Source organism: Vagococcus humatus (assembly GCF_003950325.1).
In the GTDB taxonomy this organism is placed as follows: Bacteria; Bacillota; Bacilli; order Lactobacillales; family Vagococcaceae; genus Vagococcus_C; species Vagococcus_C humatus.
Genome location: NZ_PXZH01000001.1, coordinates 57,672 through 115,342, shown reverse-complemented (window position 1 = coordinate 115,342; position 57,671 = coordinate 57,672). Strand labels below are relative to the sequence as shown.

The following is a 57,671-nucleotide window of genomic DNA, read 5'->3' as shown; positions in this document are numbered from 1 at the left end:
CCAATCAAAGCGGCGCCTGATTGCACACACCCTTCTGCAACACCTGCGACTAATTGTTCTACAACATCTGGCTTAACCTGACTAGTTGCAATGTAATCTAAAAAGAATAAAGGGGTAGCACCTTGGGCAATCACATCATTCACACACATTGCTACACAATCAATCCCAATAGTATGATGAATGCCTTGCTCAATGGCTAGTAATAATTTTGTTCCAACCCCATCTGTTCCAGAAACTAAAACCGGCTCCTGATAAGCAGCTTTCGATAAATCAAACAAGCCACCAAACCCACCTACTTCTGTTAAAACTTCTGGACGACTTGTCCGTTCTATGTGTTTTTTCATGCGTTTAACACTTTCATAGCCAGCAGTAACATCTACTCCTGATTTTTTATACGGATCCATTTATTTCCCTCCATTAATAAACAATTGTGATGTATCTTTTAATAAATTTGGCTCAAAAGAATAGGTTAAACTTGGATCATTAGACTCTTTCATGGCTTCTAAAAATTCTTCTTCATAGTCATAAAGTGGGGTTGGATAATCTCCTGTAAAATAAGAAAGACATAACCCACCGTCTGGATAGTCTGGATAAGGTTGACCAATACTTTCAGCCAAACCTGAAACACTTAAAAATTCTAAAGAATCTGCCCCAATTAGCTGGCGAATTTCTTCAATTGAATAATTAGCCGCAATCAATTCATCTCGTGAGCGAATATCTATTCCGTAGTAACAAGGAAATTTTAAAGGAGGAGATGCCACTCGGACATGCACTTCTTTTGCCCCTGCCTCTTTTAACAAGCCGACAATCCGTCTCATAGTAGTTCCTCTAACAATAGAGTCATCAATAACCACTACTTTTTTACCCGCCACTACTCCTCGAACTGCTGAAAGTTTCATTCTAACCCCTTGCTCTCTTAGCTCTTGCGAAGGTTGGATAAAGGTTCTAGCTACGTAACGATTTTTAATCAGCCCTAATTCATAAGGTAATCCAGCCGCTTCTGCATAGCCGATTGCAGCTGAGATACTTGAGTCTGGCACACCTGTCACTACATCTGCTTCTACGTAAGCTTCTTTAGCTAAAGTTTTTCCGCAGCGTTTTCTAGCCGCATGAATGTTAATCCCTTTAATGTTAGAATCAGGTCTGGCAAAATAAATGTACTCCATACTACAAATACTTGGACGAATGTCTTCTGTATAAGTATGAATGTGTAATCCTTGATCGTTGATTTGAACAATTTGTCCTGGTTCCACATCTTGAACAAAGGTTGCCCCAACAGTATCAAAAGCACAGGTTTCAGAAGCTACCACATAAGCTCCGTTTAACTGACCAATCGCTAAAGGTCTAAACCCATTAGGATCAAGAGCCGCATATAGACTGTCTTCTGTTAATAATAAATAAGCAAATCCTCCATGGACTTGATTTAAGGCAACTTTTAAATTATCTAAAAACTGGTCTTTGCCAGCACGTTTAATCAAATGAGCTAAAGCTTCTGTATCAGAAGTCGTTTGAAAAATAGCTCCTGTATCTTCTAATTCATGGCGTAAACTTTTCGCATTTGTTAAGTTACCATTATGAGCTAAGCCAAAAGAGCCTGTTTGAAAATGGAATAAAAAAGGTTGCACATTGGCTAAATCCTTTTGACCAGAAGTAGCATAGCGAACATGACCAATCGCAGCTTTCCCTGCTAATTTAGCTAACTTTTCAGTAGAAAAAACATCTGCTAAAAGGCCAAGATGGCGATACCCTTTTAAGGTTTCACCATCTGTTGAAACAATTCCTGCCCCTTCTTGCCCTCGATGCTGCAAACTATGTAACCCATAATAAGTCATCTCAGTGGCTTTGGGATGATTCCAAATGCCAAAAATACCACACTCTTCATTTAAGCTTTTGATTTCATTAAGCATGGAATAGCTCCTTCCCATAAATCTTTAAGTGTCGTAACAGATTCACTTAAACGTTGATCAGCCAACTGAATAGTTAACACAGGTTCTTCTGTTACTTGGCCTAAATGATAAAGCTTATCTTGTTCCATCATGGCTTCAAAAGCTTCTTTTTGGCTAGGATGAACAGATACTAGGAAACGAGACTGGGTTTCAGAGAACAAGTCACAAGCAGCATTTTCCCAGTTAACTTCACAGCCTAACCCTTTTTCAAAAGTTGCTTCAGCTAAAGCAACGCCTAAGCCACCTTCCGCTAAGTCATGAGCACTTGCCACATATCCTTTTTGAATAGCTTGTAATAGAAGTCTTTGACGTGTTTGTTCTTTAGTTAAATCTAAATCTGTTAACTGACCAAAAATTTGGCCTTCTAACATTTTTTGCAGTTCACTACCGTTAAAATCACTAGCGGTTTCACCAATCAGATAAATTTCATCTCCAGCTTGTTTAAAGCCTTGAGTTGTTACGGTTGCTATATCTTCTAGTAGTCCTACCATTCCAATAACTGGAGTAGGATAAATAGCTTGGCCACTTGTTTCGTTATATAAAGAAACGTTACCAGAAATAACTGGTGTAGTTAAAGTTTCACAAGCTTCTGCAATGCCTTCTGCTGCTTCCCATAATTCCCAAAAGCCTTCTGGTTTATCTGGACTACCAAAGTTTAAACAATCTGTAATGGCTAAAGGTTCTGCCCCACTACAAACAATATTTCTAGCTGCTTCAGCTACTGCAATTTTCCCACCAATTGCTGGATCTAAGAAAAGATAACGACCGTTACAATCCATCGTCATAGCTAAGCCTTTATTCGTTCCTTTAATTCTAAGAACAGCAGCATCACTACCTGGAGTCACCACTGTATTAGTTTTAACTTGGGCATCATAGGTTTGATAAAAACTTTTTTTAGATGCAATAGTTGGTTGCTGTAATAATTCTTTTAACGTAGCTAAAGGTTGAGTCACATTAGGTACATAAGCAGGCATTTCTTTAAATTGACTAATGCGAGCAGGTTCTTGTCTTGGTTTATTATAACTTGGAGCTTCTTCAGCTAAAGCATCTACTGGTAAATCTGCAACTAATTTTCCTTCATGATATAGACGGTACTGACCATCTGTTGTCACATGCCCAATTACTACTGCATCTAGGCCGTAACTTTCAAATAGTTCTTGTACCTCTTGTTCTGCCCCTTTTTTAATACAAAGTAACATCCGTTCCTGAGATTCAGACAACATCATTTCATAAGGCGTCATATTGGTTTCCCGCTGAGGTACTTGGTCTAAATTAAGCACCAAACCACTACCTGCTTTAGAAGCCATTTCCGAACTAGAAGAAACAAGTCCAGCTGCTCCCATGTCTTGAATCCCGACTAGGATATCCGCATGATGTCTAATTAATTCTAAACAAGCATCCATTAACAGTTTCTCCATAAATGGATCCCCTACTTGTACTGCTGAGCGCTGACTTTCTTCACCATCAACAAATTCCTCTGAGGCAAATGTTGCACCGTGAATACCGTCTCGTCCTGTTTTCGCTCCTACGTACATGACAGGGTTACCTTCCCCTTTTGCCTGACCTTTTTGAATGTCTTTATGCTCGATTAAGCCTACACACATAGCATTAACTAAAGGATTTCCTTGATAACATGGATCAAAGGCTACTTCTCCTCCAACTGTTGGAATACCAATACAGTTACCATAAAAAGAGATTCCTGCGACTACTTCTTCTGCAATATATTTCATTCTAGAGTCAGTTAATTCCCCAAAGCGTAAAGAGTCTAGCATAGCAATCGGTTCTGCTCCCATACTGAAAATATCGCGGATAATCCCACCTACACCAGTGGCTGCTCCTTGTAAAGGTTCAATCGCTGATGGGTGATTATGACTTTCTGCTTTAAATACAACCGCTTGATTGTCTCCAATATCGACAATCCCTGCCCCTTCTCCAGGTCCTTGTAAGACACGAGTACCAGAAGTAGGGAATTTTTTTAGCACAACTTTAGAATTTTTATAAGAACAATGCTCACTCCACATTACCGCAAATAGACCAGTTTCAGTGTAGTTAGGCATTCTTTTTAAAATTTTATCTTCAATTAACTGATATTCTTCTTGCGTTAGACCCCATTCTAAGTAAATTTGTTGCGTTTTAACCTCTTGTGGTGTTGGCTCTAAAACAGTCATTATACAGTCACCTTTCTCAAATGATTAATAATCGATTGGAAAAATTTTACTCCATCAGTGGAACCTAAAAGTTCTTCCATTGCTCTTTCTGGGTGAGGCATCATACCTAAAACATTGCCTGCTTCATTGGTAATTCCAGCAATATTTTCTAAACTACCATTAGGGTTTTCCCCTGCGTAAGTAAAGATAATTTGCTTATTCTCTTTTAACTGGGCTAAAGTTTCTTCGTCACAATAGTAATTGCCTTCCCCATGAGCGATTGGCAATTGAATACAAGTGTCTTTTTCGTAGGCATTTGTAAACATTGTTTCTGTTTGACATACGTTTAAAGGAATTGTGTCACAAACAAATTTCAACTGAGCGTTAGGTTTTAGCGCACCAGGTAACAGGCCTGCTTCTAACAAAATCTGAAACCCATTACACGTACCAAAAACTGGCTTACCTGCTTTTGCAAACTCAATGACTGCTGGCATAATATTAGAAAAACGAGCAATTGCACCGCATCGTAGATAGTCACCATAAGAAAAACCACCTGGTAATAACACCACATCATATCCTGCTAGACTGGTTTCATGATGAGAAACAAAGTCCACATCTGCTCCCATAACGGTTCCCACTGCATAATAAATATCATGATCACAGTTAGAACCTGGAAAAGTAATCACAGCAAATTTCACAGTTAGTTGACCTCCTTAATGTTATACCGATAAGTTTCTAAAATAGGATTAGCTAATAAATTTTTACATAGACTTTCCACTACTTCTTCAATAGGTTCTTCTGTTTTTTCAATGTTAATTTCAAAATACTTTCCAATTCGGACATCTTTTACTTGTTCAAAATCCAATCGGTGAATGGCATTTCTAACAGCTTCCCCTTGTGGATCTAAAATTGATTCTTTATAAGTGACAAATACTTCTACTGCGTACATCATTTATCTTCCTCCTAAAGGTTATTAATTCAGTTTCATCAAGCGATCAAAAACAATCTGATAGACATCTATTAAATTGCCTATATCTTTTCTATACACATCTTTATCAAATGATTGGCCAGTTGTTTGGTCCCAAAGTCTACAAGTATCTGGAGAGATTTCATCTGCTAATAAAATAGCACCTGTTTCAAGATCTCGGCCAAATTCCAACTTGAAATCTACTAAAGTCAATCCGATTTGACTAAATAACTCTTTAAGTAACTCATTAATGAGACGAGTTTGTTTTTTTATTTCCTGTATTTCTTCAGGTGTCGCTAATTGTAAAGCATGGATATGATCTTCATTCATCATCGGATCATTTAACTCATCGTTTTTATAAAAAAATTCCATAATAGGTGGTGTTAAGACTTTTCCTTCTTCTACATGAAATTTTTTCACAAAACTACCTGTTGCCAAATTACGCAAAACAACTTCTAAGGGAATAATCTGAACTTTTTTGACTAGTTGTTCCGTCTTTGAAAGTTGAGAAATGAAGTGACTAGCAACCCCTTGCTCTTTTAAGTAATTAAAAATAAAACTAGTGATTTGGTTGTTTAGCTCACCTTTCCCTACTATTTGATCTTTTTTTAAGCCATTTAACGCTGTGGCTTGATCCAAATATTCCACGTGAAGTACATTTTCTTGTTCAGTTTGGTATAACTTTTTAGCCTTGCCACTATACAATAAGTCTTGTTTATCCAAAATAATCCCTCCATGTTTTAAAAGCGAACATTATTACCACTTATATTTAAAATAGTTCGAGTAATATGTTGAATTTATCGTATCAATTGTTCTTTATTTTGTCAAAGTCAGCTAGAATACTTCTCATCATTTTCTCATGTATTGTTCGTGTTTTTTAAAAAATACTAAAAAAGAGCAGATAAAATCTACTCTAAATTCCATATACCCGAACTTTCAATCTGTTCTAAGGTGTGTTGCTTGTTATTCGTCAGCACGGTAACATGCCCCATTTTACGATTAAATTTTTCTGCCTCTTTACCATATAAATGAATATGCCATTGTGGATAACTTTCTAAATTCTCTAACATATTAGACACATGTTGTCCTAATAAATTCACCATCACTACTTCTGACAACAGATGAACCATTGGCAATGGTCGGTTACAAATACTTAACACATGTAAATCAAATTGAGAAAAGTCACAGGCTTCAATTGAATAATGACCAGAATTATGAGGTCTTGGCGCTAATTCATTAATGACGCATCTCTCTTCATCTAAAGCGAATAATTCAATTCCTAATATCCCTTCTAATTCTAAACTGGTAGCTAAAGCCACCCCTAACTTTTCTATTTTTTCACTTAAATCATGGGAAATTCTTGCTGGCACAATAGATTCATGTAAAATATTGTGCTGATGAATGTTCTCAGATATAGGTAACGTTACCACCTCACCGTTACGGTTACGACTAACCATAATAGAAACTTCCTTTTCAAACGGAATAAAAGCTTCTAATACACAAGTGCCTTGTTGTAACAAAGTAACCCCTTTAGACAAATCTGCTTTGTTAGTTAACACAACTTGACCATGACCATCATAACCACCTCGAGTAGTTTTCAGCACACTTGGTACACCTATTTCTTCTAGTGCTGCTTTTAACTCAGTTTCAGTCTGAACAATTTGATAGCTGGCTACTGGAAAACCATGGCTGGTTAAAAATTGTTTTTCTAACTCTCTATCTTGAGTAATTTCTAACAGGTTAGTTCCTTGAGGTAGTTTACCTAGTTGCTCTGCTTTTTTTAAGCTATCTGCATCCACGTTTTCAAATTCATAGGTTAATACTTCGCATCTAGCTAGCATGTCATCTACTGCCGCTTGTTGATCATAAGCTTGACAAATATGCCAATCAGCTACTTGACTAGCTGGGCAATTAGGACTAGGATCTAAAATTCCAACATTATACCCCATTTTTTTAGCAGAAAAAGCCATCATTCTACCTAACTGTCCACCACCAATAATGCCAATCGTAGCTCCTTTAGTCGGTAATACTTGATTCATATAACTCATGACTGTCCTCCATCACTTTATTCGCTAAGGCGATTCTATTAGCCACTAATTTCTCTTGTAGCGGCTGATTTTGAAGTCCTAATATTTGCAAAGCTAATAATCCAGCATTTTTAGCTCCTGAAGCACCAATTGCCACTGTAGCAACAGGTACACCTCCTGGCATTTGCACAATAGATAAAAGTGAGTCTACTCCGTTTAATGTTTTGGTTTGAATAGGCACACCAATGACTGGCAACACGGTTTTGGCTGCTACCATACCTGGTAAATGAGCAGCTCCCCCTGCTCCTGCAATAATCAATTGATATCCTTTCTCTCTAGCTTCTTCAGCAAATTGAAACATATAATCAGGTGTTCGGTGAGCTGAAACCACTAACTTATCATACCCAATCTGATACTCCTCTAAAACAAGACACGTTTCTTTCATTGTTTGCCAATCTGACGTACTTCCCATAATTACTGCTACTTGCTTATCCATCCAATGCCCCCTTTAAATACTTTTAGTGTAACAATAACCCTTTAACCCGTCAACACAAAATGCGAACTTTAAAAAATAACAACAAGTTATCGTTCGCTAAAAAAGCTACTACCTTAAAAAGATAGCAGCTTTTATCCTATAATTATCTAAATGCCCGTACAACATACATAATTCCTGTCATCATTAAATAGAGTCCTACTAAAAAAGATAGCGTTAAAGTAGAGACAATCGGATTACTTAACATCATCATTCCAATGACAATTCCTAACACACTTGTAATCAGGGTCAACCAATACAATGACCGATTAACCAATGATATCCAAGACAACTCAAACAATCCAAAAATAGAGTCTAATAAAAACCAAATAGCAAACACATAAGGAGCTAACATAATTCCTTGTGTCATATTAAATAAAAAATAAAGACCTAGTATAATGTCTAAGACACCAATGACTAACATTGGAGTTAACTTCAAACGAAAGAAACTATTCACCCAGCCTCTCAATACAATCATATAAATCCCTTTTAATAATACGGTAATTGTAAATAAGAAAACAATAATCCCGACATTAGTAGTAGGATCTGAGGTAAACGAGGCAATCGCTGCCACAACAAATAAAATACCTACGATTAAACTAGGCCAGTCAAATCTACGTTTTTCTGAATACATGTTCATCCCTCCTACTTAATCTACTTTTATTATACACCATTCTATAAAAAATACCTATTACATCTCGTTGTAATAGGTATTCTTTCATGATTAAGAAAGCTCTTGAAACATTTTTTGATAAATATCCCCTACAATAGGACCATAAATTAGTTGAAGACTTTGACCTATTTGGATGATTCCTTTAGAACCAGTTTGTGTTAATAATTCTTTATTTAAAGACTCAGGATTTTTAAGTGTGATTCTTAACCGTGTGGCACAATGTCCTAATTCTTCAATGTTTTCTCTACCACCTAAGCCAATTAATAAAGTTTCTATCCAGTCATGATCCACTGACAAAGAAGTTAGCGGATTAGAAGAATCATTAGTTTGACCAGGTACCTTTAATTGATAGAATAAAACTAACCATTTAGTTACTCCGTAGCTAACTATTGCAAAAGCTAAGCCTAATGGCAATACTAACAGATAATTAGTTCGCTGATTTCCTTGTAGTACACCAAACATCAAGAACTCAAAAATTCCTGCTGAAAAACTAGAACCAATCGTAATTTGACCAATAGCTGATACTAGAAAAGCTAAGCCAAAGAAAAAGACTTCTAGTACAAACAAAATAGGTGAAGTTAATAATAGGGTAAAACTTATCGGTTCAGTTACACCAGTTAATAGGCAGGTTATCAGCATAGGTAAGTAAAAACTACGAATTTTTTTTCGCTTAACATTAGGGTTAACACTCTTATACAAAGCAACACACATAGCAGGCAAAGTAAACAACATATGAATATAACGACCACTATTAAATAAAGCTAACTGTCCAAAAAAAGGTTCAGCAGAGTGGGTCTCTAATTGAGCTAAAAAAATTTGTTGAAATCCTTCCACTATTTTACCGTTAACCTCTGCAGTTCCACCTAAAGAAGTTGTCCAAAAAGGCAGATAAAACACATGGTGAATCCCAAAAATATACAACGTTCGTAAAATAATGCCGTACACAAATGAGCCCATAATCCCCATTTTTCCAATTAATAACCCTAATGCGACTAATAACCCATTTAAACTAGGCCAAACGCCTGTCATTCCTTGACCTAATAGGGTCATCATTAAAATGGTTCCAATAAAAATGAGTCGAAAGTTTTCACACCATCTCCATTGAAATTGTTTCTTTAGCTGACTACAAATAAATTGGATAAATACAATTCCTAACCCTACAATCCAACCAGATAATACTCCCATTTCTAAGGTAATTATGCCAAAACTAGTCCCTAATCCTAGCTGTCTAAGATTCATATCTGAAGGAATCGGTAAAACTTGCTGAATGTTGAGACTAGCATGAATAGCTCCGTGAAAACTAAAAAAACTAACCACTGCTAATAAACTCATTTTTTCTTTATCATAATTGGTTAAACCCGTCGCTAAACTGATTGCAAACAATAAAGGTAATGTCTGGAAAATACTAGACCCTACCCCGCGGCAGATGACAAACAGCTGTTGAATTCCTGACTGTTGCAATCTCTCCCAATGAGATGTTTGGCCAACTGAAGCAAGTCCCATTAATAACCCAGCAATCGGCATCATGCTGATTGGCAAAAATAATGCTCGTCCCATTTTATGTAAAAAACCAAAAAAGCGTTTATTCACCAGTCTTTTTCCTTTCTATTTATGATACTTACAAGTTATTTTATAATAAAAAAATAAAAAATAGAAGATTTCTCTCCTATTTTTTTCGAATAATATTTAACTGCATATAATTAGGATTCGTAAATAATCGAGTAAAATCAATTATCTGACCATTTTCCAAATAAGTAGTAGAATCAATTTGAATAACTGGTTCTCCAATTTGAACCCCTAAAATTTGAGAAAGATGATTATTGGCTAAAATAGGAAATAATTGTTGTTCCACATAATCAATTTCCATCCCTAGACTTGTTTCAATAAAATCATACTTAGAGGTCATTAACGTGTTCACCGTTAAATCTGGAAATTGAGCAACGCTTAAATACGTTTGTTCTAAAGTCACAGACATTTCATCTGCTTTTCTTAGTCGCTCAAAGTAATAAACTGGTTCATTTTCATCCACTGCTAACTTTTGGCTAACTAGTGGGGTAGCTTCTTTTAACTGAAACTCCAATAATTCAGTTGAAGCTGACTTTCCTAACCGTTTCATCTCTTCGGTAAAACTTTCCACTTCATTATCATGCTGAATTCGTTCAAAGCCTGATACAAAGGTTCCTTTGCCTGGGGTTCTTTCCACTAACCCTTTTGCTACTAGATTTCCCAAGGCTTGTCTAACTGTTGCACGGGAACAATTATAGCTAGCAGCTATTTCATTTTCAGTGGGAATCATGCCTTGTTTAGGATATTCACCACGTAAAATTTTGGCCTCTATATTTTGTTCGATTTCTTTGTACTTTGACAATTGCTTCATTACAACTTAAACTCCTCACTCCACAAAACTACCTATACCTATTTTTATATAGTGACTGAAAAAAAACAGATAGTCAAGCATATTCTCTTTATTTTCAGCCATTAATCTTCTATATAATATAAAAGAATCTCCCTAACAAAAAAACAACCACAAACAAACCCACTAGTTGAAAAAGCTTCTTTCATACTAACAAATAGAAAGGCACTTTAGGATTTTCTAACCCTTCATAAAATTGTATTAAAGATTGCTGAGGTAACGTATTTCTTCGGTCAATACCATCAAATAAACAAGCATTGGTATTCACCGTAATTCTAATTTGTTCAATCCCTTGGCTCATAGCATATTCTTGAATTTTTTTAATATAATAAGTAGCAATACCATGCTGTCTTAAATGCGCTTGATGAATATAAACCAACTCAATTTTTAATGTGTTTTTTTTATATAAATAATTAACACTATTGGGAAAATCTACAAAACCAATTGAAACTAAAGCTTCCTGGGTCTCTAAATCGTATAAACAAAATTTAGCCCCGTAATCATCTGCATAATAGTCTGTAATTTGAGGGGACTTAATATCAAAATCATCGAATTTATAAACAATTTGTTTTCCTTCAAAAGCATCAATGGCTGGCAAGGGCCAACTATTAATTAAGGCTTTAAAATCTTTCATTTACTAGGACTCCTACATTTATTCTTTATTTTACAATCAATTGAACAATTATTCACACATAACTAGCATTATACTACATCTGTTGTTGTTTTAATTGGATTTCTTATACATTACAATCTAATATGTGTATGAATTATCGCTAATAAGTTACTTATCAAGGTTAGTAAAACGTTTTAACTATTAAAAAAAAACAAAAAAAGAACAAAAGAAAGCGGAAACTTATTTTTTTAGGCATTATGTTAAAAAAATTATCACTAGATTTCTAGCATATGTACCATTATTTTCTTAGTTAATTAAGTCTTTCACGAACTGTGACTACTTAGCTTTAAGCACAGAAAAAAACAAAAAAAATTGTCCTCGTTTGTTATGAAAGGATGTAGCAAGTCTTTGATCCATTTATCCTTTCATTTTTAGAGGACAAGCCTTTTAACTGGCATATACTAAGGAAAGTAGGGGATTTGAACCCCTGCACCGTTTTAACAACGGTTCGACGGATTTCGAGTCCGTTGCATTACCACTCTGCCAACTTTCCAACTACCTCACGTATTTTATCACAATTTTTAATTTTTTCAATAATAAATAACTAATTTTATTTTATTTCTCATAGATTTATTTTTCATCCATAAGTATTTTAGTTTAGTCATTCCATTCTACTTTAAAATGTTTTATACTGTTTTTAACTTAATTAGACAGGAGTTATTTTATGAAAACAAAATCTTTGGACTATCTAGCCATCTTATTTGGAACCAGTTTATACGCTTTTTCCATCACTACCATCAATCTACCAAATCAATTAGCTGACGGAGGAGTAACAGGGATTGCCCTTATTTTAAAAAATCTTTGGAATTTACCACCTAGTTTAACCACACTAGCTATGAATCTTCCTCTTTTAGTTATTGCCTATCTTTTTTTAGGACAAGCTTCGATTTTAAAAACTATCTTTGGCATTTTCTCCCTTTCAGCTTGGCTTTCTATCTGGGGAAGTCTTCCTTTGTCCTTCTCTCTTCCTAGTTTGTTGATTGCTAGTCCACTAACAGGTGTTATGTCTGGTATCGGCTGTGGTCTTGTCTTTAGAGCTGGAGGAAGCACTGGAGGTACTGATGTTATTTATCAATTATTAGAAAAATATCGGCAAATAAAAATCGGCACTAGCCTATTAGTTATCACATCCCTTATCCTTGTTCTCTCCCTGTCCTATCTTGACATGAAACACTTTTTCTACACATTACTTAGTTGTTGGATTTTTTCTCGGACAATTAACGCAGTGAAATACCTAGATTTTAATGCTATTCTCTCTCGTTAACTATTTCCCCTAAAAGCTAATTCCTTAGTTTTTAGGTTTATTTTTTCATAAAAGGTTCCTTTTGAGTTATAATGTATGTAACTAAAAGAAAAGGAGGTAATGATTATGTCTCGTTCAGAGAAACTGCCGACTAAGCGAATAATTGACCGAGAAGAGCATCAATCTCGTGTAGAATTTGCGGAGATGTTAGAAGCAATTGCTACCAAACTAAAAGATGAAGGCGCTTTTACCTTGGTAGAAAATGGCAAAGAAACGGTGATTAGTCCTAGTGATTCATTAAAAGTCGAATATTCCTATGAAGTAAAGGGAGATAAACACTCCTTTGAAATTGAGTTCGATTGGTACACTGGGGAAAAAGAAACAGGGTCATTCACAATTAAATAGAACCAAACAAAAAAGCATTCAATTTCTTGAATGCTTTTTTTGAGGACTAATCGATAGTTACCGATTATAATCGTTCGTTTAATTCTTTAGCTAATTCTTCAAAACCTGGTTTACCTAATAAAGCAAACATGTTTTTCTTGTATGCTTCTACTCCTGGTTGATCAAATGGGTTTACGCCGTTTAAGTAACCAGAAATACCACAAGCAATTTCAAAGAAATACATTAAGTAGCCTAATGTAAATTCATTTTGTTCAGGAATTGTAATCACAAAGTTAGGAACATCTCCGTCTGTATGAGCTAATAATGTTCCTTGGAAAGCTTTAGTATTAACAAAATCCATGTCTTTTCCTTGTAAGTAACCTAAGCCATCTAAATCTTTATCAAGACTTGGAATAGTAATCGTTTTACGTGGTTTATCTAATTTAATCACGGTTTCAAAAATATTACGACGACCTTCTTGAATATATTGACCTAAAGAATGTAAGTCAGTAGAGAAATTCGCACTGGATGGGTAAATTCCTTTTTGATCTTTACCTTCTGATTCTCCAAATAATTGTTTCCACCATTCAGAGAAATATTGAAGAGATGGTTCGTAGTTGATTAGTAATTCTGTTACTTTTCCTTTACGGTAAAGAATGTTACGGAAAGCAGCATATTGATAAGCGGCATTATCTTCTAGTTTATCATTAGCAAAATCTTTTCTAGCTTGACTAGCACCTAACATCAATTGCTCAATATCTGCTCCACTTACAGCGATTGGTAATAAACCTACAGCTGTTAAAACAGAATAGCGGCCACCTACATCATCTGGAATGACAAATGTTTGCCAACCTTCAACATCTGCTTCTTCTTTCACTGCTCCTCGAGCTTTATCTGTTGTAGCATAAATACGTTTGTTTGCTTCTTCTTTTCCGTATTTATCAATTAATAATTCTTTAAACACTCTAAAAGCAATCGCTGGTTCAGTCGTTGTTCCTGATTTAGAAATCACATTAACAGAAAAATCACGTTCCCCAATGACTTCGATTAAATCAGCTAAATAAGAGGAACTAATGCTGTTTCCTGCAAAGAAAATTTGAGGGACTTGACGTTGATCTTGAGGTAATACGTTATAAAATGTATGATTTAGAAAATCAAGAGCCGCTTTTGCTCCTAGGTAAGAACCACCTATCCCAATTACAACTAAAACCTCTGAATCTGATTGAATTTTTTTAGCCGCTGCTTGAATACGAGAAAATTCTTCTTTATCGTAATTTTCTGGTAAATCAACCCAGCCTAAGTAATCACTTCCCGCTCCTTTACCTTCGCGTAATAATTCATGAGCTGCGGAAACTTGGCTTTGCATAAACCCTAATTCTTGTTCACCAATAAATGTTCCTACCACTTTTGAATAATCAAATTGAATGTGTGTCATTCTAGTTCCTCCTAAAGTTTATTCTTTCACTTAATACTTTACGGTTTTTTTCTTATTTTTTCAAGTTATCTTAAAATTTTCAGTAATATTTACACTAATCCCTGACTCATCATAGCTGTAATAACTTTTTCTACCCCTGCGATATTCGCTCCTGCTAAAAAGTTTTGTTCCATTCCATACTTACTAGCAGTATCTCGGCATGTTTCGTAAATGTGAGTCATAATTTCTTCTAACTTATCATCTACTTCTTCTTTGCTCCAAGGCAAACGTTGAGCGTTTTGACTCATTTCTAAAGCCGAAACAGCCACTCCTCCAGCATTGGCTGCTTTTCCTGGACAATATAAAATACCCTGTTCTTCATAAAAATGAACCGCTTCTAAGGTTGTAGGCATATTCGCCCCTTCTGCTACAATTTGAACCCCGTTTTTAGCTAAGTTTTTAGCTAACTCTAAATTAATTTCATTTTGCGTTGCACAAGGTAAAGCAATATCTACAGCTGTGGACAGTTCCCAAATGGAGTGATTTTCCTCATAAACTGCTGTTGGTTTATAAGTGAGATATTCACTAATTCTACCTCGTTGCTGCTCTTTAATTTGTTTCACAACGTCTAGGTCAATACCATTTTCATCGTAAACATATCCATTAGAATCAGAACAAGCTAATACAATACCACCTAATTGAATAACTTTTTCCATGGCATAAATCGCCACATTCCCACTACCTGAAACTAGAACTCGTTTACCTTTAAAACTATCTTTCATGTCTTTTAAAAGTTCTCTAACAAAGTAAACCAAACCATAACCTGTTGCTTCTGTTCTTCCTAGACTACCCCAATAGGCTAAAGGTTTACCTGTTAAAACGCCAGCATCATATTGAGCAAGACGTTTATATTGACCAAATAAATAACCAATTTCTCTAGCTCCTACCCCAATATCTCCAGCAGGAATATCTGTATTAGGGCCAATATATTTATGCAGTTCTGTCATAAAACTTTGGCAAAAACTCATAATTTCAGCATCAGATTTTCCTTTAGGATCAAAGTCACTGCCGCCCTTACCCCCGCCAATTGGTAACCCAGTTAGACTATTTTTAAAAATTTGTTCAAAGGCTAAAAACTTCATAATACTTTCATTAACAGTCGGGTGAAATCTTAAACCACCTTTATAAGGACCTAGAGCGGAATTATACTGAACTCGAAAACCAGTGTTTACTTGCCACTTTCCTTGATCATCTTGCCAAGGGACTCTAAATTTAATCAATCTTTCCGGTTCAAGTAATAAAGCTAACACGTTACGCTCTACAATCTCTGGATGAGATTCTAGATACGGATAAATCGTTGGCAAAAATTCATGAATGGCTTGGAGATACTCCTCTTGCCCACTGTTTTGTTTTTCTATATGGGCAACTAATTGATCCAAATATCCTTGTACTTGTGTCATGGTGCTCACTCCTTTTTTCTACTTTCTTCATTATAATCAGTTTTTTCAGAAAAGAACAGAAAAAGTATGTTACACTGTGAATACTAAAAGTTAGGAGGCAACAAATGGATGCAGATGTAATCGTGATTGGTGCAGGAACTAGTGGCATGATGGCAGCCATCTCTGCAGCTAAACATGGCGCAAAAACTATTTTAATTGAAAAAAATAAAAAAGTAGGTAAAAAACTCTTATTAACAGGTGGAGGACGGTGTAATGTTACTAATAACCGAGAACCTGAAGATATCATTAAACATATTCCTGGTAATGGGAAATTTCTATATAGTGCTTTTTCTCAGTTTAATAATTATGACATTATGACTTTTTTTGAAGAACAAGGGGTTCATTTAAAAGAAGAAGATCATGGTCGCATGTTTCCTGTGACAGATCGCTCTAAAACCATTGTCAATGCTTTATGGGAAACCATTCAGCAGTTACCTATTCAAGTCTTTACAGGAACCACTGTCAAAAAAATACTGGCTGAAGAAAAAAATATACAGGGAGTTATTCTAGATACTAATGAACGACTGTTAGCTCCTTGTGTTATTATCTCTACCGGAGGAAAAACTTATCCTCAAACTGGCTCAACAGGAGATGGATACCGTTTTGCTAAAAAATTAGGACATACTGTTACCCCTTTATTTGCAACTGAGTCTCCTCTTCTTTCTTCTGAAGACTTTATTCAAGAAAAAAGATTGCAAGGCTTGGCTTTACAAGATGTTGCACTTAGCGTGTTACAGCCTGCTACAGGGAAAAAAGCTGTCACTCACAACATGGATCTTTTGTTTACCCATTTTGGCCTATCAGGTCCTGCTGCTTTACGCTGTAGTGCTCACGTGCAACACTTGCTAGACTCTCATCCTCAAGTGACTATGGAGCTAGATGCCTTACCTAAACAAACAGTCTCACAAACTAATCAACAACTGCTCCAATTACAACAAGAGCAAGGAAAAAAATCAGTAAAAAATGGGTGGCGACATGTATTACCTGAGAGGTATCTACTATTTTTATTAGAACAAGCTGATATAAAAGAAGATATGCCTCTTCAAACCTTATCTCATCAAATGATTGAACAGTTTAGTCGCTTAGTTCACCAGTTTCAATTTACTGTCTATAAAACTTGGCCAATTGAGCGCTCCTTTGTAACAGGTGGAGGGATTTCCTTAAAAGAAATTACCCCTCAATCTATGGAAAGTAAATTAGTCCAAGGTCTCTTTTTTACTGGAGAAGTATTAGACATTAATGGGTACACAGGAGGCTTCAACATTACCGCTGCTTTTGTGACTGGCTATGTAGCTGGAAAACACGCCAGTGATATTGCTTCTTATTATCACTTTTAACTGGTAATTATTTGTTTTTTTATTTCGATTTACGTTATAATATAAGTATCAATCAAATGGGAGGGACAGATATGTTTCATCAAAAGAAAATTTATAAAACCTTAGAAAACAAGTATTTCACCTCAGAAAGTTTGCACCAAGAATTAGAAGACATGAAACAATCCAAGTTTGACAATGTTTCTTTTACTGGTTTAAATTTAAATTTAGATATGTTGATGACCCAAAACATTCGTAATGATCGTTTTGAGTTAATCGAAGTGCAAGGTGGCTTAGCTAAAAAAACCTTTAAAAACTGGCACCATGATTTAAGTTTAGCAATTACCATTTATAACGCATTTGCTCGTTATACTAAAGAACATTTCCAAGAATACTTAGAAGAGTCTCATCGTTTCGAAGAAGAAACTGGAAAAGATAATTCTACTAAAGAATTTAAAGCTTACTTTGAGCAAGGTAATGCCATGTACTTCCATGATGTTTTACATAGTGTTTTTAACGTTTCACGTCGCTTAGACTTATCTATTGAAGACTTTAATGAAGCCTTATTAGCCGATAATCTAGCTATTGAAGATTATCCACTTCCTGAAAAAACTGTCTTTGAAGGAAAAAAAGCTCACTAAACTAAAAAAATTCCTTAACATCGTTGATACTAACGACATTAAGGAATTTTTTATTCGGCTATTTTAATAATATCCACAAATTGACTAGAAATAACTTGGTTTAACTCTTTAGGAGCTAAACCGATTTGTTGTCCTCTTTTACCGGCTGAAATATAAATAAGCTCTTTTGTCAAAGCCACTTTATCAATAAAAGTGGGGTATGCTTTTTTCATGCCAATCGGAGAACACCCTCCTCTCATATAACCAGTCGTTGCTTCTAAGTCTTTTAAGTGAAGCATTTCTACTTTTTTATTACCACTAGCCTGAGCTAGTTTTTTTAAATCTAATTCTTCATTTCCAGGAATAACTGCCACAATTGGGCCTGTGTGGTTACCAATTGCTACTAGAGTTTTATAAATACTCGCTTCTTCTACTCCTAAATTATGAGCTGCTGTTATAGCATCTAAGTGATCTTCACTCCAAGGAAATTCACTGTGCTGATAGGTAATATGGTGTTGATCTAATATGCGCATTGCATTGGTTTTTACCACTTTTTTCTTTTTTCCCATGTGTCTTTCCTTCTTTCTTACTTAGTGTGAGCTTCTCTTGGTTTAAGTAAATGTAAGGTTTCTTTTACTTGTTGCACAGTTAACTGACCAGGCGCGCTAGACTGAACCCCTTTAGCAAATGTTAGACAAGATGGAATAATTTCCCCAGAAATACGCGTTAATTTGCCTAATTCTCCCATACTAATACCACATACTAACGTTTCAGGGAAAGTCACTGACATAGTCATTAATACTTGTAACAGGGTTAAAACATCTTGAGATGTAGTCGGGGTAACAGCTAGTTTATATATGTCCCCACCTAAGTCTTTCATCTCTTTTAAAAGACTTACTAATTCTTCATAGTTACCTGTTTTTTCTGTATCATGATAAGACCTAATAAAAGGAGTAGAGTAAACTTCTAACACATTTTTTAATCGACTAGCTTTAAATCCTCCTTGGTGCCGCCACTCTATATCAATCATATCCACAAACTCAGTTGTAATAATATCTTGATATAAATCAAAATAAGCTGTTTCAGACAAGTCTAGCTGGCCTCCCTCGTCTTTTGTCCGGCAAGTAACTAATAAAGGAGTCTCCTTTAACACATCTCGCAAATGCTTCAACGTTTTGACCACCGTTGTTGTTTCTTGCCAGTCGCTAAAGTAATCAATCCGCCATTCAACTAAATCAATATCAGCTAGTGGTAATTGACTCACTTCTTTCATTAAAGCATCGTGATTCTCTCCGCAAATAGACACACAAACATTTGTATGATGAGCGCTCCACTTGGTTTTTCTTGTTGTTAACATTAAGCATTCCTTCTTTTTCTTCTAATCTATTTATCTAATTGGTAAATAAACACTTTTAAATAATTTCCTTCAGTAAAGGCTGGATTAACTTGGAAATCACTAGGTAGACGCTCTTCTTTAAGCAATTTATAAGAGCGGTTCATCTGGCTCATTCCTTGTTCAATCATTTGTCTAAATTTTTTCACTGATACATTAGCCGCATTGGTTGAAGCAATCAATAACCCTTGTTGATTTAAAATAGGCAAAGCATCCATCACCAATGTACCGTAATCTTTCGCAACCGAAAAAGTTTTTTTCTTATTTCGAGCAAAACTAGGTGGATCTAAAATAATACAATCATAACTTAGTCCTTTACGTTTAGCGTATCGGTAATATTCAAAGACATCCATCACTACAATAGAATGATCTTCAAGAGGCAGCCCATTAACTTGAAACATTTCCTGAGTTTTTTCAATGCTTCGTTTAGCTAAATCCACACTGGTAGTTTCAACTGCTCCCCCCATGGCAGCCGCCACTGAAAAAGCACCTGTATAACTAAAAGTATTCAACACTGTTTTCCCCATAGCTAAACCATCCACTAATTGTCCCCGTACATTTTTTTGATCTAAAAAAATACCGGTCATCATTCCGTCATCTAAATAGGTACTATAATTAACGCCATTTTCTTTAACGATTAACGGTTCTTTCGCCAGTTGTCCTGCTACATGTTGGCTAGTAGCTAGACCTGCTTGAGTAAACCGATTTTTCTCATAAATACCTAATACCTCTGGATAAACTGCTTGAATAGCTGCTAAAATCATTGGCTGCTTTTGATAGATACTTTCATTATACCACTGAATAACTAGGTAGTGATCGTACCAATCAATGGTTAAACCACCTATTCCATCTCCTTCTCCGTTAAAAATACGAAAGGCAGTGGTTAATTCATCTAAAAAATAACTTTGGCGTAATTTTTTCGCTTGTAAGAATTTTTCTTCAAAAAAAGCTTGATTAATAGGTTGACCTTGGTTCCAATTGATTATCCAGCCTATTCCTTTATTTTGTTCTCCTAAATAACCTGTTCCTATATATTTAGAGTCTCTTGTCACAAACTCTAACCACTCTCCAGTGTAACTACTATCTGCCTGGCGAACTAGATCTATTTCTTTAATTAAGGGATACCCTTGTTTCCATAAAGAGAGCTGTTTATTTTTTAATTGTATTTTCTTCATATCCTCATCCATTCCTTCATCATTCTTGACAAACATTCGTAATCTAGTCTATCATATTATTTATTTTATAGACACTGACAATCTTCTAAAAATTTCAGAAGGCTTTTATAAGTTTTTATAAAACCTATTGTAAATTGACAGTAAGCAGATATAATTATAAAATAGTATGTTGAGAGCACATTGAAAACCGAATATTAATTAACTTGTTTTTATTTTGAAAGGAAGTATATACATTGAAAAAATCACATTTTCCTAAAAGATTGAATACTAGAATGGGTTTTTTTGGATTAATGGTTCTTCTCTTCTGGGTAAAAAATATTTTTGCCTATGCAGTAGATTTCCATTTAGGAATTGAAAGTATTATTCAATATTTCATTCTGTTCATTAACCCAATTGCTACAACCATGTTTCTTCTAGCTATTGCCCTTTATGTGAAAAAACCAAAACGAGCTTACATCACGATGATAGTTATTTATGCGTTGATGACTTTATTAGTCTTTTCAAACGTCATCTATTACCGTGAATTTACAGACTTTATTACCATTAACACCATGCTAGGTGCTGGTAAAGTTTCTTCTGGTTTAGGTGAAAGTGCCTTAAGATTATTTAGACCTTATGATTTTATCTACTGGATAGATATTATTGCAGTCATTGGTTTACTTCTTACTAAAAAAATTAAACTAGAAGATAAACCAGTACGTCCACGGGTAGCATTTGCTGTGACTTCTTTAGCTATTTTGATGTTTTCCATTAACTTATCTTTAGCTGAAAGTAATCGTCCAGAACTTTTAAAACGAACTTTCTCAAGAGATCATATTGTTAAATACTTAGGTCTCCCAGTTTTTACCGTTTATGATGGAGTTCAAACTTATAAAGCCAATTTAAACCGTGCGCAAGCCAGTGAAAATGATTTAGTCAGTATTGAAGAATATGTTCACTCCCATTACGCTAAACCAAATGATGCTATGTTTGGTGCTGCTAAAGGACGTAATGTTATATATGTTCATTTAGAAAGTCTGCAACAATTCGTGATTGACTATAAACTAAAAGATGAAAACGGTGTGGAGCATGAAGTAACACCTTTCCTTAATAGTTTATACCATAGTCAAGACACTTATAGTTTTGCTAATTCTTTCCACCAAGTTAAATCTGGTAAAACCAGTGACGCTGAAACCTTATTAGAAGACTCCTTCTTCGGTTTGAACCAAGGCCCACTGTTTACTCAGTTAGGTGATAAAAACACCTTCCAGGCAGCCCCAGCTATCTTAGAACAGAAAGCAGGCTATACAAGTGCTGTCTTCCACGGAAACGCTGGAACTTTTTGGAACCGAAATGAAACGTATAAACATTTAGGCTATAACTATTTCTTTGATTCTTCTTATTATGATGTGAATGAAAACAATTCATTCCAATATGGTTTACATGATAAACCATTTTTCCAACAGTCTGTTAAATATTTAGAACACATGCAACAACCTTTCTACACTAAATTTATTGCTGTTTCTAACCACTATCCATACTCCGAATTTAAAGGAGATGAATTTGGTTTTCCAATTGCTCAGACTAAAGACACCACCATCAATGGTTACTTTGCAACAGCGAATTACTTAGATAAATCAGTGGAAGAATTTTTCAACTATTTAAAAGCCAGTGGTTTATACGAAAATTCGATGATTGTGTTATACGGCGACCATTACGGTATCTCTGATTCACGTAACGTAGAATTAGCTCAACTTCTTGGTAAAGACCCAGAAGAGTGGAATGACTTTGACAACGCTCAAATGCAACGAGTACCGTTAATGTTCCACATTCCTGGCAACCAAAAAGGAAGCGTGCAACAAACTTATGCTGGACAAGTAGATGTATTGCCTACACTACTTCATTTACTAGGTGTCCCAACAGATAACTTTTTACAATTAGGTCAAGATTTATTCTCTAAAGACAATGAACAAATTGTGGCTTTCCGTAACGGAAATTTTGTCACACCTAAGTACACTGTATTAAGTGAAAACATTTATGACAATCAAACAGGGGAACAATTATTAGATCCAACACCTGAAGTTCAACAAGAAGTGGATCAAATGCGGGAAAAAGTCAGAGAACAACTGAGTACCTCTGATGCCTTAACTAATGGTGACTTACTTCGTTACTACACAAATAGTGGTCTAAAAGAAGTGGATCCTAAAACTTATAATTATAAGAACCAATTGGAACGCTTAATCACTATTGAAAAAGAAAAAGGCGATAAATCAACTAGTCTGTTCAGTCAGCATGGGAATAAATCAACCACTGATTTATACCAAACTAAAACCTATAAAGAGTATCACCCTGAAGCAAACCAAGAGTCTTCAGACAAGACTGAAGCAGAACACACAGATACTACTCAAAAATAAGCACCAACATAAAAAGCCAGAAGAAAGTAGTAAACTTTCTTCTGGCTTTTTCTTTTTAGTTAGTTCGTATTATTTAAGTTTATTTTTAGAAGCAACTACTTGAGCAGCTGGTACAACTGCTTTGTTGGTTTTTCTAGCAATCATTGGTAAAATCAAACCTAATGAAACTAAAACAAGTGGTGTCACAATATTTAAAGATAATTGGAATAAATAAGCTTTAGGATCTACACCGTACTCTATTTTCGGTATCATTCCTAATAAACAAGCAAAAGCAGTAAAGATAAAACACCATAAACCAATCAGATAACCAAATTTTGGACTTTTTACCATTTTATAATCAGATTGGAATTTTTGATGTTGTTTGTTCACCCACATAAAGGCTAAGAATACCCATAAGTAACGCATTGGCATTACAATGGAGTTTAAGTTTAGTAACCATTTAAATAATTCATTCATATTGCCAATTCCTAATGAAGGCACAATGATTAAAATACTTACTAAAATTCCTGTTAGTTTATAACCATTAACTGGCGTTCCTTTACTATTTGTTTTCGCTAAACTATTTGGAACAAAGTTAGGATCCACATCTGCTAACAAGATTTTGATTGGTGCATCAATTGAAAAAGCTAAAGCGGAAACTTGAGCTAAAAAGTTAGCAATAGCATACAAGATAACGAAGAAACGACCTACTCCAAAGAAAGCACCTAACTTAGCAAATGCTAAGTAAGCTCCGTTAACCATTAAATCTTCTGGGATATTGTTAGCATCAAATAACATACCCATAGCTACTGAACCTAACAATGCACAGACAGCTACCATAACTGCTAAAATAATCATCCCTAAAGGAAATTCTTTTGAAGGATTTTTTGTGCTATTTACGTATGGAGAAATTTTTTCACATCCCCCTACCGCAAACACCAACATAGAAATTGTCGTTAAATATTTTAAATCGAAGGTTGGAATGTAAGTACTTAAAGAAGTCATATCTGGCGTTTCAATTTTAGCACCTGTCATTAACGGTGCAGCCACTGCTAAAATAATAAATAGAATAGACATGATAAACATAGCAGATCCTGCCATATTACCGATTCTTTTTAGTGTCGTTAACCCTTTAGAAGCCACCCATAAAAAGAGTAAGAAGATTCCTAGACAAATAGCTGAGATAATTTTAGAATCTACTTCATTAACAAAATTACCATTGCCTTTAAATAGCCAACTAAGAGCAACTAAAATCCCTTGTGGCTTTTGTGCCAAATAAGGAATATGAACTACCCAGTATGTCCAAGCAGCATAGTAAGCTAATTTAGCTGTCGATGTTTCTTTAATCCAAGAAGAAACACCTCCTCCTGATTCTTTAAATGTTGAACCTAACTGACCAACACTTAGTGCATATGGCACAAAATAAATAATCATAATGACAATCCATGAGAAGACTACTGCTAATCCTTGTTGGGCAAAGTTGTTTACAACATTTCCTAAGCCCCATACAGCAACAAATGCAATCAGTGCAATATTGTACCATCGTAATTGCTTTTCGTTCATTTTTTCTTTCCCCCATTATTTTTTGTGGATAAAATAACGCATTTTATTTAAATAAGCTTTAATCAAATCCTTTAACAAGTAAAATAAACCATTTATTATATTTACTTTAATTTAAATGAAACTAATGAGTTATTCTATCGTTATTGATTTTATAACAAAGAAAGCAGCATGACAATAACTTATCTATTTTTTTTGCTTAACTTCTTATAAAAATGATAAAAAAACACAATAAAATTCACTTTTATAATGAAAACGCTTACTTATTATTGCTATCATTCTTCTAGAATATTAAAAAAGAACGACTAATTAACTTAGTCGTTCTTTTCAAATTCTAATAATTCAGTTTCTTCTGTTACATCTTTCACTTTATGTTCCTTAATCATCCGCTCTAACATTTGATTTTCAGCTTGAATGACATCAAAATAAGCCGCTTTTTCTACTAAATTTTCATAATCATTTTTTAATATAGTCACACTTGGTGCTCGCCATAAAAATCCTTTATGAATTTTAACTCGGTTATTAATGACCCGGCATTCGTCCATCATGACAAATAATTCAATATCTTTAGCAGAATCTCTTATGTCATTAATTCGACTAAAATCATAAGAAAAATCTAATTGGGAAAAAGCTAATTGTTCACTCATACTAAGTAAACGTTGATTTAAATGCCAAGTATGTTCTAAATATTTAGCTTTTTGATAAAGACGATCGTATTCAATTAACGGAATTCTTCTTTTTTTATACCAATCTTTCGTCCGTTCCACGTAAGGTGGGTCTCCTTCCAAAACATCTAGTGATGAAGACATCATTTGTCTTTCTAAATGAGCGATAAAATGATTGAGTTTATCGTTGGTCAGTTGCATTCTAACACGAGCATCTTTCAACTGTTTTAATTCTGTTTCGTAGTAAACTTGTTGCTTTTCTAATTCAGAAATAGTCGCTTCATAAGTTGCGTTATCCTCTGAATTTACCTCAATATCTTTTTCATTAAGTTGTTCGTGTAACTTATTTAATTGAAGTCGTAATTGTTTATTTTCTTCAACTAATTGAGATACTTTAATTGCTTTTTTAGTTGTTTGCTTTGGTTTTGGTTGTAATTCTTCAGCGGTTTCTTGACTTGTAACTTTTTCAGATTGAGAACAAGTCTCTGGTGAGTCCTCTAATATATCTACTGAGGAATCTTTTGACTCTATTTGAGAAAGTGAGGAAGTATCTAAATCTTTTCTTAAATATATCTCTATCATTTTACCTAGCTCTTTTATCCAATCTTCCTCTGTTGCTCCTTGAAATAATTGTTGCACTAGTGAATCTTTCAAATGAACAGAGAAAGGAAAACCTACTTGTCTAATAGCTAGTGGTATAAAGTGAAAATCATAAATCTTTTGAATTTCACTTTCTCTCACTTGACCACTTATCCAAATCATTTGTGGATAAATTTCATTAAGTGCTAGGATAAAAGATTGCCAATCAAAATCAACTGAGTTAGCTAAACTAACCTGAATCCTTTTCTCAATAGAAACAGTTTGAAGAAGTTGGGTCAACTTAGACTCAACTTCTTCTTGTGGATACTGTTTATTGGGAAAATTAGTCTGATAAAGATTTTGACAACGATTAAATAAAACTTTTTCTAATGTGTGATTAAATAAGTTTTTTTCTCCTTCAACAGCGGAGTACTGATAGATTTTAATCTCTAAGGTTTGTATCAATTTGTCTCAGACTCCTTTAGCTCCATTAAATACCAACTGAATAAGGACTAGTTAGTATTAAAGTTTGTCCCTCAGTCAATATTTTTTCAGTTAGGTTATTCCACTCCATCAAGTGTTTAACTGAAACATTAGTAGATTTAGAAATACTTTTTAGAGTATCATTTTTCTTAACTCGATAAGTTTGAGTAGTTTCCGTTCTTTTAGCTAATACATCATACGTTGTATCTTTATATAAGGTAGAAGGAACTGCTCGTGTCATGGAGATTCCTAGTTGTTTAGCCTTTAATAAAACCAAATCATGGGAATTTTCTACTTGTTTAATTTGGCGTGTTTCTTCAATACTAACTATTTTTTCTTTTGTTTCTTTTGAGTCATTAGTGATTTCTTCTCGCTTAACAACTAGTTCAGAACCAACTTTAATTCCGTACTCTTCTTCATCCATTTGATTTAAATGTTTAATTTTTTTTATTGGAATGCCGTATTTTTTAGAAACATCCCAAATAGTTTCCTTTTCAGCGACAATATGTTTGGTCACTTTAAATGTTTTCATTACTTTTTTAACTTGATCAAACTGTTGTAAATCATAAGCTTCAATCAAACCATTTAATTTCTGATTATATTTTGTATCTGTAGCATATCTACCTGTTAAATATTTAGTTGCGTCCTTATAACTCGTTGTATTACTTTTCCAAGCTCCCTGGTAAAAACTTGTTTGAGACAACAATCTAGCATAATCCTCTAGAGATTCTTTATAAGAAGAATACTTTCTAAAGTTTGACTGGATTCCGTAAAGACTTCCATTTCCTGCATCTTCCATTGTGCCCATAGAAACACTCTGACCTTTAAATGTTCCTTTAATTCCAAATAAGTTATAATTAGGCGGCGCAGATAGCTTACTGTTACCTGAACCACTCTCTAAAATAGCTTGTGCTATCATAACAGACGCATACAAATTACTTTCTTGAGCTACAAGACTTGCTTCTTTACTAATGGATTGGATAAATTCTAAAGTCGTTTGATTTTTTAAAAAAGCAATACTACCATCTTGAATTTCAGCTTTATCAACAGACTTTGTTTGCCCTTTATCATCCGTTTTATTAACTAAACTAAGTTGCGGCTTTAGAGCATCATTATCTACAGAAGGCTTTGGTTGCTCTGGTTTTGGCTTATCCGGCTTTGGCTTATCCGGCTTAGTAATAGAAGGTGTTTCCTCAATAGGCAACATTGGTTTATTTTCTTCTGGTTGCTCTGGTTGACTAGGCTCAGAAGGTTCTTGCTCTTCAGGTATATCAGTATCTGGTGCCGCTAGATTGTCATCAGTATCTGGTGCCGTTTGACTACCTTCTTTTAACGGATCTTCTACTGATGTTGTCTCTTCATCAGACAACTGTTGAGCTAACTCGTCCTTCTGCTCTTTTTCCTCTAATACAACCGGTACACGCACTTGCTTACTTCTTTTTTTAACAGAAGATTTCTTTGTATTTGAAGGAGTATCTGTTGATTGTGCATAAATTTTTTTATCAGCACCTAAAGGAATAATACTAGATAAAACAAGTAAACCGGCACTGAATAATGTCACTATTTTTTGATACCAATTTTTTCTTGGTTTAATTATCTCCTTGCTTTGCTTCATTGGCTAATCATTCCTTTTATTGATCTTCGTATTTATGAATATGCTCCTCTTCTCTGGAATCCTCTGAAAGTTGAGTCAATTTATGTAATAATTCTTCAAAAACAATATCTGACTCAAATTTAGTTTGCTCCACACGTTTGTAGAAAGAAGCCGCATTTTCTTTCACTTGTTGTAATTCATTTTCTGCATCAAGCATCTTATGTCTAGCATGATAATTAGCTTGTTCTACAATTTGTCTAGCTTGAGCTCGAGCTTCTAATAACACATTAGCAATTTCTTCTTTTTGTTGACTTAAATCTTGAGAAGTCACATCAGATGAGTCTTTTACTGGTTCTTTGCTAGTTTCTTCTGGTAAATTAAGCATTTTTTCACTTAATATATCCAACTCTTGTTGTTTAGCTTCTAACTCTTGTTTCAGATTATTCATTTCTGTTCGATACTTTTCTAATTTACCTTCTAATTCTGAAACTTTTTGCCCTTCACTATTTTGAGTTAGTTGGGCTTCTTGAAGTTTCAATTGTAAGTTCATTTTTTCTTTTTCTAACTCTTCATAGTGTTTAGGTAGAGCTTTGACTGCTGAATACTGTAATTCAATAGCTTCTTTTTCACTTTGCAACTGTTGAATTTTTTGATTAGCCGCTCCTAATTGTTTTTTTAATTCTTCCGTAACATCCAACTCGTTAGCACTGTTAGATGATGCATCATCATCTTCATAATAATAATCGTAGTAATAATCATCATAATAACTTGAATCGTCTGATTTTTTACCTCTATTAAATAACATACAAACACTCCTTCTTATCAAAAAATTAGTGGTGAAACTATTAATTTTTTTCCGTTATTCCATTTTTTTATACTGTATTTACTATAAAAAAACACAAGTATATCACTCAAAATTATAACATAATAACATCAATTTGCAAATTTTGACAAACCTTATCTAAGACAGTTTATTAGTTGATAACTTATGCAAATCATCCTAATAATTAATTAATGCCATGATACTGACTATAAACCTCTTGTTTCTTTACTCCTCTTATTTTAGCTACTTTTTTTATTGCTTCTTTTGACGTTAAATTTTCCTCTTTGATAAATTGTTCAACATGTTGAGATATAGTTAAATCTAGCCATTCATTATCCTTTTTAGCTAAAAGCTGACTTGATCCTTGCAATAAAATAACGCATTCTCCTTTTAATTCATGGTCACTTAAATAGTTAACCAACTCTTCTAGGGTCCCTCTTAAATATTCTTCATGAATTTTTGTCAGCTCTCTAGCTACTACTACTTGTCTACTTTCTCCAAATATCTCTAACATATTGATTAAAGTAGCTCGAACTCGGTAAGGTGATTCATAAAAAATAAGGGTTTCTTGATGGTACAGATAGTTTTCTAACGCCTGTTTTTGTTCTTTTTTCTTACGAGGTAAAAACCCAACAAAAGTAAAAGGCTCAGCTGTTAAGCCTGAAGCAATTAAAGCAGTCATTCCAGCTGTTGCTCCTGGTAGAGCTACTACTGGAATCTCTTCTTCAATACAGGCCAAGACTAATTCATGTCCTGGATCACTAATAGAAGGCATTCCAGCATCACTTACCTGTGCCATATTAATTCCTTGTTCTAATTTAGCTAACAATGTTGGAATTTTTTCTTTATAATTATGCTCATGTAAACTAATTTGCGGCACTTTAATGTCAAAATGATTTAACAACTTTTGTGTATTACGTGTATCTTCACTGGCGATTAAGTCAACCTGTTCTAATGTTTTTACTCCACGAAAAGTCATATCTTCTAAATTTCCAATAGGGGTAGGAACTAAATACAAGGTTCCTTTTTGAGTACCTGATTTGAAACTTTTTTGTTTATTCATCCACTTGCTCCTTTAAAAAAACTGGTCGGGTAAACATACCCTAACCAGTTATTTTCTCTCTCCATATATCACATCTAAGCAAAAAGCACACTCTTCGTCATTTTCTCTTCTAGAACCATAACAAACATTACAAACATGAAAACCTTCTTCATAGATTTTTTCTAAATTCAACCGTGATTTAGATAGACCTTGTTTATTTTCATCTGTTGGCTCAAGTTGCTCTAATTCCATCTCAAATTCTTCTAGACGTTGTCTTAAATGTCTATTTTCCAATTCAAGATTGACATTTTGTTCTACTAATTCATCCGTAGAAGAGCGCATGTCTTCCATTTGCTTCAACATGTATTGTAACAATGATTCTATTTTCCCAAACTCATCATATAATGTTCGTTTATCCATAAGACTCTTCCTTTTGCTCCCTATCTTTTATCCGGTAAGTCCTTACTGTTTACTAGATTTTAGTTAGTTCATCTGCATCATAACTAACACCAGTTTCCTTGTTCATCAACCGAACTTGGACAACTCTATCCAATAAATTTAACCCAATGACTTTTCCTTCTCCATCAGGGGTTTTTACTCGAGCACCGTAGTCTGGTAGCTCTCTTCTGGCTTCTTCATATAGATCATTTTCATACTTCAAACAACACATTAACCGACCACACAAACCTGAAATTTTGGTCTGGTTTAAAGACAAGTTTTGATCTTTAGCCATTTTAATAGAAACTGGCATAAAATCACCTAGAAAAGTAGAACAACACAGCTGACGGCCACATGGACCAATGCCTCCCACTAATTTCGCTTCATCTCTAACTCCAATTTGTCTTAATTCAATTCTTGTTTTAAAAATAGAAGCTAAATCTTTAACCAACTCTCTAAAATCTACTCGACCATCTGCAGTAAATTGAAAAATCATTTTAGCTCGGTCAAAAGAATATTCCACACTAATTAATTTCATTTCCAAGTCATGATCCGCTATTTTCGCTTTAGCAATTTGAAAAGCATCGGCGGCATCTTGTTTATTTTCTGCTTCTTTATGTAAATCCTCTGCACTTGCGATACGTATGATTGGTTTTAAATCATCAGGAACATCTTCTTTGTTTATTTCCTTTTGGGGAATAGCTACCAACCCAATTTGTTTACTTTGTTGAGTTTCCACTAACACCTTTTGCCCATAGTTATACGTTTGATTTACTTCTGGTAGAAAATAATAGATGTGTCCAGATGGTTTGAAACGAATACCAACAACTGTTATCATTTCTTCCTTCCTTTCTGGAACCTTTTCAAGTAAGTCATCAGATTAACTCATCAGTTAATCCAATTTGGTAAACAATCTTAAAATAAATTGTTCGCAAACATTTTGAAAACTAACATTTGCTTGAAATTTTTGACTAGCCTCTGTTAACAACTCCATGGCTCTTACCCACTGTTTTTCACTCCAAATAGATAAATTAGTCTCTTTTGTAGGAATATCTTGTTGGAACTGATAAGTCAATACTTGTAAAGCCAGTTTTTGTTGTTCTTTATCTTTAAATGTTTTAGTTAGTTTTTGTTGAATATAAATAAAACTATACCAGTCTTGTTGTTTGATTAGTTCATACCAATGTGTCACCTCTTCATAAGCATGAGAAAACCAATCATCTGTCATTAGCTGATGGGCTTCATCTAGGTTTTGAGCTAATTTACTCAAAACCCCTGCCAGAGAAACGGGTACTTGTTCATTTTGCAACGTAGCCAATAAATTGTCTTCCGCTAAATTGATAAAATGAAAAATCTGACAACGTGATTGAATGGTTGGTAAAATACCTGGTTGATTTTTGGTCAAAAAAATAATTAAAATTTGTCCAAAAGGTTCTTCAATAAATTTTAATAAACTGTTAGAAGCAGATCGAGTCATTTTATCTGCATCTTCAATAACAATAACTTTTTGACGAGTTTCTACACCACTTTTAATAAAAGAATCTTTCAACTCTCTAATTTGATCCACTTTAATTGTCTGGCCTGTTGGTACCAAATACTGTACATCTGGATGTTCCTTTTGGGCAATCCTTTGGCAATTATGACAGACTTGACATGGCTCAGCGGTTTCATATTTATCTGAATTAGAACAAAACAACAATTGTGCAAACCAAATGGCTGCCAATGATTTCCCTGTTCCTTGGTCTCCTGCAAATAAAAAAGCATGAGCTACACGTTTTTTTAAAAAACTTTGCTGTAGCTGTCTTGATACAACTGGTTGTAATGTTTGAATCTTATTAGCCATTAGAAATGATGATACCCTTCAACTGGCATAATAAAAATAGTTGCTCCGCCAACTTGTACTTCTACAGGATAGGAGGTCATACTGCCTTCAATGGTATTTTCAAGTCCCATAGGAGCTGCTATATACTGAGTTCTTGAATGACATACGTCTTTTATAATTTCTAAGACTTCCTCTACTCTTTCATCTTCAATTCCGACAATAAAGGTGGTATTCCCTGCTTTTAAAAAGCCACCAGTTGTAGATAATTTAGTTGCTCGAATATTTGCATCTACTAAGGCATTCGCTAATTTGTTACTATCTTTATCTTGAACAATCGCTAAGATTAATTTCATAACCAGTCACCTCTCTTTTTAAATAAATAAGTTAGGATATTTATTTTGAATAACATTATAACATGATTTTGTTACAGTTTCGATAGGATTTCTTGCATCAATAGTCACAATTCGCTGAGGATTTTCTTCAGCTAGCCGTAAATAAGCATGACGAACCCGTTGATGAAAGACTGAGCTTTCAACATCTAAACGGTTGATTTGACTAGCATGTCGGCCTCGTTTAATCCGTTCTAATCCTGTATCTGAATCAATATCTAAGTATAAAGTCAAATCAGGTACCAAACCTTCTGTAGCAAAATCATTAATCGTTGCCACTTGGTCTACGCCAATCTTTCTACCTGCACCTTGATAGGCTAAAGAGCTATCTACAAAGCGATCACATAAAACTAGTTGACCATCCTCTAGTGCAGGAATGACTTTTTGAACAAGGTGTTGCCTTCTAGCAGCAGCATACAACAACGCTTCTGTGCGTTCATCCATCTCAATGTTTTTAGGATCTAAAATCACTCGTCTGATACTTTCAGCAATTGGAATCCCTCCTGGCTCTCTTGTCAGCAACAATGGTGATGTCAATTGCTGTTTTAGTAATGGAGCTAACTCATTAATAACGCTAGTTTTCCCTGCTCCATCTGGTCCTTCGACTGTAATAAAAATTCCTTTCATAATCCTGCCTCCATCTTGTTCCCTACACCTTTATTTTACTTGATAATGGTCAAACTGTCTAACACCAATTACATTTCTCTACGACCTTCAACTGCTTTAAATAACGTCATTTCATCTGCATATTCAATATCACTACCAACTGATAAGCCGTGAGCTAGCCGAGTTACTTTAATACCAGCTGGCTTGATCAATCTAGATAAGTACATAGCAGTCGCTTCCCCTTCTGTAGTCGCATTGGTTGCTATAATAACTTCTTCAATCTCACTAGCTTGTAGTCGTCTAATTAAAGAAGCGATATTAATATCATCAGGTCCTGTACCGTCCATAGGAGATAAAACCCCATGCAATACATGATACAGACCTTTATATTCTCTAACTTTTTCCATAGCCATTACATCTTTAGGCTCTTCAACAACTAATACCTCTCGTTGATCCCGTGTCTTATCTTGACAAATTTCACACAACGCTTCTTCTGTAATATTGCCGCACACGTCGCAATAATGTAAATCACGCTTAACGCTAATTAAGGATTTAGCGAATTCCGTTACATCTTCTTCTGCCATATCTAAAGTAAAAAAAGCTAACCGTGTAGCTGTTTTAGCACCAATTCCTGGTAGTTTCATATAGCTTTCTATTAATTTTGCAATTGGGGTTGGATAATACATGTCTTTGCCTCCTAAAAAAAACAGGAAGTTTCCTTCCTGTCTTTATCTCTTAAAACATTCCAGGTAAACCTTTAGCATATTTACCCATTGTTTTTTCTGTTTCGTTATCAATTTTAGTTAATGCATCATTCATAGCAACAATAAGTAAATCTTGTAACATTTCTGGATCTTCTGGATCGATTACTTCTGGTTTAATCTGTAAGTCTTTCACTTTCTTATCACCAGTCAAAACGATGGTCACTAATTCATTAGTTGCCACACCTGTAAATTCTTTTTGATGCAGATTTTCTTGTGCTTCTGTCATCTCTTTTTGTAATTTTTGTACTTGTTTCATCATACCTTGCATATTTCCCATTCCACGCATGTTTATTCTCTCCTTTAATCATCTATAATTTCAACATGGGCTTCACCAAAAAAATGGACTGCCTCTTGTGTCGTTTTTTCTGCCTCAGTTAAAACATCTTCCGGTATATCAACTGGTTCATTTTCTTCTGCTTGCGCTAATAATTCATCTTTATGTTTCAAAATAAATTCTTTTCTAAACGGTAACCATTGATCCACTGGAACACATAATAAATCTGGTTCATACTTTAATAAACGATACAAACTAGTTTTTATTTGTTCTTGTAACTCCTCATCTTCATTTGCTCGGTAGCATAAAATCTCATAATCAAAAGCAATAACTAGTCCTTCTGAACTAGCTGCAACTGGTTCAGCCGCTTTTAACATAGCTCTATGATTTACTGATAAACTAGCTAATAAGTCTGGCCAGATATCTTTCATCTGCAACAAATGATCTTTTGTCGCTTGCTGTAAAATAAGCAAAATACGATCTTTTGGAAACCGGTAAGTGGTTTGTTTAGCTGAATGAATCGCTGGTCGACTTTCTTTTCTTTTCTCTGTTGTCACATTAGACTGAGAATTAGTTAGTTTAGCCACCTGAGCTTGTAAATCTTTAACTTGCTCTTGAAGTTGTTTTAATAAGCTACCTTCTTCTGCTGAAACCACTGAATTTTGACTAACTTGGTGATTGTTTGAGACAGTAATTTGGGATAACTTCACTGTCAATACTTCTAGTTGAACCGTTGGATAAGTTGAAAAACGCAAATCCTGTTGAGTAGTAGTTAAACAATCAATATATTGGTAGATAGCAGAAGAATCCATCTCACTTGCAAGCTCTTTAAACACTTCTGTTACGGTACCGGTTTGTGTTTCAAGTAAACTTGGTGCTTGTTTGTAAATCAACAAATCACGACAATATAAAAGTAAGTCTTCCACAAGGCGACTACTTTCTTTTCCTTCATTTAATAATTCATGTAAAACGATCAAAGCTTGACTGGTCTCTTGTTTTTGACAACAGGTTAAATAATTATCCATCATGTCATTAGTTAAACTACCAGTTACTTGAATAGCATCTTCTAAAGTGAGCACATCTTGACTAAAGGAAATTCCTTGGTCTAAGATACTCAAAGCATCTCGCATGCCACCTTCAGCTGCTCGGGCGATAACTGGTAAACTAGCTTCTTCATAGGCAATATGGCTTTCTTCTAAAATATGAGCCATATGTTTAACCATATCAGTTATTTGAATTCGTTTAAAATCAAACCGCTGCGTTCTTGAAATAATAGTAGCAGGTATTTTATGCGGCTCAGTGGTTGCCAAAATAAATAACACATTTTTAGGAGGTTCTTCTAAGGTTTTCAACAAGGCGTTAAAAGCGCCTGTCGATAACATATGAACTTCATCAATAATGTATACTTTGTAGGCAGCTTGAGTAGGAGCATATTTAACTTTTTCCCGTAAATCCCGAATTTCTTCCACTCCGTTATTACTTGCGGCATCAATTTCAATAACATCATTTAAACGACCTTCTGTAATTTCTTTACAAGTGTCACATTCATTACAAGGTTCACCGTCTTGACTATACTGACAATTAATCGCTTTAGCAAATATTTTAGCTGCACTAGTTTTACCAGTTCCTCTAGGACCGGTAAATAAATAAGCATGAGAGGTTTTTTTCTGAACAATTGCTTGTTTTAATGTTTGTGTGATCATTTCTTGACCCACTAAATCTTCAAAACGTTGTGAACGCCATACACGATATAGGGCTTGATAGGCCATTTCTATCTTCCTCTCTAAAAAATTAACTAAATTTCATTATACTTTATCATAGCTCAAAATACCATATAAAAACCAGGCTCTTTAGTTAACTATCCTTTATTCACCATAAAAAAAGCCAATTAGAATGTTTTCTAATTGACTGAGTTAACTTATTAATCAGGCACATGATGGCACCCACATAGTGCTGCTTCCTTCCGGACCTGACACGCTTAGTAGGCCCACCATTGCCCTAGCCTTACGGCAAATATTAGTATACTATACCCTATCTAAAAAAGCTAGTTATTTTTAGCTTTTTTTGCTTCTTTCTTTTTTTGGCGCAGTTCTTTAAAAAAGTTAGTCAACAATAATCCACACTCTTCTTCTCTGATTCCTGTTTCTACATAAGCTTGATGATTCATTCTATCATCCTCTAATAAGTTCATAAAAGATCCTACTGTTCCACCTTTAGGATCTTTCGCTCCGTAATAAACTTCTTCAATTCGGGATAATAAAATAGCCCCACTACACATAGCACAAGGTTCTAACGTAACAAACAATTGACATTCTTCTAACCGCCAACTTTCAACTGATTGACAAGCAGCTTTTATAGCAGTCATCTCTGCATGAGTTGTAGCGTCTTGAGTACTTTCTCTTAAATTATAGCCCCGACTGATGATATTTTTTTGATAGACTACCACTGCACCAATTGGCACTTCTCCTAGTTGGTAGGCTTTTTTAGCTTCAGCTATTGCTTGTTGCATAAAATAATCTTTTTCTTCTGCGGTAAAAGAAGAACTAAATGGTTTCATATCATCCCCCCACTTTCCTTTGTAGTATACTATGATTAATAGCAAAAAAATAGTCGCAGAACGGAGGAATTTTTTTGACCTTAGAAGAGTTACGTCGTATCTATCCTCAAGGAAAAGTATTTGAAACACAGCCCACTGATCCTCATCTCCTAGCAATTTATATATCTCCTAGTTGGTTTGCCATTCCTTTAAAGGATTTAACTGCTAGTGAAAAAGAACTACTAACTACTTTAGCTAAACCAACAGAAACAACTAACAATCACTTAAACCATCACTCTTGGTACCGCTATTTATTCCAAGAAGAAGTGCCCATTTCTAATGACAAATCTTACCGGTTTATTCATTTTCGTTTATTAGATGATTATACCTGGGCTGAAAAATCAGCTTGGATGACTGGACTAAGCGAGATGTTTCCTAAAGTAGCTGATGTATTTTTTTACGAAGATTTACGAGGAGTTTTAGTAGAAGAACAAACATCTGTTGTTTACGATTTAGATGAATTAACTGGTATTTTACTTACGTTAGAAGATGATTTTTCGTGTAAAGTTCAAGTTTATTTAGGGGAATTTTTTCAATTATCTTCTTTTATTCACACTTATTTTTTAGAAGAGTTGCATTTATTTAAACAAGAAGAAAGCTTCATGCTATCTCACTCAGTTTTTCGTTTACAAGATGTAGCCCTCCATTATTTAACTCAAGATAAATTAAAGGAAAGCTATCTCTTCCAACATTTGCAACAAAAATTAAATCAATTTGCAGATTTAACCCCAATTATTTTAGCTCTTTGGAAACATAAAGGAAATATCAGTTCTACTGCTAAAGAGTTATTTATGCACCGCAATACACTCAATTACCGATTAGATAAATTAGAAGAAGAAACTGGTCTTTCAGTTAAAGATATGGACGCTCTTGCTTTACTTTATTGCTTACTAATTCAACAATCATCTAACATATAAAAAAAGACAACCCTAAATAGGTTGTCTTTTTGGCACTTGATAAAAATTTCTTACATAATCCCTTCAACGAAATTCATAAGAACTCGTTTTGCTTCGTCTGTGGCTTCTTTGACATTATTACCTGTTACAGTGATTTTTTGGCGACCTTCTTTAATCTTACCGATGATATTTGCTACAGAAGCTACTTCATCATCTGATAAATCATCTACAATACCTAAGATTTTTTCATTGCCATTTAGACTATCTTGAACAAATTGTTTCACTTTATACCGATTTTTAACTCCTGATACAGCACCTATTAAGGAATCAGAAACTGCATAAATAACGGCACCACTAATTGCTACTGTTGTTCCTACACCAATCAATACTTTTGTTGATTTTTTCATTTCTTCATCTCCTAACAATTATACTAGGTTTATTATAACACTTTTTAACAAAGAATACATTAATCTCGGTTATTATTGTTTCCAAAAAGCAAAATCAAACGGAGTAATTGTAACAAAACTGCTACTGCAGATGCCACATAGGTTAAAGCAGCTGCAATAAGGACCTGTCTAGCCATTTTCAGTTCACTATCGGTTAACACTTGTTGCGCCTCTAACACAGACAAAGCCCGTCTAGATGCATTAAATTCAACTGGCAAGGTAACCAACTGGAACAAGAAAACTGTAGCAAAACAGATAATCCCAATAGTGACTAATTTTTGTCCCACAAACAAGCCTAATAAAATAAGTGGCAAAGCTAAATTAGAGCCAACATTGACAATAGGAACAAGACTAGCTCGTAGTTTTAATGGAAAGTAATGGTGATGATCTTGAAGCGCATGACCACACTCATGAGCAGCTACTCCAACTGCTGCAACAGATGTGGAATGAGCTACAGATTGTGATAGATTTAATGTTTTATCACTGGGATTATAATTATCTGTTAACTCTCCAGCAATTGGCTGAACTATTACATCTCGTATATTAGCTTCTTCCAAGATCAACCTAGCTGCATCTGTTCCTGTAATATGATGCTTAGTACGGTATTCCCCGTATTTAGCAAAGGTCCGTTGAACATGGATGGATGCACCTAAAGATAGACCTACGCCAATTAACACTAACATATAGGTAGGATCCATCATCAAATAAAATGGTGTAAACACTTTCTTCCCCCTTTCACTCTGTCTCACTTTATTTTATCATGAAACTGTTTTTTTATCCTGTAAAATACTTTGACAACTTTTATCTGCTCCCCTTTTGACTTTATCTCTGTGAATGACTCATAAGGTTCTATATTGTAATTTGTTCAAAAAAAGCTTAAAATTAAGACTAGCTTAGCCTTTTTTATCATAAGGTTAAGCTTAAGATTTATTTTGGAGGTTACTATGCGCGAACTTTTAGACTCAGCTACAAAAAGAAGATTGAATATCTTAGAACAACTCAACCGTGCCGCTAATTGGATTAGTTCTACCGAATTAGCTCAACTTAATCAAGCTTCTTTAAGAACCATTAATAATGATTTAAATTACTTAAAACAACATTGGGCAGCCTATTTTAAAATAGAAACATCCAAAAAAAATGGCGTAAGATTAGTGACACCACAAAGCAGTCATGTACAAATTGTTTACAATGCTGTTTTCCAGCGTTCTGATTCTTTTTCTCTCCTTGAAAATATCTTTTTTGATCCGAATAGAAACTTAGAGGATTGGGAAGAAAGTATGTTTATCAGTGAATCCTCTCTTTACCGGATTGCTAATCAACTAGCAGACAGTTTAGAACGATACGACTTAACTATTCAAAAAAGGCCTTGTCAGCTTACCAACCATAAAGAATTGTACGTCCGTTATTTTTATACAACCTTTTTTTATGAACTTTATGGATTACACGACTGGCCTTTTATTTTAGAAAAAGAAAAAATTATCATCATTAGTCAAGCTATCTATGAGATGATTGGTTTTTCTTATGATGATGTGCAGTTGATGTATCTTAGCTATATTTTAGCCGTTACCTGTATTCGTTATAGTCAAGGGCTTTCCTTACCTTCTGAGGAAAAGATGCCCTTATCTGACCATTTAACTACTTACCAATTACACTGTTTAAAAGACATTCAACTTTTATTAAGTGACTTGGTAAGCCCGTTACATATTAGCGATTTAGACGGATTATTAGAAGAAGTGGTTAACTCCATTTATTTTTTAAGAAAAACTTGGCTAGAAAAAATTGATACCTTATCTGTACAAAAACTATTACAAAAATTTATGAACCGAATTGCCTATTTATTCGATATTGATATCGAAATAACCAATAAAGAACAAATCATTCATATTATTTTACATCAGTATCTTTACTATCTAAATTATCCATTTGCTAATTTTATTTTATTTGATCAATATCAATTTACAGCCCAAGCTATTGAAGAAAAGTATCCAACGTTTACTCATATTATTTTTAAAGAATTAGAAAAACTAGAAAAAAGCACTCATTTTTTGTGGTTTTCAGAATTTCGTCACTTTATCATTTATATTTTGCTTATTAAATGGCAAAATCTGCCCACTATTTTAGAAAATAAAAAAGCCAAAGCTCACATTCTTACCATTAGTAATTTAGGTAGTGAACATGCAAAACTTTTAGCTGATATGATTAATTATAACTTTGAACATAAAACCAAAGTAGAACCTTACCAGAAGTCTGTGATTTTTTTAGATCAACTAAATCTTTTGCAATTAGAACCCTATGATTACTTTGTTACTACTTGTTTACAAAGTAATCTACCTGAAGACAAGGTCATAGTCGTGGACGCCATTCCTTCCAATCAAGATTGGAAAAAAATTAGATGTGCCGTGAATAAAATTCACCACTTGCCACCTGATACCAATCTATTGAATCAGAAATTAGCTGAAGTAGGTGATAGTTATTATGCTGACACAGATGAATAAATGGATTGATTTATTAAATTCTTTAATCATTAACATGTCGGTTATTATTGGCTCTACCTTATCTTTTTACTTTGTTTACCTAAAAAAACAAACCACCCAAAATAGACGCTACTTTTCTTTTAACTTAGAACATTTTCCCCATGTGCTAGGCAAACCTAAACAAGTCTTGATTGGCGTGCTTTTTGGTTTTTTAAGCATTGTTCTATCCCTTAATCGAACTATTTTAGTAGGCCCTATTCCACAAATAGATATGCGCTACATTTTTATCTATTTTTCTGTTACTTTTGGTAATCCTTTAACTGGCTTAGCGACTACCCTTACTATTATTTTGTTAAAATCTATCGCTTTCATTATGGGAATTGGTTTTATTACTACAACAGATTACATTAATCATATGCTGTTGACTGTGTTACTCTTTGTTGTGAGTATTTACATTCAGAAAATTAACGGAAGTGTTTGGAAAAGACATTTTTCTTTTTTAATTAGTTTTCTAACTATTAAATTTTTTTCCATTCTCTTTGTTTTTCCCATATTATTAACATCTCCTTATTACTGGCGATTTGTTGAATATGCGATTCTTTTTTCTTCCGTTTTTTTAATTACCACCTATATTGTCTGTACCTCTATTAGTGTTTCAAAGTCCTTTAATGTCTATCGTTTATCTGCTACCTTTGACACAGACACCCAACTTTATAATAAAGAGTCCTTTCATTTGTTTTTGGAATATCTGGAAAACTTTCAATTAACCACACATACAAGTGAACTGGCTATCTCTTTAATTGATATCGATAATTTTAAACAAATAAATGATCACTATGGGCATATCAACGGAGATAAAGCCTTGAAACATTTATCAGATTTACTAAAAAAACATTTAACTGCTAATAAAGATTTTGCCTTTCGAGTGGGAGGAGATGAGTTCGCTATTATGTTTACCCACTGTTCTCATCAAGAAACCAGAGAAAAAGTGGCCGCTATTTTAGATGAGCTTCGGACAGTACCTGTTTTACTAGATTCCCATCCTTACTTTTTACATATTTCAATGGGAGTCAACTATCTAACTTTCCCAGAATCCCCTGAAAAAACGATTCCCTTTGATAAAGCTGTACTAGCTACGGATAGACTTCTATATCAAGCTAAGAACCAAGGGAAAAATCAAGTGGTTAACGGTTATAATGATTACTAAAAAAGCCTACTGTCTAAAAGGACAATAGGCTTTTTTTATTTAACTTATTTACTTTGTGTATATTTGTACGCTGTTCCTAAAGAAATGTTACATTCTTCAGCAATTTGACGTAAAGTATATTTATTATTTTTATATAAGAATTGGATTTTTTCAATTGTTTCTTCAGAAATACGAGGACGTCCCCCAATACGGCCTTGTTTTCTAGCTTCTTCTAATCCACGAGATGTTCTTTCACGAATAATAGTTTTTTCCATACCAGCAATACGACGAATCATCGTTGTATATAATTCTTCATCCATCTCTTGAAGTTCTGCTGCACGGTTTAACACTACTAATTTGATTTCTTTTTCATCTAATTCAGCTAAAAAGTCAGCTAATTGGATAACCGATTTACCTAAACAGATCAACTCATGAACAATTAAAGCATCCCCTTGCTCCATTGTTTCAATCGCTTCATCTAATTCAGGATGGGTTGCGCCTTTTCCTGTAACAGTTTCTAAAACGATTCGATCACACCCATATTTCCCTAAACTTTCTAATTGTTTGGATAAATAACTTTTATCTTCTGTTGCAAAAGCATATCCGATTTTACTCATAACTATTCATTCCTCCCTAATTTGTACTGTTCTAAAAAAGATACGTTATATTCTTTCATCGTGACGATTATTAGTATATAAAACTCGTATAATGAATTCTAGACCATCCTTTGCACATATATATGTAACATTTGATAATTAGGAAAAAATAAAAAACTTATATAACTATAATAAATAATATAAACCCTTACTTGTCAAAGGGATATATTGGATAAATATAACTATTTTATTAAAAAAATGTGAATTTTTTTTGACCACGTTAGATTAAAATTAAATGAGAAAAAAGTGATAGTTCACTGAACTATCACTTTATAAGTACCATATCTATTACAATTGTTTATCTTCTTCATACAAACCAGATACCTGTTTATACCAATTAAACAAGTGAGTAACTAACACTTTTAAGGCCGCATAACCTGGAATTCCTAAAACAACTCCGATAATACCAAACAATTTACCGGAAGTTAATAAAACAAAAATAATGGTAACAGGATGAATTTCCAGTTGACTACCTAATACAAGTGGAGAAACAAATTTTCCTTCTATTAATTGTTCAATAATAAAAACTAAAATAACTTTTACCATCATACTAGGACCGTGAACTAATGCCAATAAGATAGCTGGAATAGTTGCTAAAGCTGAACCCAAATAAGGAATCAAGTTCAAGAAACCAGCCAGAATTCCTAAAGTAACACTATAGTCTAGTCCGACAATACTAAATCCTATCATAAACATAATTCCTACTGTTAAAGCTACGGTTAGTTGTCCTCTAATATACATGGACACTTGTTTATTAATATCCAGTAAAACATTTAAAGTAGGTTTTCTAGCTTTCGTTGGTAAAAATTGAATCAAATATGCAGGGATATCTTTCCCATCTTTTAGTAAATAAAATAAGATAAAAGGCATGGTAACTAACGTGACTACCACATTAGCTACTTTCCCTACTAAACTACCAATCCCTTGGAAAGCCCCTTTTGATAGATTTTGAACCACATTAGTAATAGAATCAAATACATTTTCACTCGCTTTTTCTAATTGATCAGCGTACTGAGCAAAAATCGGCCAGCTAATAACTTCATTTGTTTTGTCTTTAATAATTTCCCAGTAATCAGGCCAATTGTTAATAAAACTAAGTGTTTGCGATTTTATTTTAGGAACAATCACAATCACCCCTAATACAATTAAGGCAATAATAACCACAAAAATAATAAAAATAGCTGCGACTCTTGGCACTCCTTTTTTCTCTAACCAATTAACTAAAGGATTTAAAAAATAAAAAAGAATCCCTGCAAAAACAATTGGAAAACCTACAATGGTAAAAAATTGCCAAATAGGTTGAAAAACGTAAGATATTTTAGTAAAGACTAAAATATTTAAAAAAGCTAGCAAGGTAACAGACAAAATAGATACCCCTTTATTGTCTAAAAACCATTTCCAAAACCAAGAAAATGTTGGTTTATTATTATCAGGAAGCATTTAAACCCCTCCTTTATTCCACATAAGTAATCATGTCTCCCACAGATAAATCTGGTAAACGATAGGGGGACACGTACACACTGCTACTTCCTAATAAGTCTTCTTTTGGACTTTTATCAAAAATCACAGAAATATGTCCAATGCTATTAAGGTGTTCATTGGCAGAAGCTCCCACCTGTTCTACTACATAAGTTTGATCATTAAATTTAATCTGACTACCTGTTTTTAATACTAATTTTTCTGACTCGTCTAGTTCCTGAATAATAGAAAATTCACGGAGAGTATCAGTAACCTCTTCACCAAACAAAATTAAAATATTTTCATGAGAATCTATCGCTTTAGGTCCAATGCTAATAATTTTTGCCTGTTTCATAAAAGAACAACTCCTTTTTTTATTTACTCACATTGTATCATATTCTGACACACACTTATATTTTGACGACTAAAATAAGTAGATTTATACCTATCTTTTAGAATATGCTATACTTAAAAAGATAAATAGGAAAGAAGGGATTTAATGATGATTGAAAAAATAATGTTAGGATCATATACACGCCGAACAAGTCAAGGTATTTATCAAGCACTTTTAGACACGACTCAAAAAAAAGTGACAGATGTTACTTTAATTTTACCTGAAAATAATCCAACTTACTTAGCCACTAGTCACCAGCACTGTCTCTATACTGTGACAAAAGACGGAGAAAATGGTGGTATTGCAGCTTATCAATTTCAAAAAGAAGGCTATCATTTCATTAATAAGGTAACAACTAAAGGAGCTCCTCCTTGTTATGTATCTGTCGATAATAAGCGACAAGTTGTTTTTTCAGCTAATTATCATACTGGTGATATTAAGGTGTATCAAATCCTAGAAAATGGTGGTATTGTGCTGCGAGATACGGTAGAGCACACAGGCAATGGTCCTCATCCAAATCAAAGTAGTTCCCATGCTCACTACATTGATTTAACTCCTGATGGTAATATTATCGTTTGTGATTTAGGTACTGATAAAATTTATCTTTATGACTTAACAGCCGACCTAACTTTTAAACAACTATCTGTTACATCAGTTACACCAGGTTCTGGCCCAAGACATATCCTTTGTCACCCAACTTTACCTTTCTTTTATGTCATTGGAGAGTTAAACAATTCAGTCACTTGTTTAGCCTATGATAAAGAGCAAGCAACCTTAACTGTTAAAGAACAGTATGCTAACTTATCTGATGCAGCTGAAGATGCTAGTGGCGGTGCAATTCGCATGAGTCAAGACGGTAAATTTCTTTATACCTCTACTCGAGGAGCTGATGTAATAACTGTCTTCTCTATTCAACCTGACGGAACACTTTCTCTTATTCAGCGTCTTAGTTCAGAAGGAAAAACGCCTAGAGATTTTAACTTAACACATGAAGATTTATTTTTATTAGTAGGCCATCAAGATTCAGATAATTTAACTTTGTTTGAGCGAAACTCTCAAACTGGTAAATTAACGCTTTGTCAAACTGATATTGAAGCGCCTGAATGTGTCTGTGTCCTTCCATCATAATAAAAAAAGAACCAATAAGTTGTCCTAAAAACAGGCCTTATTGGTTCTTTTTTTGGATTTCTTTCATTTCTGAACGAATTTCTTTTTGTTTGTCATATAACGTATAAAGCAATCCAATTAAAGCTGGAAAAACATAAGTAGCAAACCGATAAACTAGAAGAGAAGAAGCAGCATCTATTTTCCCTACTAAAGGAGTCATCAGTAATAAATAAACAAACTCAAAGGAACCAATCCCTGCTGGACTAGGCAGCATACCTGCTAAAACACTAATCATTGAAATAAGCGCAATACTTTGAGCATAGTGTATCGTAGGATGCTGCTGAAGTAACACATAAGGAATAGAGTACCATGGAAGCAGCCTAACAATATTATAAAGAACTAATTCTATCATTAATCTAGGCTCCGCTAGTAAAGTGTGAATAGTTACCCTGAAGGCCTCTAATTTACTAGCAATAAGAGCTAACCGTTCTCGCCAAGCTAGTTTTTTCATCCATTTTTTCAAATAACTCACTAACTTTTGATGGACGACTTCATTCAGAGAGACAAATAATAATCCAAATACAACTAGACAAGTAGCTAACAGACCATAGATCATAAACGGAATGGTATAAGCTACATGACTCTTTAAATAATCATATTGCCATATAAACCCCACTACACTAAAAACTAAAATACCTAATTTATAAAGAACCATATGAATCGTCATTATTCCCATGCTTTGAGTGGTTTTAAGTTGCCGTTTATTTAAATAAAGTATTTCAGCGACTAATGTGCCTGTACCAAAAGTAATTACTCGGTAAAAAGCTCCATAAGTAAAAGTAAATAAACCATCTAAATAGGTAAACGACTCTCTAAACGGTCGACAAAGTAACCGGTAATTAAATCCTTCTGCAAGGATATATAAACTTCCTAATAATAACACCAAGGCTAATAAGTGCTTCTCAGTCTCCATCACTCCTTGAAAAATCTCTGTTAAAGACCCCTTAAATGAAAGAAACAGCAGCAAAAAAATAATGATTAAAAAAATAAGATTAAGGATTAAACGAGTTTTGGGATTTTTCTTCATATTTTTTCCCTCCCTTCTCTTCTATTATAACAATAAAACCTAAAAAAGCTCCTATCTAGTAAACTAGATAAGGAGCTTCAGATAGTACTTGATTAACAAAAGGCTATAACCAGCCTTTTGCTCGGGCAAAAAAGATAACGGCTAAAATGCCTCCTAGTTGAAATAAAAACATGGTTCTTTTGCTATCTTTTTTATGATCAAAAACAGCTGTACCAAGTAGACCACCTAAGCCACCGGCAGCTAAACCAAGAGTTAAAAATTGCCAACTAGGCACACGCCAACTAGCTTTTTTTTCCTTTTGTTTTTGTGCTTGACGAGCGTCAATCCCCATCAAAATAAATAGATAGACATTAACTAAACATAAATACAGATAAATCGGTGTTTTAACTGACATTGAACCTTACGCGTTTGCCTCATTTAATTTAGCAATTTCAACTACTACATCTGTTGCTTTTTCCATACTTTCTACTGCAACGAATTCAAAACGACCATGCATGTTTTCGCCACCAGCAAAAATGTTAGGGGTTGGTAAGCCCATTTGTGATAGTTTAGAGCCATCTGTTCCACCACGTACTGGTTGAGTATTTGGTTCAATACCTAAATTAACAAAAGCTTCTTTAGCTAAGTCAATGATACTCATATCTTTTTCAATCACTTCACGCATATTGTAGTATTGATCGAATAATTTCATTTCGATACGGTCACTATCTAATTTAGCGTTTAAGTCTTTTTGAACTTGTTCCATTAACGCTTTACGAGCTTCAAATTTTTCACGATCATGGTCGCGAATAATATATTGCATAGTTGCTTCTTCAACTGAACCATTTAAAGCTAATAAGTGGAAGAATCCTTCATAACCTTCTGTTTTTTCAGGAACTTCTTCTTGAGGTAGAGCATTTTGGAAATCAATAGCTAATTGTAGTGCATTAACCATTGTGTTTTTAGCTGTTCCTGGGTGAACATTTTTACCATGAATCGTAATGTCTGCTTGAGCAGCACTAAAGGTTTCAAATTGTAATTCCCCAACAGGACCACCGTCCATTGTGAAAGCAAAATCTACACCAAAATCTTCTACATCAAAATGATCTGCCCCTGTTCCGATTTCTTCATCAGGCCCAAAAGCTACTTTCACTTTACCATGTTTAATTTCAGGTGAGTTGATTAATGTTTCCATTCCAGTCATAATTTCAGCAATACCAGCTTTATCATCAGCACCTAAAAGAGTAGTTCCATCTGTAGTGATTAAAGTTTGACCTTTATAGTTTGCTAAGTTAGGGAAATCTTTGACAGTTAACTTATAAGTTCCGTCTCCTAAGTTAATATCAGATTCACCGTCATAATTTTCAATCATTTGAGGTGCTACATCTACTGCGTTAAAATCAGCTGTATCCATATGGGCAATAAAGCCAATACTACGAACATTTTCTTTATCACTATTGCTTGGTAATTCGGCTGTGACAAAACCATTTTTATCATTGTATCTTACATCACTCATACCAATTTCTTTTAATTCTTTAACAAGTTCTTGAGCAAATGCTACTTGGGTTTCCGTTGAAGGAATCGTAGTACTCTCTGGATTTGATCTGGTTTCTGTTTTAACATATTTGATAAATCTTGGCACTAAATTTTCGTACATTGCACATTCCCCTTTATCATTAAATTTATTTATACTTATTACTTATTATTTATTATAAGCTATTATTTCCTATTTGTGTTAATTTTTTAGAAAAAGCTTTCAATAACATTAAAAATAACCAACAATTCGTATTTTTCCTTTACTTATCGAAATGAAAATGGGTTGGTATTTACTGTGGAAGGTATAATTTCAATATTCCAATGATGTTTTTCTTTCCATTGTTCACAAAGAGAAACAATTCTAGGAATACACAGTTGTTCAATATAGTGTCCTGGATCAATAACGGGCAAATCAGCTGTTAACATATCATGTCCTGTGTGATAATAAACATCTCCTGTAATGTATACATCACAGCCTTTAGATAGTGCCGCTGGATAAAATTTTTGACCACTTCCTCCGCAAATACCTACCCGCTGAACTAAGCGATCAGTATTATTGGCAATTAACCGTAACCCTTGTAAGTCAAAGACTTCTTTAACATGACTAACAAACTCTTCTAAAGGCATAGGTGTCGCTAATTCTCCTACACGCCCAATTCCGTAACTTTTTTTCCCAGTCATTAAGGGAATCACTTGATAAGCTGGTTCTTCATAAGGATGACTCTCCTTTAATGCCTTAATGAGTTCAGCTAAAGTGTCAATTGGAAAAACCATTTCAATTTTTTCTTCTGCTACTTCTTCTCTTTGATGCACTGTTCCAATAGTTGGATTAGCTTCTGACATTGGTGTAAACCGGCCAGTTCCTACTGATGTATAGCTACACTGTTCATAATTACCAATCTTACCTGCGCCAGCTTCAGCTAAGGCATCACGAACTACTTGACTGTGACTTTTAGGCACCGTCACTTGAATTAACCCTTGATCTAACTCATGCGTTTTATGCAGATAGTCTGTCACTTTAATGCCTAGTTCTTCTAAAAACCAATCATTTAAGCCATCTTCCACAATATCCATATTGGTGTGAGCTGCATAAACTGCAATGTCATGTTTCAATAAATCTGCATACATCTTGATTTGAGGATCATCCGTGACTAAGCGGTCAATAGGTCTAAAGATAGGTGGGTGTTTGGCTACTAACAAATCCACTTTTTTAGCTATTGCTTCTGCTACCACTTCTGGTCTAACATCTAAGGTGATCATCACTCGCTGAATTGGCTTATGCAGAGTGCCTATATGTAGTCCGACTGGATCCCCTTTTTCAGCTAACGCTAAAGGAAACTTTTTTTCAAATTGTTGAATAAATTCATTCCCCTTCATCAATATTAAGTACCTCCTTAATCCAAGTCACTTCTTGTTTAAATCCTTGAACTTTTTCTTCTAAAGGTTGGTTGGCTGCTTGTAATTGTTTAAGAATTTGTTTTTTTTGACCTAATTCATGTTGCCATTTTTTCTGAAAAACAAGGGAGTTCTCCTTTATTAGACAAGGGCCAAACATTATTTCTTTTGGAGTATAAATAACAGGATCTAATTGTTTTTCAGCTACGATCACTTCATAAATCTTATGATCTTCTTCTAAAATTTCTTCGAAGAGGATGTAATAATTATTTTCTACCAACCACTGACGTAATATTTTTTCTCCAATGTTTGGTTGAAGAATCAATCTTTCTTGACCTGATAGGCGCTGATTTTCTTTTCCTCTTTGCAAAATATCGCGAATTAAAGCGCCACCCATTCCAGCAATTGTAATAACATCTATTTGGTCCTTTTCTTCAATGGCCTCTAAACCATCAGCTAGTCGAACCGCTATTTGATTAGTTAAACCTAAATGTCTAACTAATTTATCTGCAGACTGAAAAGGCCCCTTAACTACATCTCCTGCTACTGCTGCCTCAATTAAATCATGTTGAATCAACCAAGCTGGTAAATAAGCATGATCTGAGCCAATATCAGCTAAGCGACTATTTTTTGGTACGTATTTAGCAACTGTGGCTAACCGTTTTGATAAGTTTGTTTCATTCATAAATTTCCCAACACTTTCTATTCCATTTTCTATTAGTTGTCTTATTATAACATAGAAAAAAGGATGGAAAAATCCATCCTTTTGTTTAAGTCTATTCTAAGAAATCTTTTAATTGTTTAGAACGAGATGGGTGGCGTAATTTACGTAAAGCTTTCGCCTCAATTTGACGAATTCTTTCCCGAGTTACTCCAAATACTTTACCAACCTCTTCTAAGGTACGGGTTTTACCATCATCTAAACCAAAACGTAACCGTAACACATTTTCTTCTCGGTCAGTTAGTGTATCTAAAACACTTTCTAATTGTTCTTTTAATAACTCATAAGCCGCATGTTCTGCTGGACTAGTCGCTTCTTGATCTTCAATAAAATCTCCTAGATGAGAGTCATCTTCTTCCCCAATCGGAGTTTCTAGTGACACTGGCTCTTGAGCTATTTTTAAAATTTCCCGAACTTTTTCAGTTGGTAAGTCCATTTCAGCTCCAATTTCTTCAGGAGTAGGTTCGCGGCCTAAATCTTGAAGCAATTGACGTTGAATTCGAATTAATTTATTGATTGTTTCCACCATATGAACCGGAATTCGAATCGTTCTAGCTTGGTCAGCAATCGCTCTTGTAATAGCTTGACGAATCCACCAAGTTGCATAGGTAGAAAACTTAAATCCTTTAGTATGGTCAAATTTTTCAACAGCTTTCATTAGACCCATATTACCTTCTTGAATTAAGTCTAAAAACTGCATGCCACGACCAACATAACGTTTAGCAATACTAACTACTAGTCGTAAGTTAGCTTCTGCTAATTGTTGTTTTGCTTCTTGGTCTCCTTCTTTAATGCGAAGGGCTAACTCAACTTCTTCATCTGCAGTTAAAAGGGAAACACGTCCAATTTCTTTTAAATACATTCTAACTGGGTCATTAATTTTAACTCCAGCAGGTGCTGATAGGTCTTCTAATTCTTCTTTTTTGACTGCTTTTTCTTTTTTTAGACTTCTTTCAGCTGGCTCACCGTTCTCATCAACAACACTAATCCCTTGATCTTCAATTTTTTGAATTAATTTATCCATACCATCAGAATCTAATTCATAAGGCGTTGCTAATTCATTGGTCAAAGTGTCATAATTCACACTACCTTTAGGTTTGTACTCTTTAATAAAAGCTGTTACCGCCTTTTTATATTCTGGTTTTTTTTCTTCTACTTTTTTTGCCACTGAAGAAATCCCCCTTTAATTTTGTAAACTTTGTTGATTTAACTGCTTTTGAATATTAAACAGTTCTAAAGCTATTTCCAATTCTTGTTCCTGATTTCCGTAACGTTTAGCCTCTTTTTGACTATCAATTAATTGGTTTTTTCGTTGGCGTAATTGCTCTAAACGAATTTCTTTTAGATAGTCTTGAAGTTCTAACTCGCTACTTGTTTCAGGTATATCTAAATAGGCAATTTCAATGATTTTTTGTTTTAACTCCCCTTCTTTGACGTAATTAATAAAATCCGCCTCTTCATATTCAGTATGAGTTAACATGTAATCTTGAAAGTGCATAAAGATTTCTTGATAGGTATCATGCATAAAAGAAAAATCAGGTTCTTTCGCTATTTGCATAGCAACACTTGGTTCATTTAAAATGCGGTAAAGTAACCGTTGTTCAGCTTTTTCACCTAAAGTCAGGTTATTTTTTTCCACATATACAGGTTGACTAATGGCATGATTGACTTCTTCAGTTAAAGGAGCCTGTGTTAGTCCTCTAGCTTGTTTTGCATGACGACGCAAAGCCTGTTTCTTTTGTTGCAATGTTTCTTGTAAACTCTCAATTGACAGATGAAATCGGTCAGCTAGTTGTTTCAGATACATTTCCCGTTCAATCACGGAATTTAACTTAGCCAATTCCGTTAAAACCTCATCTATATATTGAAGTTGATCTAATTCATTAGTTAAATTTTTATCTAATTCATAATAGAACAGCCAAAAATTCATGGCAGTCTCTTTGTGATGGGTCGCTAATTCATAAAAGGCTGTTTCTCCGTATTTTTTGATATAATCATCTGGATCGAGTTTTTCAGGTAACCGTAGAACATTGACTTTTAACTTGGTTTGAGTTTGGAAAGTTTCAAGACTTCGTTTAGTTGCTTCAATCCCTGCTTGATCCCCGTCATAACAAATAGTCACCTGGTCTACAATTTTAGCTATTTTTTGAATTTGCTCATTTGTTAAACTAGTCCCCATCGAGGCAACCCCTGCTAAAACATTGGCTCGGTTCGCTGCCAACACATCCATAAATCCCTCAAATAAAAATAAATCATTTAATTTTCGGGCATGGGCTCTAGCGTAAGAAAAATTATAAAGAACTTGCCTTTTATTAAACAACTTGGTTTCAGGACTATTTAAATATTTAGGAGCTCGTTTATCTGCTACTTGTTGATCAAATAAACGACCAGAAAAAGCAATAGGTTTTCCTTGATCATTACGGATTGGAAAGATAATCCGGTTGAAAAAACGGTCAAATAATTCGCCAGTTTTAGTTTCAATCATCAAACCTGATTCGACTAATCCTTGTTGTGACATCCCTTTATTTTCTAAAACTTGCTTTAATAAATTCCGTTCATTAGGAGCATAGCCGATTTCTTGTTCTAAAATTTGCTCTTCTGTTAGACCTCGTTGCTTTAAATAAGCCAAAGCCTCTGAACCTACTTCTGTATTAACTAAAATGTGATGATACAGCTGGCATGCTTCTTCATGAATCTGCAATAACTCATGCGTTAAACTATTGCCAGGTACAGACTCACTTGGACCAGTTTGAAACTGATAGTCTAATGATACATTAGCGATATCTGCTACTTTTTGAACTGCTTCTGGAAAAGTAACCCCATCTAAATCTTGAATAAATTGAAATACATTGCCTCCTTTGCCGCAACCAAAACAATAATAAATTTGTTTGTCTTCTGCTACAGAAAATGAAGGTGTTTTTTCATCGTGAAATGGACACAAACCAAAATAGTTTTTACCTGATTTTTTCAATTGGACAGATTGTTCAACAATCGTCACAATGTTAGTTTGTTGTCTAATAGTCTCAATCACGTCTTGAGGAATACGTTGCACTTCATTCATTCCTCCTTTTTAATGACTACTAAGAGTATTCAAAGGTCGTACGAAACAAATTTCATACGACCTCTTATTAATGTACATAAATTTACATAATCTATTATAGCACAAGATTTAATTTTTACAAATATTCACGTTTATTTTCTGAAAAGATTATAGTCACCCATAAAAAAATCACCTAACCTTAACATAAGGCTAGGTGATTTTTAGTCAATCTTATTAAGCTTTTACTTCTGCAATAAATTCAATTTCAACTAAGGCATCTTTTGGTAAACAAGCAACTTCAAAACAAGAACGAGCTGGAAGATTTTCAGTAAAATAAGTTCCATAAACTTCATTAAATTTAGCAAAATGATGAATATCAGATAAGAAACAAGTTGTTTTAACAACCGCATTAAAATCTAAATCCATTGATGCTAAAATACCTCGGATATTTTCCATAGCTTGCTTAGTTTGTGCTTCGATGGTTGCCTCTACTAATTCACCAGTTTTTGGATCCATTGGTAGTTGACCGGATGAAAATAGCAATCCGTTCACAATATTTCCTTGTACATAAGGTCCAATCGCTGCTGGTGCTTGGTTAGTTTCAACTTTTTTCATTCGTTATATTCCCCCTAGTTTTTAGTGATAAGTAAATCTAGGCTGGCAATTGATAAAGCTAACTTGGCTATCTTTTGCAATTGACGCAGTCTGTTATTTCTTACAGCGTCATTATCTACCATTACCATAGTGTTGTCAAAATATTTTTCAATAATCGGGGATAATTTTTTCAATTCCTCATAATTTTCTTCAATTGTTCTCATTGAAGCGTTATTTAATACGCCTTCGACTGCTTGATATAAATCTTTTTCCGCTGAATTTTCAAATAAGCTTGGATCAACTGGTGCATTTACATCTTCTGATAGCAGCTCTTTTCCTTTTAAGGCTAAGTTAATCACACGGGTTAAAGCTTCATTAGAAGTTTTAAAATCAATATCTTGAGTATGCTCTTTTAACATTAAAGCGGATCTTACCATTAAGAACAAATCGGTTTGATTTGCCTGAGTAGCTGCTTCAATAATGTCATGGCGAATGTCTTTAGTAGATAAAAATTGTTTCATTCGACCAGTTACAAAGCCTTCAATCTCATCAGATTCAACTGGTAGTTCTAATCCATACCGTTCAGGATCTGCATTAATTGAAGCGACCATTTCTTTGTACAATGGAATAAGTGGGAATGACCATTCTTTTCCTACTACAATTCGGATCACTCCGTAAGTTTGTCTACGCAAAGCATAAGGGTCATTAGAGCCACTTGGAACCATGCCAACACCAAAGAAAGTCATCACTGTATCTAGTTTATCTGCCACAGCTAACACTGCTCCAACCGTTGATTGAGGTAATTTTCCTTCACTAGAGATTGGCATATAATGCTCTCTAATTGCTGTAGCAACCCCAGCTGGTTCTCCTTGCATTAAGGCATATTTTTCTCCCATAATCCCTTCCAGCTCAGGAAACTCATCGACCATATTAGTCACTAAGTCAAATTTGTAAATGTGACTTGCTCGGTCTAAGTCTGCTAATTCTTCTTCAGTTAAGCCCACTTTTTCTCCTAGTAACTTAGCAAAAACTGCTACCCGTTGCATTTTCTCATAAATAGTGCCTATTTTTTCATGGAAAGTGACTTGTTTTAATTTAGCGACACATTCTTCAATCGTTAACGCTTTGTCTTCTTCATAGAAGAACGCAGCATCTTCTAACCGTGCGGTTAAAACTTTTTCATTTCCCCGAATGACATTTTCTAAATAGTCTCCATTACCATTTCGAACTGAAATAAAGAAAGGCAATAGTTTTCCATCTTGGTCATGTACGTCAAAATAACGTTGGTGTTCTTTCATAGAAGTCACTAATACTTCAGTTGGAATCTCTAAATATTTCACATCAAAACTACCATAAAAAGCAGTTGGATATTCAACTAAATTAGAAACTTCTTCTAGTAAATCACTATCTTGATCCACTTGCCATTGATGTTCCTTCGCTAAGGCATGAATTTGATCCACAATCATTTGTTGACGTTTGGCTGAATCCACTACAACATATTCTTTTTCCATTATTTCTTCGTACTGATTAGCATGAGCTATCTCCACCGCTTCATGACCTAAGAAACGGTGTCCTCTAGTCACTCTACCTGTTTCTACATCTAACAGACTAAAAGGAATCACTTTGTCGTCTAATAGAGCAACTAACCAATGGATTGGCCGAATATATGACATATCATAATTTGCCCAGTGCATAGAAACTGGGAAAGATAAGCTTTTAATGACAGATAACAAACCTGGTAGAACTTCTTCTACCCCTTTTCCAGCGGTAAATTTACGAACGTGCACATATTCTACTTCTTTGATTTCTTGAAAGTAAATATCTTCTACTGTTAAACCTTGACCTCTAACAAACCCTTGGGCCGCTTTTGTCCAGTTTCCTTCACTGTCTAACGCAATTTTTTTGGCAGGTCCTTTGACTTCTTCTTCAGTATCAACCTGTTTATCAGCCAAGCCATTAATTCGCACAGCTAGTCTTCTAGGCGTAGAAAACATATCCACACTTTCATAGGTTAAAACATTTTCTTCTAAAAATGCGATGGTTTTTTCTTTTAATTGTCTCATGCTAGGCTCAACCACATGGGCTGGCATTTCTTCTAGACCAATTTCTAATAAAAAGTTATGAGTCATTATTTTACCTCCTGTTCCGTTTCAGTTTCTTTCAGTAACGGAAATCCTAATTTCTTACGTTCTTCTACAAAAGCCTTAGCTAACTGACGAGCCATTTTTCTAATACGAGATAAATAACCTGCCCGTTCTGTAACAGAAACAGCTCCTCTTGCATCTAGTAAGTTAAAGGCATGACTACATTTTAAAACATAATCATAAGCTGGGTGAACTAACCCTAAATCAATACATTTTTGAGCTTCTTTTTGATACATTTCAAATAAAGTTAAAAGCATCTCTTGGTTACTTTCTTCAAAAGAATACTTAGAATGCTCATACTCTGGTTGAATGAAAATTTCACCGTATTTAACTCCTTCTTTCCACTCTAAATCATAAACACTTTCCACTTCTTGAATGTAAGAAGCTAAACGCTCAATTCCGTAAGTAATTTCAACTGTCACAGGTTTACAAGTTAAACCACCAACTTGTTGGAAATAAGTAAATTGAGTAATTTCCATCCCGTCTAGCCAAACTTCCCAACCAAGCCCTGCACATCCCATAGAAGGATTCGCCCAGTTGTCTTCTACAAACCGGATGTCATGTTTTAAAGGATCAATTCCTAATAAGCTTAAACTTTCTAGATAAAGTTCTTGAATATTAGCAGGAGATGGTTTGATGACTACTTGAAATTGATGGTGTTGGTACAGACGGTTAGGATTTTCTCCGTAACGACCATCATCTGGTCGACGAGAAGGCTCCACATAGGCTGCTGCCCATGGTTCTGGTCCAATTGCACGTAAAAAAGTATAAGGACTCATAGTTCCTGCTCCTTTTTCCGTATCGTAAGCTTGCATTAACATACACCCTTGACTAGACCAATATTGCTGTAAGGTTAAAATCATTTGTTGAACAGTTAACTTTTTTTTCATAAGAATACTCCTCTTCTTTTTTTGCATAAAAAAATCCCTATGTTTAACAGTTCTGTTAAACATAGGGACGAATAATCGCGGTTCCACCCTACTTCTGATTACAAGTAATCAGCTACTTCGTTTGATTGACTCCAGAGTGCCTTTCAATAAATCATCTAGAACTGGCTTCCACTTTCCCAGTCTCGCTTACTAGATTATTTAATTTATCTACTTTTCTCTTTCAACGTCCTTATTATTACTTTTATAATAGCTTGTTTCTCTATTCCTTGTCAATAAGAAGAAGCTACACTATTTTAAAACATTTTCCCATTTTTTCATGTCATCCAAAAATTTTTTACTTTTTAAATGAACCCCTACATATTCTTCATAAATAGCATCTATTGTTTGTCTAATCATCTCTTTGGTTTCATCTTTTAAATCAATCCGTTGAATTTGATCTAAGGAAATCTGAGAAAACAAACGCAAAAAGTGAATACTTCGAGGATTAGCATGATAACGTCTGTCATCCATTGAAAAATGTTCCTGACATAGAATGCCATGGTACTTAGAAGAAAAATCAAACACCCCTGTGGTTTTTCCGCAAACCCCACATTGTTGCCAGTTAAACTGATAGCCAAATCGGTCTAACAGTTGCACCTCAAAAATATTAGTAATAACTTCTGGATCTTGCCCCTCATCTAAGTAGGTTAACGCCTGTTTTAAAAAACCATATAAGGCAGGATCATATCGTTTATCTTCAATCGCTACGTCTACTAAATTTAATAAGTAAGTACCATAAGCATTAAGAAAAATATCTAGCTGAAGCTGCTTAAATACATGGGTGTCTTTACTGTCATTTAAAAAAGATAAGCCTTCTGGTCGAATAGAGGCTATATAAAGAGACTCTGTAAAAGGAGTAACTGCTAATTTTAAGGGATGATTGACCCGTTTGACATTTTTAACAAAAAACATGATTTTTCCATATTTTTCCGTAAAAATTTTAACTAGTAAATCTTTCTCTCGGTAATTTTTACGGTAAAGGACAATCCCTTCCGTTTCCTGAATTCCTTGCCCCACAGAATCTCTTCCTTTCTAGTCTGACAGTTGTAGTCTTAATAATCTATTTCACGGTAGCCATAATCTTGTAAGTAACGTTCTTTATCTCGCCAATTCTTTTGAACTTTAACCCATAACTCTAAATAAACTTTATTTCCTAACAAGTTTTCAATATCTTTACGCGCTTTAATCCCAATATCTTTTAAC

56 protein-coding genes, 1 tRNA gene, 1 other RNA gene and 1 pseudogene (2 of these 59 cut by a window edge) are annotated in these 57,671 nt (G+C 34.4%); 9 read left to right on the top strand and 50 right to left on the bottom strand.

Annotated features, from left to right (window positions below; genetic code table 11):
* The 13 genes and pseudogenes from purM to C7P63_RS00555 form a co-directional block, all read right to left on the bottom strand.
* Window positions 1–404 carry the start of a phosphoribosylformylglycinamidine cyclo-ligase gene (gene purM / locus C7P63_RS00615; protein WP_125942223.1) on the bottom strand. The gene continues 634 nt to the left of window position 1, outside the view, so 404 of the gene's 1,038 nt are visible here — the first part of the coding sequence; its start codon is at window positions 402–404; the stop codon falls past the left edge of the window.
* Window positions 405–488: 84 nt separating this feature from the next.
* A pseudogene (gene purF, locus C7P63_RS00610) lies at window positions 489–1,907 on the bottom strand (amidophosphoribosyltransferase); the annotation flags it as partial.
* Window positions 1,883–4,114, bottom strand: coding sequence for a phosphoribosylformylglycinamidine synthase subunit PurL (gene purL, locus C7P63_RS00605; protein ID WP_279386782.1), 2,232 nt, complete (start codon window positions 4,112–4,114; stop codon window positions 1,883–1,885). The pseudogene purF and the gene purL, both read right to left, overlap by 25 nt.
* Window positions 4,114–4,791, bottom strand: a complete 678-nt coding sequence (purQ, locus tag C7P63_RS00600; protein WP_125942220.1) for a phosphoribosylformylglycinamidine synthase subunit PurQ — start codon at window positions 4,789–4,791, stop codon at window positions 4,114–4,116. The genes purL and purQ overlap by 1 nt, the downstream gene beginning before the upstream one ends.
* 2 nt (window positions 4,792–4,793) lie before the next feature.
* Window positions 4,794–5,042, bottom strand: a complete 249-nt coding sequence (gene purS, locus C7P63_RS00595; protein WP_125943043.1) for a phosphoribosylformylglycinamidine synthase subunit PurS — start codon at window positions 5,040–5,042, stop codon at window positions 4,794–4,796.
* A 24-nt stretch (window positions 5,043–5,066) separates the two neighbouring features.
* Entirely contained in the window at window positions 5,067–5,783 is a 717-nt protein-coding gene (gene purC / locus C7P63_RS00590; protein WP_125942219.1) for a phosphoribosylaminoimidazolesuccinocarboxamide synthase, read from the bottom strand.
* A 185-nt stretch (window positions 5,784–5,968) separates the two neighbouring features.
* Window positions 5,969–7,099 carry a 5-(carboxyamino)imidazole ribonucleotide synthase gene (gene purK / locus C7P63_RS00585; protein WP_125943042.1) on the bottom strand — a complete coding sequence of 377 codons (1,131 nt, stop codon included), beginning with the start codon at window positions 7,097–7,099 and terminating at the stop codon, window positions 5,969–5,971.
* Entirely contained in the window at window positions 7,077–7,583 is a 507-nt protein-coding gene (gene purE / locus C7P63_RS00580; RefSeq protein ID WP_125942218.1) for a 5-(carboxyamino)imidazole ribonucleotide mutase, read from the bottom strand. The genes purK and purE overlap by 23 nt, the downstream gene beginning before the upstream one ends.
* 142 nt (window positions 7,584–7,725) lie before the next feature.
* A complete protein-coding gene (locus C7P63_RS00575) occupies window positions 7,726–8,253 on the bottom strand; it encodes an HdeD family acid-resistance protein (protein WP_243640774.1) in 528 nt (175 codons plus the stop codon).
* A 90-nt stretch (window positions 8,254–8,343) separates the two neighbouring features.
* Window positions 8,344–9,882 (bottom strand): PTS transporter subunit EIIC, encoded by a 1,539-nt coding sequence (locus tag C7P63_RS00570; protein ID WP_125942216.1) that lies wholly within the window; start codon window positions 9,880–9,882, stop codon window positions 8,344–8,346.
* A 76-nt stretch (window positions 9,883–9,958) separates the two neighbouring features.
* Window positions 9,959–10,669 (bottom strand): GntR family transcriptional regulator, encoded by a 711-nt coding sequence (locus C7P63_RS00565; RefSeq protein ID WP_125942215.1) that lies wholly within the window; start codon window positions 10,667–10,669, stop codon window positions 9,959–9,961.
* Window positions 10,670–10,850: 181 nt separating this feature from the next.
* Window positions 10,851–11,339: a GNAT family N-acetyltransferase gene (locus tag C7P63_RS00560; protein ID WP_125942214.1), complete on the bottom strand. Its 489-nt coding sequence runs from the start codon at window positions 11,337–11,339 to the stop codon at window positions 10,851–10,853.
* A 443-nt stretch (window positions 11,340–11,782) separates the two neighbouring features.
* Window positions 11,783–11,871: transfer RNA gene (locus C7P63_RS00555), tRNA-Ser, on the bottom strand.
* 171 nt (window positions 11,872–12,042) lie between these two features.
* Here C7P63_RS00555 and C7P63_RS00550 point away from each other — a divergent pair.
* Both C7P63_RS00550 and C7P63_RS00545 read left to right on the top strand, forming a co-directional pair.
* The gene (locus tag C7P63_RS00550) at window positions 12,043–12,642 is read left to right on the top strand and encodes a YitT family protein (RefSeq protein ID WP_125942213.1); all 600 of its coding nucleotides are present in this window, start codon (window positions 12,043–12,045) and stop codon (window positions 12,640–12,642) included.
* 105 nt (window positions 12,643–12,747) lie between these two features.
* Window positions 12,748–13,026 carry an amphi-Trp domain-containing protein gene (locus tag C7P63_RS00545; protein WP_125942212.1) on the top strand — a complete coding sequence of 93 codons (279 nt, stop codon included), beginning with the start codon at window positions 12,748–12,750 and terminating at the stop codon, window positions 13,024–13,026.
* Between the two features lie 64 nt (window positions 13,027–13,090).
* Here the strand turns inward: C7P63_RS00545 and C7P63_RS00540 are convergent, their stop codons facing one another.
* Both C7P63_RS00540 and gdhA read right to left on the bottom strand, forming a co-directional pair.
* Window positions 13,091–14,440, bottom strand: a complete 1,350-nt coding sequence (locus C7P63_RS00540; RefSeq protein ID WP_125942211.1) for a glucose-6-phosphate isomerase — start codon at window positions 14,438–14,440, stop codon at window positions 13,091–13,093.
* A gap of 89 nt (window positions 14,441–14,529) precedes the next feature.
* The gene (gdhA, locus tag C7P63_RS00535) at window positions 14,530–15,879 is read right to left on the bottom strand and encodes an NADP-specific glutamate dehydrogenase (protein ID WP_125942210.1); all 1,350 of its coding nucleotides are present in this window, start codon (window positions 15,877–15,879) and stop codon (window positions 14,530–14,532) included.
* A 104-nt stretch (window positions 15,880–15,983) separates the two neighbouring features.
* Here gdhA and C7P63_RS00530 point away from each other — a divergent pair, with 104 nt between their 5' ends.
* Both C7P63_RS00530 and C7P63_RS00525 read left to right on the top strand, forming a co-directional pair.
* Complete coding sequence (locus C7P63_RS00530) at window positions 15,984–17,255, top strand: BaiN/RdsA family NAD(P)/FAD-dependent oxidoreductase (protein ID WP_125942209.1); 1,272 nt, start codon at window positions 15,984–15,986, stop codon at window positions 17,253–17,255.
* A 71-nt stretch (window positions 17,256–17,326) separates the two neighbouring features.
* Window positions 17,327–17,872, top strand: coding sequence for a hypothetical protein (locus tag C7P63_RS00525; RefSeq protein WP_125942208.1), 546 nt, complete (start codon window positions 17,327–17,329; stop codon window positions 17,870–17,872).
* Between the two features lie 50 nt (window positions 17,873–17,922).
* Here the strand turns inward: C7P63_RS00525 and ybaK are convergent, their stop codons facing one another.
* Genes ybaK through C7P63_RS00510 form a run of 3 tightly spaced genes read right to left on the bottom strand, consistent with a single transcriptional unit; the run spans window position 17,923 to window position 20,419 of the window.
* On the bottom strand, window positions 17,923–18,420 hold the full coding sequence (ybaK, locus tag C7P63_RS00520) for a Cys-tRNA(Pro) deacylase (RefSeq protein WP_125942207.1): 498 nt from the start codon (window positions 18,418–18,420) through the stop codon (window positions 17,923–17,925).
* A gap of 17 nt (window positions 18,421–18,437) precedes the next feature.
* On the bottom strand, window positions 18,438–19,208 hold the full coding sequence (aroD, locus tag C7P63_RS00515) for a type I 3-dehydroquinate dehydratase (protein WP_125942206.1): 771 nt from the start codon (window positions 19,206–19,208) through the stop codon (window positions 18,438–18,440).
* Window positions 19,209–19,234: 26 nt separating this feature from the next.
* The gene (locus tag C7P63_RS00510) at window positions 19,235–20,419 is read right to left on the bottom strand and encodes a class I SAM-dependent rRNA methyltransferase (protein WP_125942205.1); all 1,185 of its coding nucleotides are present in this window, start codon (window positions 20,417–20,419) and stop codon (window positions 19,235–19,237) included.
* Window positions 20,420–20,691: 272 nt separating this feature from the next.
* Between C7P63_RS00510 and C7P63_RS00505 the strand changes: the two genes are divergently transcribed.
* Window positions 20,692–22,812, top strand: a complete 2,121-nt coding sequence (locus C7P63_RS00505; protein ID WP_125943041.1) for an LTA synthase family protein — start codon at window positions 20,692–20,694, stop codon at window positions 22,810–22,812.
* A gap of 69 nt (window positions 22,813–22,881) precedes the next feature.
* Here C7P63_RS00505 and C7P63_RS00500 read toward each other — a convergent pair whose 3' ends face one another.
* From C7P63_RS00500 to tadA, 15 genes are all read right to left on the bottom strand, one after another.
* Entirely contained in the window at window positions 22,882–24,354 is a 1,473-nt protein-coding gene (locus C7P63_RS00500; protein WP_125942204.1) for an APC family permease, read from the bottom strand.
* 311 nt (window positions 24,355–24,665) lie between these two features.
* The gene (locus tag C7P63_RS00495) at window positions 24,666–26,060 is read right to left on the bottom strand and encodes a hypothetical protein (protein WP_125942203.1); all 1,395 of its coding nucleotides are present in this window, start codon (window positions 26,058–26,060) and stop codon (window positions 24,666–24,668) included.
* Window positions 26,061–26,085: 25 nt separating this feature from the next.
* Window positions 26,086–27,693 carry a glucosaminidase domain-containing protein gene (locus C7P63_RS00490; protein WP_125942202.1) on the bottom strand — a complete coding sequence of 536 codons (1,608 nt, stop codon included), beginning with the start codon at window positions 27,691–27,693 and terminating at the stop codon, window positions 26,086–26,088.
* 16 nt (window positions 27,694–27,709) lie between these two features.
* Window positions 27,710–28,477 carry a coiled-coil domain-containing protein gene (locus tag C7P63_RS00485; protein ID WP_125942201.1) on the bottom strand — a complete coding sequence of 256 codons (768 nt, stop codon included), beginning with the start codon at window positions 28,475–28,477 and terminating at the stop codon, window positions 27,710–27,712.
* A 202-nt stretch (window positions 28,478–28,679) separates the two neighbouring features.
* Window positions 28,680–29,558 (bottom strand): 16S rRNA (cytidine(1402)-2'-O)-methyltransferase, encoded by an 879-nt coding sequence (rsmI, locus tag C7P63_RS00480; protein WP_125942200.1) that lies wholly within the window; start codon window positions 29,556–29,558, stop codon window positions 28,680–28,682.
* A 48-nt stretch (window positions 29,559–29,606) separates the two neighbouring features.
* Entirely contained in the window at window positions 29,607–29,957 is a 351-nt protein-coding gene (locus tag C7P63_RS00475) for a DNA replication initiation control protein YabA (protein ID WP_125942199.1), read from the bottom strand.
* A gap of 52 nt (window positions 29,958–30,009) precedes the next feature.
* Window positions 30,010–30,813, bottom strand: coding sequence for a PSP1 domain-containing protein (locus tag C7P63_RS00470; protein ID WP_125942198.1), 804 nt, complete (start codon window positions 30,811–30,813; stop codon window positions 30,010–30,012).
* 54 nt (window positions 30,814–30,867) lie between these two features.
* On the bottom strand, window positions 30,868–31,818 hold the full coding sequence (holB, locus tag C7P63_RS00465; RefSeq protein ID WP_125942197.1) for a DNA polymerase III subunit delta': 951 nt from the start codon (window positions 31,816–31,818) through the stop codon (window positions 30,868–30,870).
* Window positions 31,818–32,150, bottom strand: coding sequence for a cyclic-di-AMP receptor (locus C7P63_RS00460; RefSeq protein WP_125942196.1), 333 nt, complete (start codon window positions 32,148–32,150; stop codon window positions 31,818–31,820). The genes holB and C7P63_RS00460 overlap by 1 nt, the downstream gene beginning before the upstream one ends.
* A gap of 18 nt (window positions 32,151–32,168) precedes the next feature.
* Window positions 32,169–32,813: a dTMP kinase gene (gene tmk, locus C7P63_RS00455; RefSeq protein ID WP_125942195.1), complete on the bottom strand. Its 645-nt coding sequence runs from the start codon at window positions 32,811–32,813 to the stop codon at window positions 32,169–32,171.
* Window positions 32,814–32,881: 68 nt separating this feature from the next.
* Window positions 32,882–33,478 (bottom strand): recombination mediator RecR, encoded by a 597-nt coding sequence (gene recR, locus C7P63_RS00450; protein ID WP_125942194.1) that lies wholly within the window; start codon window positions 33,476–33,478, stop codon window positions 32,882–32,884.
* Window positions 33,479–33,527: 49 nt separating this feature from the next.
* Window positions 33,528–33,842 (bottom strand): YbaB/EbfC family nucleoid-associated protein, encoded by a 315-nt coding sequence (locus C7P63_RS00445; RefSeq protein ID WP_125942193.1) that lies wholly within the window; start codon window positions 33,840–33,842, stop codon window positions 33,528–33,530.
* Between the two features lie 14 nt (window positions 33,843–33,856).
* Window positions 33,857–35,599: a DNA polymerase III subunit gamma/tau gene (gene dnaX / locus C7P63_RS00440; RefSeq protein WP_125942192.1), complete on the bottom strand. Its 1,743-nt coding sequence runs from the start codon at window positions 35,597–35,599 to the stop codon at window positions 33,857–33,859.
* Window positions 35,600–35,748: 149 nt separating this feature from the next.
* Window positions 35,749–35,835: signal recognition particle sRNA small type (ffs, locus tag C7P63_RS00435), an RNA gene on the bottom strand.
* 39 nt (window positions 35,836–35,874) lie between these two features.
* The gene (tadA, locus tag C7P63_RS00430; RefSeq protein WP_125942191.1) at window positions 35,875–36,387 is read right to left on the bottom strand and encodes a tRNA adenosine(34) deaminase TadA; all 513 of its coding nucleotides are present in this window, start codon (window positions 36,385–36,387) and stop codon (window positions 35,875–35,877) included.
* A gap of 74 nt (window positions 36,388–36,461) precedes the next feature.
* Here tadA and C7P63_RS00425 point away from each other — a divergent pair, with 74 nt between their 5' ends.
* Window positions 36,462–37,343, top strand: a complete 882-nt coding sequence (locus C7P63_RS00425; RefSeq protein ID WP_125942190.1) for a helix-turn-helix domain-containing protein — start codon at window positions 36,462–36,464, stop codon at window positions 37,341–37,343.
* 50 nt (window positions 37,344–37,393) lie between these two features.
* On the opposite strand, the gene C7P63_RS00420 is transcribed toward C7P63_RS00425, so the two are convergent.
* Window positions 37,394–37,729, bottom strand: a complete 336-nt coding sequence (locus C7P63_RS00420) for a hypothetical protein (RefSeq protein ID WP_125942189.1) — start codon at window positions 37,727–37,729, stop codon at window positions 37,394–37,396.
* A gap of 59 nt (window positions 37,730–37,788) precedes the next feature.
* Window positions 37,789–38,469 (bottom strand): zinc metallopeptidase, encoded by a 681-nt coding sequence (locus C7P63_RS00415; protein ID WP_125943040.1) that lies wholly within the window; start codon window positions 38,467–38,469, stop codon window positions 37,789–37,791.
* A 243-nt stretch (window positions 38,470–38,712) separates the two neighbouring features.
* Here C7P63_RS00415 and C7P63_RS00410 point away from each other — a divergent pair, with 243 nt between their 5' ends.
* Together C7P63_RS00410 and C7P63_RS00405 are read left to right on the top strand one after the other, a co-directional pair.
* Window positions 38,713–40,263, top strand: a complete 1,551-nt coding sequence (locus tag C7P63_RS00410; protein WP_125942188.1) for an AcpB/EbpR/MafR family transcriptional regulator — start codon at window positions 38,713–38,715, stop codon at window positions 40,261–40,263.
* Window positions 40,244–41,449, top strand: a complete 1,206-nt coding sequence (locus C7P63_RS00405) for a GGDEF domain-containing protein (RefSeq protein WP_125942187.1) — start codon at window positions 40,244–40,246, stop codon at window positions 41,447–41,449. The genes C7P63_RS00410 and C7P63_RS00405 overlap by 20 nt, the downstream gene beginning before the upstream one ends.
* 44 nt (window positions 41,450–41,493) lie before the next feature.
* Here C7P63_RS00405 and C7P63_RS00400 read toward each other — a convergent pair whose 3' ends face one another.
* From C7P63_RS00400 to C7P63_RS00390, 3 genes are all read right to left on the bottom strand, one after another.
* Window positions 41,494–42,045 carry a recombinase family protein gene (locus C7P63_RS00400; protein WP_125942186.1) on the bottom strand — a complete coding sequence of 184 codons (552 nt, stop codon included), beginning with the start codon at window positions 42,043–42,045 and terminating at the stop codon, window positions 41,494–41,496.
* 327 nt (window positions 42,046–42,372) lie between these two features.
* Window positions 42,373–43,524, bottom strand: coding sequence for an AI-2E family transporter (locus tag C7P63_RS00395; RefSeq protein ID WP_125942185.1), 1,152 nt, complete (start codon window positions 43,522–43,524; stop codon window positions 42,373–42,375).
* A 13-nt stretch (window positions 43,525–43,537) separates the two neighbouring features.
* Window positions 43,538–43,897 carry a PTS glucitol/sorbitol transporter subunit IIA gene (locus C7P63_RS00390; RefSeq protein ID WP_125942184.1) on the bottom strand — a complete coding sequence of 120 codons (360 nt, stop codon included), beginning with the start codon at window positions 43,895–43,897 and terminating at the stop codon, window positions 43,538–43,540.
* A gap of 147 nt (window positions 43,898–44,044) precedes the next feature.
* On the opposite strand from C7P63_RS00390, the gene C7P63_RS00385 reads away from it, so the two are divergent.
* Window positions 44,045–45,064, top strand: a complete 1,020-nt coding sequence (locus C7P63_RS00385; protein ID WP_165863731.1) for a lactonase family protein — start codon at window positions 44,045–44,047, stop codon at window positions 45,062–45,064.
* Between the two features lie 37 nt (window positions 45,065–45,101).
* Here the strand turns inward: C7P63_RS00385 and C7P63_RS00380 are convergent, their stop codons facing one another.
* The 12 genes from C7P63_RS00380 to era form a co-directional block, all read right to left on the bottom strand.
* Window positions 45,102–46,130: a lysylphosphatidylglycerol synthase transmembrane domain-containing protein gene (locus C7P63_RS00380; RefSeq protein ID WP_125942182.1), complete on the bottom strand. Its 1,029-nt coding sequence runs from the start codon at window positions 46,128–46,130 to the stop codon at window positions 45,102–45,104.
* A gap of 103 nt (window positions 46,131–46,233) precedes the next feature.
* Window positions 46,234–46,524: a DUF1294 domain-containing protein gene (locus C7P63_RS00375; RefSeq protein WP_125942181.1), complete on the bottom strand. Its 291-nt coding sequence runs from the start codon at window positions 46,522–46,524 to the stop codon at window positions 46,234–46,236.
* Between the two features lie 6 nt (window positions 46,525–46,530).
* Window positions 46,531–47,766: a peptidase T gene (pepT, locus tag C7P63_RS00370; RefSeq protein WP_125942180.1), complete on the bottom strand. Its 1,236-nt coding sequence runs from the start codon at window positions 47,764–47,766 to the stop codon at window positions 46,531–46,533.
* A 143-nt stretch (window positions 47,767–47,909) separates the two neighbouring features.
* The gene (locus C7P63_RS00365) at window positions 47,910–49,028 is read right to left on the bottom strand and encodes a Nif3-like dinuclear metal center hexameric protein (RefSeq protein ID WP_424580134.1); all 1,119 of its coding nucleotides are present in this window, start codon (window positions 49,026–49,028) and stop codon (window positions 47,910–47,912) included.
* Complete coding sequence (locus C7P63_RS00360; RefSeq protein WP_125942178.1) at window positions 49,009–49,725, bottom strand: tRNA (adenine(22)-N(1))-methyltransferase; 717 nt, start codon at window positions 49,723–49,725, stop codon at window positions 49,009–49,011. The genes C7P63_RS00365 and C7P63_RS00360 overlap by 20 nt, the downstream gene beginning before the upstream one ends.
* A gap of 91 nt (window positions 49,726–49,816) precedes the next feature.
* Window positions 49,817–50,929 (bottom strand): RNA polymerase sigma factor RpoD, encoded by a 1,113-nt coding sequence (gene rpoD, locus C7P63_RS00355; RefSeq protein WP_125942177.1) that lies wholly within the window; start codon window positions 50,927–50,929, stop codon window positions 49,817–49,819.
* A 15-nt stretch (window positions 50,930–50,944) separates the two neighbouring features.
* A complete protein-coding gene (gene dnaG, locus C7P63_RS00350; RefSeq protein WP_125942176.1) occupies window positions 50,945–52,822 on the bottom strand; it encodes a DNA primase in 1,878 nt (625 codons plus the stop codon).
* A gap of 213 nt (window positions 52,823–53,035) precedes the next feature.
* A complete protein-coding gene (locus tag C7P63_RS00345) occupies window positions 53,036–53,416 on the bottom strand; it encodes a RidA family protein (protein ID WP_125942175.1) in 381 nt (126 codons plus the stop codon).
* A 14-nt stretch (window positions 53,417–53,430) separates the two neighbouring features.
* Window positions 53,431–55,524 carry a glycine--tRNA ligase subunit beta gene (gene glyS / locus C7P63_RS00340; protein ID WP_125942174.1) on the bottom strand — a complete coding sequence of 698 codons (2,094 nt, stop codon included), beginning with the start codon at window positions 55,522–55,524 and terminating at the stop codon, window positions 53,431–53,433.
* The gene (gene glyQ / locus C7P63_RS00335) at window positions 55,524–56,429 is read right to left on the bottom strand and encodes a glycine--tRNA ligase subunit alpha (RefSeq protein WP_125942173.1); all 906 of its coding nucleotides are present in this window, start codon (window positions 56,427–56,429) and stop codon (window positions 55,524–55,526) included. Before glyQ ends, glyS begins: the two co-directional genes overlap by 1 nt.
* A gap of 288 nt (window positions 56,430–56,717) precedes the next feature.
* On the bottom strand, window positions 56,718–57,485 hold the full coding sequence (gene recO / locus C7P63_RS00330) for a DNA repair protein RecO (protein WP_125942172.1): 768 nt from the start codon (window positions 57,483–57,485) through the stop codon (window positions 56,718–56,720).
* Window positions 57,486–57,520: 35 nt separating this feature from the next.
* On the bottom strand, window positions 57,521–57,671 hold the end of the coding sequence (gene era / locus C7P63_RS00325; RefSeq protein ID WP_125942171.1) for a GTPase Era. Its footprint extends 752 nt past the window's final position; only the last 151 of its 903 coding nucleotides appear in the window; the start codon falls outside the window, past its right edge; its stop codon occupies window positions 57,521–57,523.

What these genes read in the sequence shown, in the direction of transcription:
- purL (WP_279386782.1), bottom strand. Translation starts at nt 4,114, where the DNA reads ATGACTGTTTTAGAGCCAACACCACAAGAGGTTAAAACGCAACAAATT.
- purS (WP_125943043.1), bottom strand. Translation starts at nt 5,042, where the DNA reads ATGTACGCAGTAGAAGTATTTGTCACTTATAAAGAATCAATTTTAGAT.
- purK (WP_125943042.1), bottom strand. Translation starts at nt 7,099, where the DNA reads ATGAATCAAGTATTACCGACTAAAGGAGCTACGATTGGCATTATTGGT.
- purE (WP_125942218.1), bottom strand. Translation starts at nt 7,583, where the DNA reads ATGGATAAGCAAGTAGCAGTAATTATGGGAAGTACGTCAGATTGGCAA.
- C7P63_RS00575 (WP_243640774.1), bottom strand. Translation starts at nt 8,253, where the DNA reads ATGTATTCAGAAAAACGTAGATTTGACTGGCCTAGTTTAATCGTAGGT.
- C7P63_RS00565 (WP_125942215.1), bottom strand. Translation starts at nt 10,669, where the DNA reads ATGAAGCAATTGTCAAAGTACAAAGAAATCGAACAAAATATAGAGGCC.
- C7P63_RS00560 (WP_125942214.1), bottom strand. Translation starts at nt 11,339, where the DNA reads ATGAAAGATTTTAAAGCCTTAATTAATAGTTGGCCCTTGCCAGCCATT.
- C7P63_RS00550 (WP_125942213.1), top strand. Translation starts at nt 12,043, where the DNA reads ATGAAAACAAAATCTTTGGACTATCTAGCCATCTTATTTGGAACCAGT.
- C7P63_RS00545 (WP_125942212.1), top strand. Translation starts at nt 12,748, where the DNA reads ATGTCTCGTTCAGAGAAACTGCCGACTAAGCGAATAATTGACCGAGAA.
- C7P63_RS00540 (WP_125942211.1), bottom strand. Translation starts at nt 14,440, where the DNA reads ATGACACACATTCAATTTGATTATTCAAAAGTGGTAGGAACATTTATT.
- gdhA (WP_125942210.1), bottom strand. Translation starts at nt 15,879, where the DNA reads ATGACACAAGTACAAGGATATTTGGATCAATTAGTTGCCCATATAGAA.
- C7P63_RS00530 (WP_125942209.1), top strand. Translation starts at nt 15,984, where the DNA reads ATGGATGCAGATGTAATCGTGATTGGTGCAGGAACTAGTGGCATGATG.
- C7P63_RS00525 (WP_125942208.1), top strand. Translation starts at nt 17,327, where the DNA reads ATGTTTCATCAAAAGAAAATTTATAAAACCTTAGAAAACAAGTATTTC.
- ybaK (WP_125942207.1), bottom strand. Translation starts at nt 18,420, where the DNA reads ATGGGAAAAAAGAAAAAAGTGGTAAAAACCAATGCAATGCGCATATTA.
- aroD (WP_125942206.1), bottom strand. Translation starts at nt 19,208, where the DNA reads ATGTTAACAACAAGAAAAACCAAGTGGAGCGCTCATCATACAAATGTT.
- C7P63_RS00510 (WP_125942205.1), bottom strand. Translation starts at nt 20,419, where the DNA reads ATGAAGAAAATACAATTAAAAAATAAACAGCTCTCTTTATGGAAACAA.
- C7P63_RS00505 (WP_125943041.1), top strand. Translation starts at nt 20,692, where the DNA reads ATGGGTTTTTTTGGATTAATGGTTCTTCTCTTCTGGGTAAAAAATATT.
- C7P63_RS00500 (WP_125942204.1), bottom strand. Translation starts at nt 24,354, where the DNA reads ATGAACGAAAAGCAATTACGATGGTACAATATTGCACTGATTGCATTT.
- C7P63_RS00490 (WP_125942202.1), bottom strand. Translation starts at nt 27,693, where the DNA reads ATGAAGCAAAGCAAGGAGATAATTAAACCAAGAAAAAATTGGTATCAA.
- C7P63_RS00485 (WP_125942201.1), bottom strand. Translation starts at nt 28,477, where the DNA reads ATGTTATTTAATAGAGGTAAAAAATCAGACGATTCAAGTTATTATGAT.
- rsmI (WP_125942200.1), bottom strand. Translation starts at nt 29,558, where the DNA reads ATGAATAAACAAAAAAGTTTCAAATCAGGTACTCAAAAAGGAACCTTG.
- C7P63_RS00475 (WP_125942199.1), bottom strand. Translation starts at nt 29,957, where the DNA reads ATGGATAAACGAACATTATATGATGAGTTTGGGAAAATAGAATCATTG.
- C7P63_RS00470 (WP_125942198.1), bottom strand. Translation starts at nt 30,813, where the DNA reads ATGATAACAGTTGTTGGTATTCGTTTCAAACCATCTGGACACATCTAT.
- holB (WP_125942197.1), bottom strand. Translation starts at nt 31,818, where the DNA reads ATGGCTAATAAGATTCAAACATTACAACCAGTTGTATCAAGACAGCTA.
- C7P63_RS00460 (WP_125942196.1), bottom strand. Translation starts at nt 32,150, where the DNA reads ATGAAATTAATCTTAGCGATTGTTCAAGATAAAGATAGTAACAAATTA.
- tmk (WP_125942195.1), bottom strand. Translation starts at nt 32,813, where the DNA reads ATGAAAGGAATTTTTATTACAGTCGAAGGACCAGATGGAGCAGGGAAA.
- recR (WP_125942194.1), bottom strand. Translation starts at nt 33,478, where the DNA reads ATGTATTATCCAACCCCAATTGCAAAATTAATAGAAAGCTATATGAAA.
- C7P63_RS00445 (WP_125942193.1), bottom strand. Translation starts at nt 33,842, where the DNA reads ATGCGTGGAATGGGAAATATGCAAGGTATGATGAAACAAGTACAAAAA.
- dnaX (WP_125942192.1), bottom strand. Translation starts at nt 35,599, where the DNA reads ATGGCCTATCAAGCCCTATATCGTGTATGGCGTTCACAACGTTTTGAA.
- tadA (WP_125942191.1), bottom strand. Translation starts at nt 36,387, where the DNA reads ATGAAACCATTTAGTTCTTCTTTTACCGCAGAAGAAAAAGATTATTTT.
- C7P63_RS00420 (WP_125942189.1), bottom strand. Translation starts at nt 37,729, where the DNA reads ATGAAAAAATCAACAAAAGTATTGATTGGTGTAGGAACAACAGTAGCA.
- C7P63_RS00415 (WP_125943040.1), bottom strand. Translation starts at nt 38,469, where the DNA reads ATGATGGATCCTACCTATATGTTAGTGTTAATTGGCGTAGGTCTATCT.
- C7P63_RS00410 (WP_125942188.1), top strand. Translation starts at nt 38,713, where the DNA reads ATGCGCGAACTTTTAGACTCAGCTACAAAAAGAAGATTGAATATCTTA.
- C7P63_RS00405 (WP_125942187.1), top strand. Translation starts at nt 40,244, where the DNA reads ATGCTGACACAGATGAATAAATGGATTGATTTATTAAATTCTTTAATC.
- C7P63_RS00400 (WP_125942186.1), bottom strand. Translation starts at nt 42,045, where the DNA reads ATGAGTAAAATCGGATATGCTTTTGCAACAGAAGATAAAAGTTATTTA.
- C7P63_RS00395 (WP_125942185.1), bottom strand. Translation starts at nt 43,524, where the DNA reads ATGCTTCCTGATAATAATAAACCAACATTTTCTTGGTTTTGGAAATGG.
- C7P63_RS00390 (WP_125942184.1), bottom strand. Translation starts at nt 43,897, where the DNA reads ATGAAACAGGCAAAAATTATTAGCATTGGACCTAAAGCGATAGATTCT.
- C7P63_RS00385 (WP_165863731.1), top strand. Translation starts at nt 44,045, where the DNA reads ATGATTGAAAAAATAATGTTAGGATCATATACACGCCGAACAAGTCAA.
- C7P63_RS00380 (WP_125942182.1), bottom strand. Translation starts at nt 46,130, where the DNA reads ATGAAGAAAAATCCCAAAACTCGTTTAATCCTTAATCTTATTTTTTTA.
- C7P63_RS00375 (WP_125942181.1), bottom strand. Translation starts at nt 46,524, where the DNA reads ATGTCAGTTAAAACACCGATTTATCTGTATTTATGTTTAGTTAATGTC.
- pepT (WP_125942180.1), bottom strand. Translation starts at nt 47,766, where the DNA reads ATGTACGAAAATTTAGTGCCAAGATTTATCAAATATGTTAAAACAGAA.
- C7P63_RS00360 (WP_125942178.1), bottom strand. Translation starts at nt 49,725, where the DNA reads ATGAATGAAACAAACTTATCAAAACGGTTAGCCACAGTTGCTAAATAC.
- dnaG (WP_125942176.1), bottom strand. Translation starts at nt 52,822, where the DNA reads ATGAATGAAGTGCAACGTATTCCTCAAGACGTGATTGAGACTATTAGA.
- C7P63_RS00345 (WP_125942175.1), bottom strand. Translation starts at nt 53,416, where the DNA reads ATGAAAAAAGTTGAAACTAACCAAGCACCAGCAGCGATTGGACCTTAT.
- glyS (WP_125942174.1), bottom strand. Translation starts at nt 55,524, where the DNA reads ATGACTCATAACTTTTTATTAGAAATTGGTCTAGAAGAAATGCCAGCC.
- glyQ (WP_125942173.1), bottom strand. Translation starts at nt 56,429, where the DNA reads ATGAAAAAAAAGTTAACTGTTCAACAAATGATTTTAACCTTACAGCAA.